Source organism: Burkholderia sp. Leaf177 (genome assembly GCF_001424345.1).
GTDB lineage: Bacteria > Pseudomonadota > Gammaproteobacteria > Burkholderiales > Burkholderiaceae > Caballeronia.
Genome location: NZ_LMPF01000004.1, coordinates 226,962 through 284,632, shown reverse-complemented (window position 1 = coordinate 284,632; position 57,671 = coordinate 226,962). Strand labels below are relative to the sequence as shown.

Here is a 57,671-nt window from a genome sequence, read left to right as displayed (position 1 = left end):
CGCATCCGCGCCCACGCCGGTCAGTCCGTTGAAACGCTGCGGGCCGGGCTTCCCTGCAACGCCCGAAAAAATTCCGCCGCGCTCACCCAACGCACTCGCCTCGCGATACTTTCCCGCGCCGCCCTCACGCGTGAAAATCAGCACCTGTTGACGCGGGCCGTTGTCGGCAACGAGCAAACGTCCTTGTGCATCGACGGTAATATCCACCGCGTCGGTGCCGGCCGCGAATGCCGGCGCATCGTCGATCACCGCACCCGTCGCCGCGTAGTGAGCAAGGCGCGCCTTCGCACCTTGCGTGTTCACCAGCGCCCACAACGTGCCGTCGTTCGCGAGCGCGAGGCGTCCCGGTTGCGGCGCGCTCCAGTTGCTCTTTTGCTGCATCGATTCGGCGTCGTACACCTCGATCCGATTCGCCGATGTATTCGCGACGTACAACAAGGCATCGGTTGCAGCCAGACCGCCGACGTCCTGCCTGAATTCGACCTTCGGCGCGCCGCGCTTTTCGTCCGGCGCCTCGTTGACCATCAGGAACGCAGCCGCAAGTTGTGTGTGTCCGTCGGCTTTATCGGCGGTGAGGTTCGCCTGGAACGTGGCGGGCCGTTTCATATCGCTCAAGTCACGGCGCGACACGCCAAACCATTGCTTGCCCTTCGGCGGCCATACACCCGGCTTCGACAAACCGCCGCGCTCGTTGCCCACACTCACCGCGACAAACACATAGCGCTTGTTCAGCGCAATGGCGTTGCCGCCGTAATTGCCCCAGCCGTGCGTGCCGCCGGCCACGCCGAGCACCTTGCCGTTCTTGTAGACGCTGACTTCAGCGCCGCTCTCGTCCCAAGGCGCGTTAGTGAACACGCGCCCGTCCGGCGCCACGGCGATCGCGGTGATGTTGATCTGCGTCCACGCGCCATCGCCGAAACCGAAGGTGTTGCCAATCCAGGATGTTCGCGCCTGCAGCACAGCCGGCGGCGCCACGTATGCCGGAAAAGCCGGAGCCGCCGCAGCCAAGCCAAGCGCACTCACCAACACGAACCGCGAAACCACAACCGAAAAACGATGCAAAGTGCGATGCAAGAGGTTTTCTCCATCTGAGAGCGGCCGGCTCTGCTCAATCGGCCAATGGAGCAGAAAAAGCGTCACGGCCGTTACTCGGTTAATCGAAGCCTACCGTTCAAATATTGCAAAAAAATCTGAAATAAATGGATCGGCGAAATGGGCAAACGTGTCGTTGGTTTTCGATCCGACTTATTTCCGTTAAAAAAATTGTTTCGAAAAGTAATAGCAAGACGGCGTTCGGATGGCTTGCGATAAAGCCTTCAATAGGCGCTCGGCCCCTCCCGACCCAAATATTTTCCTAATTGTTTCGCCATAGAATTAATCACGATTTTTATGAATTTCTCTGTGCGGCCTGCATCGGAAGGTGCGAAATCGGGTTTGCGGAGTCAATATTGACGGCCGGGCCGACGCTCGATTGAAGGAATTTTTCGTAGTCGGTACCGCGCCCGACCAGCTGGCGACCGCGTGTGGTGACACGAATCGATGGCTTGTTCTGTCCCCTTGCAAAAATACCCGCATGTTAAAATTCGGCGCTAAATCATGCGGAAAACGGCCGGGCGCCTCATCCACAAGCAGCCCGAAAGCTTCTGGGCAGTGAACTTGCTTGGGGTTGCCATATCGAAACGGCTGAACGGTTTGTCCAACGGCCAGCACTCGTCGCTGCACTCACTCCGCGACACCGGTCGCCGCAAATACGAAGCGTAATGAACGACACAAAACATCCTGATGGCGGCACGAAGCGTCGCCGCGCTCTCATCACGGGTCTCTCGGGATTCACCGGACGCCATATGGCTGAGCGTCTGCTGGACGAAGGGTACGACGTGTGGGGCACGACCTCGCCGGCATCGGAAGCCGATGTGCCGGGCACAACCGGCGTGCCCGTGGACTTGCTCGATCTCGACGCGGTCCGCGCGTGCGTGGCCGATGCAAAACCGGATGTCGTCGTGCATCTGGCGGGGCTCGCGCACGTCACCGGCAATCCGCCGACGCAAAGTTATCTCGTGAACATCATGGGTTCGCGCAATCTGCTCGATGCACTCGCGCTCCTCGACAAGAAACCGCGTGCAGTGCTGATGGCGAGCACGTCGAATGTGTATGGAAACGCGAACGTGGAAGTCATCGACGAAAACGTGCCGCTCAATCCTGGCAACGACTACGCGGTCAGCAAGCTCGCCATGGAAAACATGGCGCGCTTATGGCTCGATCGTCTGCCGATTTTTTTCACGCGGCCGTTCAATTACACGGGCGTCGGTCAGGGCGAAGATTTCTTGTTGCCCAAGATCGTCAATCACCACGCGCGCCACGAGAAAAAAATGTCGCTGGGCAATCTCGCCGTGAGCCGCGATTTCTCCGATGTCCGCGACGTGGTCGAGGTCTACACTCAGCTCATCGAAAAAGCGCCCGTGGGTCAGGCGTTCAATACGTGTTCTGGTATTGGCCATTCGCTCGGCGAAATTCTCGGCATGATGCGTCGAATCGCCGGGTATGAAATCGAAGTTTTCGTCGATCCACGTTTCATGCGCCGCAACGAGATTGCGAAGCTCGTGGGCTCGAACGTCAAGCTGCGTCGCGCAATTGGACGCGTGCCCGTTACGCCGATCTACGACACGCTCGAGTGGATGTATCAGCACGCGCGCGCAAAATTCGAGAGCATCGAAACCGTCAAGACGTGACCGCGCCGTTTTGCACCTGCCCGTGCGGAACCGCGTGATCCGCAAGTCTCGTTTGACCGGCTAGCGGATCGGCGTCGGACACTTGCAATGACGACTGCCGCCTATAAATCTCGGCAATCCATTCAATGAACACTTTCACGCGACGCGGCTGATGCCGGTTCGCGGCATAAAGAATCGATACAACCCGCGGGTACGACGGATACGCCTGCAGCACCTCGCGCAACTCGCCGCTCTCCACATAGGACGTCAAGGTATAACCCGATGCCTGGATCAGCCCGAGTCCCTTGAGGCCACATTCCACGTACGACTCGGCGTCGTTCACGGCGAGCATCGCCTTGAGCGGGACGATGCGCGTCTCGCCGTTCACGACGAACTCCCACGGCCTCACGCGTCCAGTCTTGCTCACCAGATAATCGACGCAATAATGATTCTCGAGATCCTCGAGCGTCTTGGGCTCGCCATATTTTTCGATGTACGACGGCGCGGCGACTGTGATCTGCGAATATCGTCCGATGGTTTTTGCTACCAAGCCGATATCGCCGACTGCGCCTACGCGGATCACACAATCGACGCCGGCCTCGATGATGTCGACTTGTTTATCGGTGAGGCTCATTTCCACGCGGATATCCGGATACGCCGCGAAAAATTCCGGCAGTGCGCCGACGATCGTACTTTTCGCCATCAGCGCGGGGAGGCTCACGCGCACGGTTCCTTTCGGGCTGAGTTTCGAGCGCGAGAGCACGGACTCCATGTCGTCGACTTCGCCGAGGACGCGCACGCAGCGCTCGTAGTAGATTTCGCCGTCTTCGGTGATGCTGATGCTGCGCGTGGTGCGGTTGAGGAGGCGTGCGCCGAGGTGCGCTTCGAGCGCTTGCACGGTGCGCGAGACGCTGGCGGCGGGGAGGCGCAAGGCATCGGCGGCCTTGGAGAAGCTGCCGCTCTCGACGACTCGCACGAAGACTTTCATCGCTAGGAAACGGTCCATGGACGGGGGTTCCAGGCTGAGGGTTACACAGGGGAAGCGCTAGGCGCGCGGGCCCTGAAAGGTGAATATTACGATGGAAATTGGAATGGGGTGTTGGACGGGAAGGGGTAGGTGTTGGGGTTGCTGGTTTTTTAGGTCCTCGCGGGTTCTGTCTTAGCTACTGTTTTTATCACGATAAGCCACTTTCCGTGGCGGGCTTCATTTCACAAGGTTTGACGCTGACGCTCGGACGGTTGTTTGTAGTAGTCGGGGGTGATGCCGGGTTGTTGCTGCTTAAGCCTTCGCGGGTTCTGTCTTAGCTGACTTCTTTATCACTGTTAGCCACTGTCCGTGGCGGGACTTCATTTCACAAGGTTTGACGCTGGCGCTGATGTTTGTAGCGGTCGGGGTTAATGCCGGGTTGTTGCTGCTTAAGCCTTCGCGGGTTCTGTCTTAGCTGACTTCTTTATCACTGTTAGCCACTGTCCGTGGCGGGACTTCATTTCTTTGTCCAACGGCGACAAAGAAACGAAGCAAAGAAAACGCCTCTCCACCGCTAATTCTTAAGTGTCCACAGCGTGCAGCGAGAGCTTTATGGCACGCAAGAAGCACCCTTAGCGCATAACTGCGTCCCGCTGAAACCCTCCCCCTCCGTCAACACATACCCACACGCTTCGCCACCAGTGTCGGAATCCGCTAATACGGAAACCCGTCTACCGCATAACGACGGGTTGAGCCCACAACCAGTCCAAAGCATCTTGAACTGCAACCTTCGCCGCCAGTACTGCGCCTTGTTCCATTTGGGCGCTTGCGCGCGTAGCGCGGAGGCCTGGTTAGTGGATTCCCACACTGGTGGCGAAGCGTGTGGGTTGCCATGAGCGGAGGGGGAGGGTTTCAACAGGACGAGGTTATGCGCTAAGGGTGCTTCTTGCGTGCCAAACAGTGGTGCTTGCACGCTGTGGACACTTAAGAATTAGCGGTGGAGAGGCGTTTTCTTTGCTTCGTTTCTTTGTCGCCGTTGGACAAAGAAATGAAGTCCCGCCACGGCTGTGGACACTTAAGAATTAGCGGTGGAGAGGCGTTTTCTTTGCTTCGTTTCTTTGTCGCCGTTGGACAAAGAAATGAAGTCCCGCCACGGACAGTGGCTAACGGTGATAAAGAAGTCAGATAAGGCAGAACTTGCGAAGATTTCAACAGCAACAACCCGGCATCACCCCCGACTACTACAAGACAATCATCCGAGCGCCAGCGCCAAACCTCATGCAGTGAAGTCCCGCCACGGACAGTGGCTAACAGTGCTAAAGACGTCAGATAAGGCAGAACTTGCGAGGACCTAAAAAGCAACAACCCGGCGTCACCCCTGACCGCTACAAACAACCGCCCGAGCGCCAGCATCAAGCCCTCGCAAAAACACCACCCTGCACAGCGGCCAACAGCGAAAAAAATCCGAACAACAACCCACCCCCCGCCCAATCCCCATTCAATGCAAAACCCCCAACTCAATAGCCTCGCTATAAACCGAAGCCACTCGCCGAGCGATCACCGGCGTATCGAAGTTCGCCTTGGCATAAGCCCGACATGCCTGCTCGCTTGGCAAAACAAGCGACCCATCCAACGCTCCAATCAACCCCTCGGCGATAGCATCAACACCTGTCGAAGGCAGAACCAGATTCCCCGATAACGGCGCAACCGCCTCCGGCAATCCGCCGACCGGCGTGACCAGCACCGGCGTTCCCGAAGCAAGCGACTCCACCGTGATCAACCCGAAACCCTCCAGCGCGACCGTCGGCACAATACTCACATCGGCTGCCCGATAAAGCGCCGCCAAATGCCGGTCCGGCACAAACCCCAAAAGACGAACGTTATCGTCGAGACCGGCATCGGAAATACGCGCCTGCAATTCTTCAGCCAGACGCCCCTTCCCCGCAATCAGCAACAAGACATCCGGCTGCCTTGCCTTCACACGCTTCATCGCTTCGATAAGATCTTCCAGCCCCATTCTCCGCACAAGCCGCCGCACGGCAAGCACCACCGGTCGATCCTGCGGCAACTGCAAGCGGCGACGCGCGTCGGCACGACTGAGCGGCACGTTGAACTGCGAGACATCCACGCATCCCGGCACCACGCGAATCCGCTCAGCGGGAATGGCATATCGCGATTGCAAAATCTCGCCGAACGCCTCCGATAAAACGATCAGCCGCGTAGACCGCGCATACACGCGTTGCTCCAGCATCCGTTTAGTTCGCTGTCCGATGGAATCAGCGCCTTCGACATGACTCTCGTCGGCCCAAGGTCCCTGGAAATGCGAGACCTGTGGAATGCCGCGCGTGACATCGAGGCCGGGAAACGTATAAAGCGCAAAATGCGACGACACCACATCCGGCCTTTCACGGCTCAACGATGCACGCAATGCACGGCGCGCGGCCATCAAGCGGCGCGGCAACGATTGCGCTGCCGGACCGAAACCGTGGATGGCGCCTTCGGTATCGGACGCAACCCGCGCCGACCCTGCAACCACGCCGCGCACGGTGACGCCCGCGCCCGGCAGCGCTCCAACCAGCGTGTGATACATGCGGTCCAGACCGCCCGCGCGTTCAGGAAACCAGTGCATCCCGATCTGCAGCGACTTGATGGCTTGTGTGCTCATATCCGTGACCCCGCCTGATATTTGTTGATAGGTAAATCGCGCTTATACGGTGGCCACGCTTTCGGCCTTTTGCGCATCGCTTGGATCGTTCGATAAAACCGTCGCGCCCTTCTGATTCGCAAAACCACGATACAAATCCAGATAGCGCCGAGCCATCCGCGCCCAGCCAAACTGATCGGCAAGCAGGCGCGCAGCAGCGCCCATCTCGCGGCGCAATTCGGGTGCATCGGCGAGCTTGGCGACAGCGCCAGCGAGCGCGGCGGCATCGTCGGGATCATCGAGCACGATGCCGCAATCCGTACTGATGATCTCCGCCCCGCCCGCCGTTTTTGCCGTGATGACCGGCAAGCCGGCCGCGAGCGCTTCGAGCAAAGACAAACTCATGGCTTCGTATCGCGAGGGAAACACGAAGACATCCACGGAATGCATGAGCGTCGGCATGTTCTTCACGAGGCCGAGAAAATGCACACGATCGCCGATACCGAGCGCCTTCGCTTCGTCCGGATAAGGACTTCCCGGAAGGTAGCCCGCGACAGCAAGATGAACGTGCGACGGAAGTTGCAGCAGTGCTTTCAACACTGTGTCGAGGTTCTTGCGCGGCGTGCGCAAGTCGCCGACAAAAAGCAACAGGCAAGCATCGCCGGGAAGTCCGAACGACGACCTGTCGCTGCCCGTTTGCCGCGCCGCCGTGAACGCGCTGGTATCCACGCCGTTATAAACGACCTCGATGCGCTCGCTCTCCGTACCGTTCGCGCGAATTTCGATGGCGACTTTCTCGGACACGGCCGCGATGATCTTCGAGCGCTGATACGCCCAGTGTTCGAGCTTCGCATTGATGCGGCTATAGATAACTTGATACGCGGACCACAAGCCACCGGTCAGCTTGAACGGATAGTAAGGACTACGGAGCCAGCCGCCATGCACGAAATGAGCGGTGTTCACATCGGCTTTGGCCCACGATATAAAACCGTTCACGTGCAATACGTCATATTCTTTTTTATTTTTCTTTAGCCACATCGCGGTCTTCAGCGCGAAGACCTGCTGCTTGAAAAGTTTGGTCGGCCAGAAGCGCCCGACCTTGATCGCGATCCATCGCAAACGCGTTTCCGATGCCAGCTCCGGCGCAACATGTGAAGCGAGTAACGTAACCTGATGGCCTTCCGCCAGCGCGGCGCGCGCAATCTCGTAGTTCACGCGGCCTTGTCCGTCGTTATGACGCACCACATGGGTGACGATGGCGATTTTCATCGGATTGCCTTTTGAGGAATGGATTGTTCGAACACCGCGCGTGCCCGCTTCTTTTCGAGCCGCATGTGATGGCGTGCGGCGAGGACCGAGCACAGGCCCATATAAAGGATCATTCCGCCAATCGACGTAAACGTGTTGGTGAAGACCAGCATGCCGACGATCGCAAACGCCACGCTCAACGAGGCTTGTGCGTACTTGTCGTCGCGCAGGGAAAACGACGCGCGGAATGCGCGCATCAGAAGCAGGCCGAGTCCGGCGAGATACATCAGCGAACCGGGCCAGCCGAGCACGAACGGCACGTTCATCACGCCGCTGTCGAAGCTGCCGTATTTGCCGAGGTCGCCATTCGACGACGACAATTTCGTCGACGATCCCGTTGCGCCGAATCCTTCACCGGAGACATCGGTGAAAGCGGTTTTGGCGAACGATGCGTAAAACTCGTTGCGCGCGGCGTAGCTGTTGTCGTCGCTGAGATTGGTGATGGATTGCAGGCGCGTCGCCATCTTGTCGGCAATAGGACCGAACGTGAGCAACGGCACCGAGAGCGCGACCAGCACCACGCCGCCAATCAGGATCCGCACGCGCACCTTGTTGCTCGCTTTGATCAGTTGCAGGACCATCGCGATGACCCAGCCGCCCCATGTCGAGCGCACCATGCAAAGGCCGAACGAGATGAAGCCGAGGCCGCCCGCAAGCCACCGCACGCTTTGCGTTCCGGCCATGGTGAAGGTGAGCGCGGCCATCATGGCGAGCGCGAACGGACCGGATGAATTCATCGTGCTGAAGACGCGCACGCCAAGGCGAACGGGGTCGCCTTGCGACGCCATCTGCGAGCCGATCATCCACATGGCGTCCCAGGCGGGCATCACGAAAAACTGGATGAGTCCGTAGCCGCCCATGAAAAGCATGCCCCAGATGAACGTATCGAGAATCGCCTGCCGGTACTTCGGATATTCGCGTGCATGGACCATGATGTGAAAGCCGATCAGCACCGGATAAAGCCACGCGGCGAGATCGTACGTTGCGGCCATCGGACCGTTGGACATCACGCCGATCAAGTATGCGTACGCAAGCCCCAGGAAGATCAGGAGGACCGGCAGGCCGCGCCGCTCGGCGAGCACGCGGTAATGTCGCACGACCGTCAGCGCGCAGATCATGGTGACGATAACCGGCGCAATCTGGATCAGACTGGTCGGCGTAAAACCGCCCTTTGCATAATCCGCAAGGCGCCGCACTTCCGGGCTCAGGAACCATTGCCACCACACAAAACCTATGTACCGCGCCGGGCTCTTGAAATAGAGCCACAAGCCGACCGCCGTCGATAAAAACGGAAACGCAAGCGTCAGGACCGTGCCCTGATGCGCCAAGATGAGCAGCAGCGTGAACGCCCAGAAGCCCGTTTGCGGAACCCAGTGCCTGGGTTCATCGCGGAAAAGTCCGAGGAATCCGGCGCGCGCAGGTTTGCCGCCGTTCTCGATCAGATCGGCGATGAACTTCGGCGTGCGCGGAGCGGCCGGCGTGCTCATCGTTCAGTGCGCCCTGCTCGATGAAGCAACGCCGTGAAGATCGGCATGCACCGGCGTTTCAGCGGGACGCGCGTTGCGCATGAAATCCTGCGTGAGGCGCACATGCTGCATCGCGAACTGGCGCGTGGTGAAATCGCGCGCCGCGAAATGACGGCTTGCGGCTTGCGCGCGTTGTAGCGCAAGTTCGGGATCGGCGACGATGGTTCGAAGCGTGCGTTGCAACGCTTCCACGTCATGCGGCGGAACATAAAACACGTATTCGGGACCGAAGTAATCGCGCAACGATCCAACATCGGTAAGGATCACGGGCTTGCCGAGCGCAACCGCTTCGAGCACGACGGTAATGCCCGAAACATGCGTGTTATGGCGCAAGGGCACGACGATCACATCGGCCCAATCGTAGAGTTCGCGCGCCGCCTTGAGACCAATGGCCGGCGCGATTTTCACGTTGCCGGCATGCAGTTCCTTCGATACCCGACGACGCGTCGCGATCCGCACTTCGCATGCCGGGTCCTGGCGAAACGCTTTCACGAGCGATTCCCAGTCGCGATCACGATCGTTGCCAATCGCGCCGATTCGCACGGGCGCGTTCGGCTTCCACGCGGCCGGTTCCTGCAATGGAAAATCTCGCGGATTGATGCCGTAGAAAACTTGCTGCACGTCGCGCTTCAAATAGTCGCGTGCCATCTGCGCGTTCTCGGTTGCGTGCGTGGTCAATATATCGGCGCGCGCGAGCAACTTCTTGTAGAAGAACTTCCTGAGCGCGCCATAGCTCGCCCACTTATCGAAAAGCCAGATGCTTTGCGCAAGCAACACCGGATTGCCGCGCGAACGTCCCTCCATCAGAAGCAATAGCGCCGCCGACAAATGCTCGTGTTCCGTATGCGTCCACACCACATCGGATTTCAGGATCTCTTCACGATTACGCCACGTGTGAATGAAGTCGAAGCCGAGCACGGTCTTCAATGCGCGACGCGCGAGACGCACGATCTTGTTCTCGGGTTCATCGCGGGAATACGTGAGTTTGGTCTCTGGCGACTCGGCGTGGTGATAGCCGTAAAGGCAACCAATGTTCTCGCCCTTCCGATAAAACCGCGGATCAGCGCCATAAAAAAGATGCACGTGAACTTTGGTCGGCTCGACGCCCGAAGACTCGACGCCGCTGTGTTGTCGCTGCGAATTGCGGACCCTCGATACGCGGCTCATGCGGCTTTTGCTCCGTCGGAATGGCTGCGCATGGCAAGCGCGTAGGCTGCGGGTTCATGTTGCGCGTCGCGACGGGCGTCGTGCGCGCCTCGCCGCATCGCGCGATAACGCGTCCAGCAAGCGGTATTGCGAGTGCGTGCGAGCGCGAGCAATGTGTGCGCAAATCCCGGCATCGCGCGGGTGCCGATGGCCGCGTACCAATACCACGCAACATGCCGCGCAACGGGACCAAGATGTTCCCGCAACACGAGATGCACGTTGTATGCGGTGTCGGCAAGCGCGCCGAGCGTTTGCGCGTCGCGACCGTTGTCATCGAAACGTTCAGCTGGAAAATGATCGACCGCGACGCGCGGATCGTAGACCATCTTCCAGCCGGTGCGCTTCACGCTCAAGCTGAACGACAAGTCGTTGCACGGCTGCGCGCCCTTGCCTCGCAAGCGCGTATCGAAGCGCAACTGGCCAACGGCCGCCCGCCGATAAATCATGTTCGCGCCCTTGAGCAACCAGACATCGCGCGGCGCACCGACGCCCAGATGATGGTTGCCGATAATCTTCCCCGACCATCGGATCCGGCCAACTTCAACGCGCTCGCCATCGAGCAACGCGCCGCGTTCGAAGACCCAGTCGCGGCCGCCTAGCGCACCGAGCGACGCATCGCTTGCAAAGGTTTCGTCTATGCGAGCAAGCCAGTCGATACGCGGCGCGGCGTCGTCATCGGTGATCGCGACAATGTCGCCGCGCGCGGAATCGAGTCCGCGGTTCAACGCGGCAACCTGACCGCCCAATCCCGTCTCGATCACGCGCAACTCGAACGGATTCGACTCGGCCATTTCATGTTCGATCGCGCGATGCGTGGCGTCATCCTCCGGCCGCGCGACGATCAACACTTCATCCGCGGGACGCGTTTGCGCGCGCAACGCGGCGAGGCATCGCTTCAAATCGGCGGGACGACGATAGGTCGGAACCAGCACGGAAATAGTCAAGGTCGATGTCGATGTCATGCGCGCTCCGCTCGCTTCAAACGTTCAGGTAGTCTTCAACCGCCGAATAATGCCCGCGGTTATAGCCGCGCGAGCGCTGCGCCATGCCGTTCATGATCGCGCCGGCAAGCGGAATGCCCGCCGTGCGCAGACGCCGGATGGCATCGGAGATTTCCATTTCGTTGTGCGCGCCCGAGCGCATCACGAGGAAGTTCGTACCTGACAACTTGCCGATGATCGATGCATCCGTGACCGCGAGGATGGGCGGGGTATCGATGAAAACCACGTCATAGACGCGACCCAGGCCATCGAGATATTGCTGCAGCCGCGGCGACATCAAAAGCTCCGAAGGATTCTCCGGACGCTTGCCTGCAGGCATGAAACTCAGCAAAGGCGTGCGCGTGGAGCGAATCGCCTGTTCCAGCCCGATCGTGCCGGCGAGCAATTCGGCAAGTCCGTTCGCACGTTCGAGACCGAACGATCGCTCGAGCTTGCCGCGCCGCATGTCGGCATCGATCAGCAACACTTTCTTGCCCGATGCCGCCAGCAACACCGCCAGATTCACCGCCAGAAAACTTTTGCCGACACCCGACGCCGGTCCCGTCAGCATCACTGTATGGTTGCGCGCTTCCATCAGCGTGAATTGCAGCGACGTACGCAGGCTGCGCATGATTTCCACGCAGACATCGTTTGGGCGCATGGTCGCGAGGATTGGCAGGACGCGATCCCGATCGCGCTCGGTGCGCTTGGCTTCGGCATCGAGCTTCACTTGCTCTCCGCTCAGCGGCACGAGTCCGATCAGCGGCAAGCCAGCCAGGCGCTCGACCTTGTCCGGATCCACAATGCCCTTGAACATTGCGCGACGCAGGAACACGAACCCCGTGCCGAGGATCAATCCAAGAATCACCGCAGCCGACATGATCAGCACTTTCTTCGGCTTGATCGGCGCGCCGGGGCGCAGCGCGGCATCGACTATATGCACGTTGCCGCCCGTGCCCGCTTTCTGCACGGACAATTCCTGCACGCGGTTGAGCAGCAGCACGTAGATGTCTTCGGCAACTTTCGCATCGCGTTGCAGCGATACCGCTTTCACTTCCGACGCCGGCAGGTTGCGGAAACGCTCACCAAAACGCGCACGTTCCGCTTCGAGCTGGCTCAACTGCTGCTGCGCGACGATCAACGCAGGATGGGCGCTGTTGTAGCGCTGGTTCAGCGTCGCGATCTGCAGCTTCAGACCGGAGATTTGTGCTTCGTAGCTAATGCTGCCTTCGAGGTAGACCTTGGCTTCATCGCTGGCGTTGATCGAGCCGGACTTGCTTTGGTACTCGGTCAGCGCAGCCTCGGCGTGTTCCAGATCGCCCTTCAGACGCGGCTGCTCGCTCTTCAGGAACGCGAGCATTTTCTCGGCATCGGCTTGCTTGCTTTCTATGTGCTGATGCAGATAGGAATCGGCCAATGCATTCGCAATTTCCGCAGCGCGCGCCGGGTCGCCGTTCTCCAGCGAAATCTGGATCACGCCGGTTGCCTTGCCTTGTTCCGCGACCGTGATGCCCGACTGGAATGAAGCGATTGCATCGAGATCATTCGCGCGGATCACGGTGAAACGCGTGCCCGGACGGGCGACCAGTTTCGATACGTTGATGTTCACTCCGTTGCCACTTTCCATCGTGCCAACAGTGCCTTCGAGCAGCTGCCGGCCATCGGGCGTTGCAAGCGAATAACGGTTGCTGGCTAGCGCGGTCAGCGTGAGCTTCTGCCCTTCCAGCGGCTGCACGACTTCAATGGAATCGATCGCCGCCTGCTCGCCGCCCCACGCGTACGACGTCATGCCGAGCCAGGGCTTCGACGGTTTTCCCGGCGTTGCAAGACGTCCTGCAAGACTGCCGAGCAGCGGCACGGTCATCGGCGTGACGGAGAAGTTGAGCTTGCATTGCGCCACGACCGGCGCGACCACGCCACGGCTCTTGACGATTTCGATTTCCGCATCCGTCGGCAACGCGCCGGACGAATTGCCGATAGCCGCACCCGTCTGCGTTTGCGTGAGCGCTTGCGACGTGTTGTCGGATTGCTCGACACGCACGTGGGCATCGGCGGAATACACGGGTTTCGCGACGTAGCAATACGCGCTCGCCGCGATCACGATGAACGCCGCGATCCCGATCAGCCACCAGATGTCGTCGATGATCACCTGCAGCAACTGCCCGAGAACGACGTCCTCTTCTTCTGTCTTGCCCTGATAGGAATGTGCTGGCGTGCTCACGATTCGATTCCGGTTGTTTTGACGCGCATTGACGTTCAGCGCGTCAGTTGCTTCAGGTAGAAGATGGTCTGCAGCGTCGGCAGGACCTGGTTCACCAGACGGTTGAATTGCACCGAGCCGGCCGTGCCCACGTACACCACGTCGAGCGGTTGCAAACGGAATTGCGTGGACAAGAGCAGCGAATCCGGTTGCGTCAGATCGAGCCGGTAGATGTCGGGCGATGCGGGCTTTTCCCGTGCGCCGCGCACCACGTAGATCTGCCGCGCGTTTGCATCCGTATCGAGAATGCCGCCGGCTTGCGTCAAGGCATCGGCGATCGTGAGGCGGCCTTTCATCATCGATACAGGCAGTGGTGTCTTGACTTCACCCATCACGAATACACGGCTGTCGGTGCGATCCGGGACGTTGACAATGTCGCCCGCCTGAAGCATCACGTTCTGATCTATTTCGCCACGGTCGAGCACGCCGTCGGCATCGAGTTGATACAGCTTGCCGTTACGCGTCAGGCGCACGCGCTGCAAGTCGGCATCGGCTGTGGTGCCACCGGAACGCGTGATGGCGTCGACCAGCGTCAACGGCACGTCGCTCATTGCAAGCGGCCCGGGCGTCTTGACTTCGCCCGTCACCGAGACCTTCTGGCTTCTGTACGCGAGCACGCGCACATCGACCTGAGGTTTCTTCAAATACGGCGACAAAGCTGCGGCGAGCTGATCGCGAATCTCGCCGGCGGTCTTGCCGGCGACGGGAACCTTGTTGAGGAACGGAAAGAAGATCGTGCCGTCGGGCGCGACGGTTTGCCCGAACGGATCGGCCTGACCCGGTAACGCCGTGGTGTACGGCTGCGCGAGCGCGCCAGCCACCGTTTGCGTGGTGTTGCCACCCGCTGACAAGGTCTGGCCTTGCTGCGTGGTCAGCTCAGGATGATCCCAGACCGTGATGCCGATAATGTCCTGCGGCGCCACGCGATACACGTATTGCGCCGGATCGGCAAAACGCGCAGGTGGCAACGGCGCTGCCGTAGCCGGGCGATTTTGCTGCAGGATGACATCGGCCGAAATCAGGCGGACCGGATAAGTTGCGGTCGGCGTGGGGTCGTTGTCCTGAAGTCGCGATGTGTTCAGGCTGTAACCCGGCAACGTGCCGCAAGCCGACAAAAAAGTCGTCAGCGAAAAGATCGCGGAAACAGAAAAAGCTAGAGACCGGTTCACCATATTTTATTCAGCCATCCCTGGACCAGACGTTCAATAAGCCCGAAGCTCTCGCGATAGGCGGTTTCGTGGCGGCCATATGGATCGACTACTTCGGAGTCTTCCCACTTGCCAAGCAAGTGCACCTTGCCGCGCGTGACCGGTTCCATCTCCTCGATCGCGGTGATGTGCCTGCGCTCGGGCACCAGAATCAGATCGACTGCACGGGCCATCGCGCGATCGAGCTGGCGTGCGGCGTGTCCCGACGAATCCACGTCGCGTTCCGTCAAGAGACGCGACATGGTTGAATCGATAGCGCGTCCCTCTTGCGCAAAAAGCCCCGCGGAGCCGAATTCGATCCCGCGTCTTGCATGCGTGGTCGTCATCCGTGCCGAATGCGCGCGAAACAGCATCTCGGCAACAGGACTCCGGCAGACATTTGCATGGCAGACGATCAAGACGCTTTGAAACATGTGGGCGGTGTCCGTGAATGTTTTTTATCGACTAAGCACAGCGCGATGACCGGGTCCTTGAACCGGTCATCGCACGCAAGAATTTTTATGATTCAAGCCGTGACCGGCGACTTGGCGGCCTGGCGGACGCCGCGCCCGATCGCGTGATATTCGATGCCAATCTCAGCCATCGTTTCCGGCTCGTAGAGATTGCGGCCATCGAAAATAAGCGGCGTCTTCAGACGGCGTTTCATGCCATCGAAGTCCGGGCTCTTGAACGCCTTCCACTCCGTCACGATGATCAATGCATCGGCGTCATCGAGCGTATCGGCGTGGTCTTTTGCGTAGCTCAAACGCGCGAGTTGCTCGGGTGTATCGCGCAGATCGAGCGCAATAACGCGCTGCGCTTCGTCGGTTGCAACGGGATCGTATGCACTGATGGTCGCGCCGCGTTCGAGCAACGCCGCGATCAACACACGGCTCGGCGCGTCGCGCATGTCGTCGGTATTCGGCTTGAACGCCAGGCCCCATAACGCGAATTTCTTGCTGCTCAGATCGTTGCCAAGACGCGCGACGATCTTATTCGCGAGCGTTTGTTTCTGCGCCTCGTTCACCGATGTCACCGCCTTCAGGATTTCCATCTGCTCGTCGTATTCGCCGGCCGTCTGGATCAGCGAGCGCACGTCCTTCGGGAAACACGAACCACCGTAACCACACCCTGCGTACAGGAAGTCGTAGCCAATGCGTGGATCGGAACCGATACCCCGGCGCACCGCTTCAATATCCGCGCCCACGCGATCCGCGAAATTCGCGAGTTCGTTCATGAACGAGATGCGCGTGGCGAGCATGGCGTTCGCCGCGTATTTCGTGAACTCCGCCGAGCGCACATCCATGTAAAGCGTGCGTTCGTGATTGCGGTTGAACGGCGAATAAAGACGTTTCATGCGTTCGCGTGCGCGCTCGCCGGGCACGTCGTCATCGCAACCGAGCACGATGCGATCCGGTCGCGTGAAGTCATCGATAGCCGCGCCTTCCTTCAGGAATTCCGGATTCGATACCACCGAGAACATGTGCGTCTCGCCACGCTCGGCAAGCTCATGATCGATCGCCGCTTTCACGCGACGCGCCGTGCCGACCGGCACCGTGGATTTATCGACGATGACCTTGAAGTTGTTCATGTAGCGGCCAATGTCGCGCGCCGCCGCGAGCACGTATTTCAGATCGGCGGAACCGTCTTCGTCCGAAGGCGTGCCGACCGCGATGAAAAGCACTTCGCCATGCTCGACCGCGGCCTTCACATCGGTGGAAAACGTCAGGCGTCCCGCTGCGCGATTGCGCGCGATGACTTCCTGCAAGCCCGGTTCATGGATGGGCACGCCGCCGCCATTCAAAATGGCGATCTTGCGTTCGTCGAGGTCGAGACAAAACACGTCGTTGCCGATATCGGCCAGACACGCGCCCGTCACGAGGCCAACGTAGCCGCTTCCGATGATGGTGAGTTTCATAACACGCGCTCCAGGGTTGGCAAATTATTCAAGCGTATTCGGTTGAGTTTTTAGTACGCGTTTGCACCGGCAAAACCCTTCCATAAAGTCATCGCGACAATCTTCATGTCGAGTCCGAAAGTCCAGTGCTGCATGTAGTACAGGTCGAGCTTTACGCGCCCCATCATCTTTTCGATGCGATCCGTTTCACCGCGAAAGCCATTCACTTGCGCCCAGCCGGTAATGCCGGGTTTGATCCGATACCGGTACATGTAGCCCTTCACGAGATCCTTGTAGATGTCGTCATGTTCGAGTGCATGGGGACGCGGACCTACAACGGACATCTCGCCGCGAAGCACGTTGATGAACTGCGGCAGTTCGTCGAGGCTCGTGCGTCGAAGGAATGCGCCAACACGCGTTACGCGCTTGTCGCCCTTCTTCGCTTGCGTGACGTGTCCCGCAGTTTCCTTATGCACGCGCATGGAGCGAAACTTGAAGATCTCGAACTCGTTTCCATCGATACCCTTGCGCTTCTGCTTGAAGAAAACCGGTCCGGGCGAGGACAGCTTCACTGCCACGCCGAGCACGATCAACAACGGCGCGAGACTCAGCAACACGACGGCGGCGAACATGCGATCGAAGACGCGCTTGGGCAACACCTTCAAATCCGTGATCGGCGACGCCGCCAGGTTGATCGCCGGCACGCCGAGCAGGTCGACCACCGCGTGATTGAAGAACGAAAGACTGCGTACATCGGGGATGAAGCGGATGTTCACGAAGTCGTCGCGGAACTCGGTGACGAGCTTATGGATGGTGCGTTCCTGCGAAATCGGCAACGCAAGCCACAACTCGCGAATCGCGCGGCGCCGAACCAGTTCCGTCAGGTCGGCCAGATCACGGCTTACCGGTATGCCTGCGAGCGTTTCATCGGCGAAGGTTTCATCGAATACATATACGGGGCGAAAACCCGCTTCCGGACGACTGCGCATTTGATCGATCAGGAACTGGCCGTAAGGCGCCGCGCCGACAATCGCCACCGCCTTCTGATTGAAACCCTCGCGCCGCAGCGACTTCAACGCCGCGTGTACGCTCGCCTTCGAGATCATTAGCAGCGCGGCGGCGGCCACGCCCCAGTAGAGCAACCATAGACGCGACAACAGGTCCGCGCGATGCACGCTGAACGTCAGCAACACGCCGGCGCCTTCCACCAACAGCCAGGCGACCGTCACGCGCAGCAACAGGTCGTAGACGGGCTTGCCACGCCACGACTTGTACACCCCGAACGACGGGAACGTCATGATCACCAGCACGCAATTGAACGCGAGCAGCGTGCTTTGCATATCGTCGAGCCATACCGCATTTCCCGCGTGCAGCGACGCGGCGAGCAACGCGCCCAGCGCGACCATCGCTATGTCGATCATTCTCGAGAGCACGCTCAACATTTAAGACACCTCGGGTGGGAATCACAGGGCGCGGCGGACTCGTTTCAGCCGGAACGTCTTTTCAAAACATGAGCGCCGATTGCCTTGGTACATACCCGTATAAGGCTGGAATTAAATTCGTGCTGCAACCGCAAAATAATGCGCGATTTAAATTGTCGTTTTGAACCGATTTATTTTTGTCACGAGAAGAAATGGATAGCGCTAAGGGCGGCTTGTGAAGTGCCTTGGAACGAATTTTTTTCTACGGCCTTAGTTCCCGCATAGGCTTGCCGGATAAGCCGTTAGACAGATCGCAAGGCAATTATTTTCGAATAAAAAAATTCGCCGAACGTAAGAAAAAAATTCAATGTCGAACCTTGGTTACCTTTAATAGCCGAGTTATCAGCTCGCATATGTTCATCGATTATTTTCTGGTTTTTTGATTTATCGGCTATTTACTACTTGCTCAAAATTGCATTACCCGTTCACGCTCAGGAGTTCTTCGTCATGACCGCCATCGATACAACCGCTGTCAGCCATCCACACGCGCCTTCTGCATCGGACACCCGGCTGAGAATCCAGCCCGTCATCCTTGCCGGCGGTGCGGGAACGCGTCTCTGGCCCATGTCGCGCGAGCATTTTCCGAAGCAGTTGATCGGCCTGATCGGCGATCAGTCGCTGTTGCAGTCCACCGCCCAAAGGCTCGATGGCCTGACATACGGCACAGCGCGTGTCGACGATGCAATCATCGTGTGCGGCGAAGATCATCGGTTCACAACCGCGGACCAATTGCGTTCCTCTGGCCGCAAGGCCGACCTTCTGCTCGAACCGGTAGCACGCAATACGGCTCCCGCGCTGACCGTCGCCGCCATGCACGCACTCTCTTCCGGCGACGACGCCATACTCGTCGTCATGCCCGCAGATCATGTTGTTACGGATACCGAAGCATTTCACAAAGCGATTGGCGCAGGCGCGAAATGCGCGGAAGACGGCGCCATCGTCACGATGTGCATCGTGCCGACACACGCGGAAACGGGTTATGGATATATCAAGGTCGGCCAGCAAATGCTCAGTTCGGGCGCGTGGCCGCTCGAAAAATTCGTGGAGAAACCGCATCTCGAACTCGCGCGCCAGTACGTGAGTTCCGGCGAATACTGGTGGAACGCGGGGATTTTTATCGTGCGTGCGTCGGTGTGGTTGAAAGCCATTCAACATTTTCAGCCTGCCATCCATGCCGCGTGCCGCGCGGCGTGCGACGCCGGCACGCGCGATGGCGAATTCTTCCGCCTAGACAAACAGGCGTTCGCGGCATCGCCTTCCGACTCCATCGACTACGCGGTCATGGAGCAACTCGCCGCCGATCAAAGCATCTGCGCGGGCGCCGTCGTGCCGCTCAACGCAGGCTGGTCCGACGTCGGATCGTGGGATGCCATCTGGAAGATCCTGCCGAAAGACGCAGAAGAAAACGTCGCGCGCGGACGCGTGATGTTCCAGGGATCGACATCGACGTACGCGCATTCCGAAGGCCGCCTGATCGCGTGCGTGGGAACGCATAACCTCGTGATCGTGGAAACGGCCGATGCCATTCTTGTCGCCGATAAATCCTGCGTGCAGGACGTGAAGGCGATCGTCGGTCGCATCAAGGCCGAGCAAGGCAAGGAGGCGGCGGATCATCGCAAGGTGCACAGGCCGTGGGGCCATTACGATTCCGTCGATAACGGCGACCGGTTCCAGGTCAAGCGCATCGTGGTGAAGCCAGGCGCGAGGCTGTCATTGCAGATGCATCATCATCGCGCGGAACATTGGGTCGTTGTTCGTGGCACGGCGCTGGTGACGCGTGGCAAGGAGGAGCTCATCCTCTCCGAAAACGAGTCGATCTACATTCCGATTGGCGTGCAGCATCGGCTTGAGAATCCAGGAAAGATGCCGCTTGAAATAATAGAAGTGCAATCCGGCACATATCTGGGCGAAGACGACATTGTCCGTTTCGACGATAAATACGGCCGGCAATGAAAAACGCCATGCGGCGCGCGAATCAAACGCGCCGCATGGCGTGCGGTCTTGCGATTTGCAGCCTTCCTTTATCCCTGCACGTCCGCAAAGCGGCGTGCTTCAACCGGCGCCGCGCGCTCCATTTGTGCGTGACCGGCTTCAGCCGCTGCCGCTTCCGCCGGCACTTCCACTTTGGCCGACACCTCCTGCCCCGGATGCGTGACGCGCGTGGACTGCGACGCGATCCATCTGCGCGACCATTCCAGCGCATACGAAGCCGCTTCCTCCGCGTTGCCGTATCGCGGACCGATCAGGCCCGAACGCTCGACGCGACGCCCGTCTTTCACGATCTCGGCCCAGCCGCGAAACATACTGCCTGCAACCGGACGGGCAATGGCGTAGATGGTATAGCCGTGACCGTCATGCACCGGCGTGCAGTCGGGCTCGAAGGCCATGGGCACGGGATCGAGCGGACGCCCCGCCATACGCGACGCATCGTGATACATGGCGCGCGGCACATTCATGAGCATTGCGGCGCGGCGCGCGGACAACGCCGTGGACGCATTCGCGCGTGCGACATCGTGCGCGTCCGGCAAACGGCGTGGCACGCTGGCGAACAGCGCATCGACGGCATTCGCACCGCGCCCGTCCCCCGCGCCCCACGATTCCGGGTTCTGCCAGAACACGCCACGCAAGCGGTCGCATTCGTACGCGTTTTGCGCCTGACGCTGCGGCGCCTCGACGGGTGGCGACGGAACAATGGCGAACGACCGGCCGCGCGTGGCGAGCCGCGTGACCATTTCTATCAATGTGCCGTCCATTTGCCAGTCGTTGAAACGGCGGCGGCAGGTCGGCACAGTCGGATAGTGGCTGGGAAGCTTCGACCACGTGTCGCCGGTCGTAAGAATCCACAACACCGCGTTCACGATAGTGCGCGGATGCGCGCGTGGCCGTCCCCGACGATGTTCACGGACTTCGCCTTCGGCCACAAGCGGGGCGATCAGCGCCCACTCTTCATTGCTGAGTTCGTCGAAAAACATTGGGTTGCTCCATGCAGTCGGACCGCTCTGCGAAAAGTTGAACCAGGCGTTGAACATGCGTTGAGGTGGGATCCACCCGCCAGACGCTGAATCAAGAAACTCGAAGTATTCGCAAACGTTTGCCAAAAACAACAAGTTGGTGCATTCCAAATGCATCTAATCCGCGCCGTGGTGCACAACAGTATCCAATTCGGCGCACATTTCGTCCTACGTCATAGGATATGAAGAATGCGTGCAGGAAGCATACCATCCTAATGGTTTGCCCGAATATGACAAAACAGTAGAATTTCAGCGGTTCATATCATATTTTATTCTTACAATTTCAGGTAATTAATTCCGACTACATTCCAAAGGCTTGTTGTCATTGGTTTATTGAATGTTAAGTAGTCTCTGAAAATAATTGCACGGCGTTTATCGCGGTGTACGCACGCTCGATCAGTTCTATATCGCTGGTCTGATTGCTTGCGTGGATACCCTTTAATTGCGGAAGGTGGAGGTCCACCGAATGACAATTCGGGTAGTCGCGCACACGCAAGTCCGGTGCGATCGTGGTGAAGAACGCCGTGGTGGGAATATCGAATCCGGCGGCGATGTGAAGCGCGGCTGTATCGGGCGTGAACAGGTAACGCGCGCTCTTTATCCACGCGATGAAATCCGCCGTGCTCGGAGCGAGTGGCATGAGATCGGTGTAATGAGCGTGGTCGATCGCGCCGAAGCCCGTCACAGGCAGGTGAAAGCGCTGCCACATTGCTTCGGCCAAACGCGCACGTTGGGATACTGGAATGCTGCGCACCGGTGTGCTGGCCGTTGAACACAACAGCACGTAATCGCCGCTCGTTGCATGCGAGCGCGGCAAGTCCAGGCCTTTCAGCCAATGGTTGCGCTTGCGCCCGGATGGAATTGTTTGAGGCGCCAATCCCATTGCATCGATAAAAAAATCGATCATCGGCAATTCGGCGAATTTCGGCCAGAACAGATGATTGCCGATATCGATGCGTAACTCGTGCGGCGCCAACGCGCCTGGCTTAACGGGCAGATCGACGATCGTACCTAATAGCGGAGCGGCTAGTTCATACAGCTGCTTTACGTACGCGGGTGTGTGCCGTGGCCGATAAATCGTGAAACTAATGTGTGGGAAATTCGCCTTGATAGCGAGTAGCGCAGTGATGCCGATGATGGAATCGCCAAGCGTCACACCCATGCCGTTGATCACGTGTACGCGGGATAGCTTGGAGTAATCGGCGGTAAATGGCGCCAATGCGGCATTGCATACGCCATGCGAAAGACCGAGTGCGCGATAACCCGTAGCCGGACTGTCCGTTACCTCGAGGTCGTAAGGCGCAACGATCTCGCCGTCGGCAGATAGCAAAGATCCCGCGTTGGTCAACGCGGAGACATCGTCGAGCAGCATGTGGTGATCCCGATTTGCGAATGCAGGCGGACCGGGGCGAGTCGAGTGACCCGCCCGCACAATGGAAACTACTGTAAAGCGCGTCCCGTTTTCTGAACGCTTTGAAGAACCGCCGGCATCGTCGTCTGATACTCCGGCACCCACCGGCGCAGATCCCGCCTGACTTCTTCGTCGGCCAGTACGCGATGCTGCATCAGCCACGGCAGAAGTTCATCGAGGAAATGATTCGGCACGCCGCGCGCCTGCGCAATACGCAATTTCGGATGCGGCGTGCGGGTCGTGGTTTCATCGTCGGCGAGCAGTTCTTCGTATAGCTTTTCACCCGGACGCAATCCCGTAAACACAATCCGGATCTGCTCTTCCGTGAACCCGTACAAGCGAATCAAATCGCGCGCAAGATCCACGATACGCACCGGCTCACCCATATCGAGGATAAAAATCTCGCCGCCGCGTCCCATGCTCGACGCCTGCAACACCAACTGCGCAGCCTCAGGAATCGTCATGAAAAAGCGTGTGATTTCCGGATGCGTCACCGTCACCGGACCGCCCTTCGCAATCTGCTGCTGGAACTTCGGAATCACGCTGCCCGCGCTGCCCAGCACGTTGCCGAATCGCACGGTTTCGAACTGCGTACGCGGTGCCGTTTGCTGCAGCGCCTGACACGCCATTTCCGCGAGCCGCTTGCTCGCGCCCATGACGTTAGTCGGGTTGACGGCTTTATCGGTGGAGATCAATACGAAATGGCTGACCTGATGGCGAATCGCCGCCCGCGCCACGCGCAACGTCCCGAGTACGTTATTGCGAACCGCTGCCCACGCGTTCTGCTCTTCCATCAACGGCACGTGCTTGTACGCCGCTGCGTGAAAAACGATATGCGGCGCAAACCGCGACATGGTCTGGTCGAGCAACAAGGAATCTTTGGCATCGCCAATCACCGGGATCACCGATAAATCCGGAAACCGCTCATGCAATTCTTCGATGAGCAGATACATTGCGTATTCGCTCAAGTCATAGGCCACGAGTTGCGCCGGCGAAAAGCGCAGGATCTGCCTGCACAATTCCGAACCGATAGAACCGCCCGCCCCCGTCACCATCACCACACGTCCGTGAAGCAGCGCTTCGACGTGCGGCATGTCGATCTTCACGGGCTCGCGGCCAAGTAAGTCTTCGAGGTCGATCTGTCGAACGCGCGAGAGGAACGCCTGGCCTTGCGTGAGCACGGTGAGCGCGGGCAGGACCATCGCCTTGACGCCCGCGCGCACGCACATGGTCGCGACGCGCCGTTGTGCATCGACCGATGCCGAAGGAATCGCGATGATCGCGGTATCGGCTTTGAGCTGTTCGGCCCAGAGCGGCAGTTCGCTGATGGATCCCAGAACCTTGTGACCGAGGATTTCGCGGCCGCGCTTGGTGGGGTCATCGTCGAGAAGACCGACCAGACGCCATTCGCTGGAACGCGCGAGTTCGCGCACGAGGTTCGCGCCGGCGGTACCGGCGCCGAGCACGATCACGGGCTTGCCCTTGCCGATCAGCCCGCCATACAAATAAAACTCCTTCACCGCCCGGTACAACGCGCGCGAGCCGCCCGTCGCCATGAACAACAGCAACGGCGAAACGATGAGAACCGAACGTGGAATGATAGGCAACGGCTGCAACATGGCTGCACCGATCATGACGATCAGCGCGCCGCTTGCAACAGCCTTCGAGATTCGCATGAGGTCGGGCAGACTGGCGAACACCCACATGCCGCGATACAACCCGAAGATGCGGAACATCACGGCGTAGATCACGACGACCCACACCAGCGCGTTGATGCCGCCATGCCAGAAATCGTCGGGAACCGAGCCGTTGAAACGCAGCGCGTACGCGGCCAGCCACGCGACGACTACCGCGACGACGTCGAATCCAAATGCTGCCATCGAGAGCCATGAAGGCTTAATTCGCATCGTTATGATTATCTTGAGTGAGGGTGAATTGCCGCCATTGGCGGTCGATCTGCCAGCCAACCAGCGCCAGGACTACGTACCAGGCACCGAACAGCACCCATTGCACTGCAGGCGGCACGTGAAGTGCTACGAGTGCCGCCACTCCGCTACCCACCATGAGCAAGTAATAAGCCAAGGCGACCTTGACATGGCTTCCGGTCATCTGCACGAGCCGCTGATAGTAATGCTCACGATGCGCAAGCCATACTTTTTCGCCCCGGCCTAGACGGCGGCAGAGCGTCACGGTGGCATCGGCGACGAAGGGCGCGAACGCCAAAGCCGGAAACCAGATTGGCCACACACCGTGTTGCCAGCCCCAGAAACCCAGCGCGCCGGCCAGGAAACCCAGGGGTATGGAACCGGCATCGCCAAGAAATATCTTCGCTGGGTGATGATTAAAAATCAAGAATCCAATTCCCGACCCGGCAATTGCCGCAGCGGCGATCGCGAGCGATGGTTGCACCGCGAGTGCCGCAACGGCGTAAAAACCGAAACCTGATACCGCCATGCCGCCCGCAAGCCCGTCGGAACCATCCATAAAATTGTAGAGGTTCACCACCCAGACCAGCGCAATGACGGCGAGCAGCGCGAGCCACCAGGCGATATCGACGGCGCTCCAGGCGACCGCCGCCGCGACCACCAGCAAGTGCGCGGCGAAGCGGATGCGGGCCGGCAAGCCACGCCGGTCATCGATCTGCGACACAACCGCCAGCACCATCGCGCCTAGTGCAATCCAGCCAAACGACGGCGCAAAAAGAGCTATGGCGAGGATCGAGGCCGATACAACGCCCCATCCGCCTACACGCGGCACGGGCCGCACATGTAACGAGCGATGATTCGGGATATCGACAGCAATATCCCAAGCCCAGCCTGTGCGCAATAACAACAGCAAGACGCCGGCGCTCACCACGCACGCGATCGCTGCTGCAATGCACAAAAGCAAAGGCGCGCTCATCGTTGCACCTCCAGATAAGCGCGCACAGTTCTTTCGATGCCATCAACTACTGAAACCGGCGGCGTCCAGCCGAGGCGAGCTCGAAGCCGCGTGCTGTCCATGCGCAGCGGGCTCGTCAGCCGATCAACCTGCGCCGAGCGGCCGGAGAGCTTTCCGAGCGCATGAAGCCATGTGGGCGGTACGGGCAGCAAACGCGCCGGTTTCCCGAAAGCGCGAGCAAGAGCCCGGATCATGTCCGGAACCGTCAAATCTTCGCCGTCCGTGACGTGATATACGCCTTCCGTAGGCTCGGAACGCGTTGCGACAAAGCGAATGGCATCGGCGAAATTACCTACATAAATCATGCTTCGATGCGCGTGGACCGCGCCCAGCGGCAACGGAATACCGCGCTCGACGGCCTTCATCAATTGTTCGAAGTTAGCCCGGACTCCCGGGCCGTAGACCAGCGGTGGACGCAGCGTAACCACCTCCATGTCATGTTCGCGGCCGAAACCCAAGAGAGCACGTTCGGCCGCCAACTTCGTGATGCCGTATGGATCGACGGGCGCTGGTGCATCGTCCTCGCGCCACGGCCGGCCAAGTTCGCCCTCGCCCAGCGCCTTGATGCTGCTGACGAAGACAAATCGCTTCACGCCCGCGTCCCGCGCCGCGCGCGCTGCGTTTATCGAGCCATCCACGTTGACCGCGCGATATTCCTTCATCGGATCGCCGGCGCTGTCGTTCATCACGTGAACGCGTGCCGCGAGGTGGACGAAGGCATCGGCGGCGGGCAGCGGCGCGAGGCTTGCGAAGTTATCGTTGGCTATCAAGCGTTCGGTGACGCGCGGATCGCAACCGCCCGGACGGCGCACGAGCGCGGTCACGTCGTGGCCGGCATCGCAGAGCGCGGCGCATGTGGCACGCCCCACGAAGCCATTCGCGCCGCTCACGATGATTCTCATGCCGACAATCCGCGATACACCGCGCAAGTCTGCGCGACAGTCGCGTCCCACGTCAGCTCGGCTGCGCGGCGCAAACCCTTGGCGACGAGCTCGTCGCGCAGCGCCGGATCGTCGAGCAGGCGCTCCATGCCGGCGGCGATGTCATCGATAGAATACGGGTCCACTTCCCATGCCGCGCCCGCAGACACTTCCGGCAACGACGTGTTGTTCGATGTCAGCACCGCCACGCCGCTCGCCATGGCTTCGGCCACCGGCAAACCGAATCCCTCGAACAACGACGGATAGGCGAACAAGGCCGCCGATGCAAACAGCTTCAGCAGGTTTTCGCGCGGCACATAGCCCGGCATCACGACCTGGTTGTCGCGTGCGAGCGGTTCGATCACGCGCATCAGCGCTGCGTTATGCCAGCCATCGGCGCCGATCAACACGAGCGGAAATGCGCTGCGCATTTCGGCCGGCAAACGCGCGAACGCTTCGACGAGCCTCAGGAGATTCTTGCGCGGCTGCAATGTGCATACCGACAGCACGAAGCCACGATGTTTAAGACCGAGTTCCGCGAGCGCATCGGCACACGATTCTTCCGGATAGGGCTGGAAAGCCGGTTCCACGCCCAGATGGATAGTGACCACTTTCGATTCGGGAACGCCATAAATCTCGACGATATCCTTCTTCGTGTAATGACTGTCCGCGATCACAACCTGCGCCTGCCGCAACGATTTCGGGATCTCGCGGTCCAGATATTCCACCGCCACTCGCGGATGAAACTCCGGATGCCGCCGATGCGAAAGGTCGTGAATGGTCAGCACCGTTGGCCCTTTATAGCGCGACGCGACGAAATTCGTCTCGTGATAGATGTAGCCGCGCCGCGCGAAGTCGTCGCGCAATTCCCGCGACATGATGGCGCGCACGATGGTCCGGCTGCGATACAAGCCGGGCAGACTGCGCGCCTTTTGCATCATCTTTGCCTTGATCCCCTCGCTGAACTGCACGCCCTTGCTTAGCGGGACACGCTGGTTGATCAGTTCCTGCAGACGGTCGCCTTCGAAAAGCTGGGTGCCCACCCAACCCGCCAGCCCTTGCACGTCGGACTCGACGGTCAGTCCTTCCAGCAAATGCTGTGTGTAGTACCCGACGCCGCTCCGCGGGGGACGCAGTGAGTTGAGATCGAAGAGCAGTTTCATGCGCAATAAATACCTGCCGGAAGCGGCGAAAGGTCAACATCGTACGTTAAAAGCTGAGCCATCCCGTCGCTTTGCAGTTGTACAGTGCCTACGAAAAGCAAGTAACGGCCTTAGCGCTAAAAGCCAATGGCAACATTCGTCAGTTCACCTGGAGCGAAGTAAGACCGATTCCGAGCAGACGATCATCGCCGTTGATTTGAAGCGCTTCTGGAGACGTTGGGTTGGCGACATCGAACTGTATTTGCAGAAGCGTTCCATTGCGCGCGGCAATGTCTGCGGGTACCTTGAGTGTGCGCATGTGCTCCTGACCGTCGTCAGGGTAACGATATTCATACGTGGCCAATGGCGTGCCGTTCACCCGCACCGTGACCGTCAGCTCCGGATGCGCGGGAACAAGAAACGCTTTTGATCCGAACCGCAAGATCAGCCCGTTTATGGGCGATACGGCAAGGTGGGCACCCAGCGTTGCCACTTTTGCGTTCGACCACACCCCCCAGGGTTCAGTTGCAGACCAGCCGGACGAGTAAAACTGGATCGTTCGGTCTGTTGAAAAATTAAACGTACTGCCGAGCGGAAGTACAGGAAGTCCTTTCGCAAAATCAATATTTCCATCCCGACTCCACGAGTTTGCTGAGATATCGTAGGAACAGACATTTTTCAGATCGTGCTTGCGGATGTAAGTCAGCACATTGACCATATACTCAGGATTTTGCTCAAAAATCCAGTCGGGCGGATTAAACGACGCGAAGCCATTCAATGTCGGCAGATTGAAGTGCGCCGCGATCAACATAGCCTGAACGTTTTGTCGATACAGAAAATCGACCATGGATGTCGACCGAGGAGTCGGATTTACTGCGAAAAACGACTGGCACTCCGCTGGCGGTGCGTTTGCATTATCGATCAATGCGGCATGCTTGTTAGCGTCAAGAAACAAAGCCGGATGCTGATTGATTTGGCCGGCACAAACAAAAACGAAAACTACTGTCGTCACTGCGCCAATTACACGGGAACGCTCGGACAGACGGCTTAGGAAAAGAGAAATCAACAATGCCAGCGGAAATGCGAGAAAGATGTAGAAGCGTGAAATAACGCGCATCCCGCTCGCACCTGGAATCAAACGAACGAAAAACCACAGCGAGTGTCCATTGACCGAAATGGGCAACAATAATCCGATCACTGTCGCAACAATCAATGCGCGATGGGCGGTTATATATGATCTTCGTTTTGCAATCCACGCAGCAGCAATCGCAGCGAGAAAGAGGACAAGGATGTCCGGCGTGAAGCCCATCTGGAATTCGCCCATGCGCCATGCGGCTGGATTGCTTTTGGACAATAACGTTGACAGCCAGCCCCATATGGCACTCGTGTCTCCAAAATTGACCAGATCCGCGAAGCGCAGACTGAATATCAATTGCGAGCGATACCCTTGCCCACCAGTTTGCTTGAGCTTGGGCAAATAGACGTACAGAAATGGAGCAACCGTAACAATAAACACGATTGCCAGTAGCAAGATCCGTTTTTTGTGGACCCATAGATCGCAAACGATCAGTTTGCTTGCTTTGCGGTCCACAAGTACAAAACTGAATATGTACAACAAGCAAAACAGGCCATAAAACCATGCCATGTAAAAGCTGGTCAACAACAGTGCATTGAACAGGATAATAAAACCGCAAGCGTAGGCGAATGCACGCTCAATTCGCTGGATTCTGAATGCTTCCGCGCCTTTTACAAGCAAAAAACTCAGAAGCGGCGAAAGCGCTACCGACAACAGTTGGCCATGACCAGCCTGCACTGAAGAATTGAGCGCCAACGTGAACAGAACAGCGCCAAGGATGCTGAATAATTTTCGGCTTACGAGCGCATTCAGCAAGGCGGCCATCGAGAAGAATCCGATGGCTTTGATTGCCGCATGGCAGAGTTCTTGGCTAACGAACATATTGAAGCCGACTAACCGGAACAGCGATGCAACTACGCCATAGAGAAAATAGCTATCGTTATAGCCAAGAACGCCGGCATGCGGAAAAAAATAAATGGGTTGTGTCCAGCTTTGCCGCAACTTGAAAGCATCGAACCAGTGAGACACCAGAAAAGTTTCGATCAGCCCGTCGAATTCGTCGCCATACAGGAATGCAAAGTGACTATTGAATTGTCCTTGGAAGAAGAAATACACCGATACACCGCACGCCAGTGTCAACAAAAAATAATACGGGATCTGCCTGAAGCTTTTCATCTCGCTCACGGTATCGAATAGTTATTTGCTCTGCCCGGATCGCTACGTGCCGGCGCGCATTACGGCGCGTATGGTACGTCATACCGCGCAAAAATCAGAAAAACCGTGACGCGTGTTGCCGGTATTCGGTTGCCTGCGTCGCGGTTGCGGATTCGCTACGTACCATAACCGGCGGGCGCTTCTTCCCATTTCCTGGTTCTGATCAAGAATCGCAGCCGGTCGGCCGAACGTCTTATTTTGATCGCAGGCGCGCGGAGAACATTCGCAATGGCCGTCCGAGCCGCCATGTCAGGCTGTTTTGAAGCACGTTCAGCGTGTTACGGGCATCAGTTACGGCTGCTTGCAGATCGGAGTTCGTGGACTGCAGTTCCGCGTGCTCGTGTTCTTTAGTATTGAGCATTTCCACAAGCTTTATGTTCTCGCCATGTTTATCAGCCACGACCTGGCCGAGCTTGATCACCTGCTGGTGCAGTTCTTCGAGTGCGATTGAATGAGCGGCATCGTCGCGGGATATCTTTGTAAGCAACTCGTTGATGCGTGTGTCCGCATTGACCCGGACATCATTCAGTTGCCGCTCCATGTTCCAGATGTCCTCTCGCGAGGCCCTTGCGTCGATGGCCTCGATCTGCAGGCGAAATGCGTCGGAAGCATCACTCGCCAGACGTTCGAGCGCTCCGCTCCACAGCCACCAGTTGGTTGGATGCATGCCGCTGATGTTGGTTGGCCGGCCGGACGCACTGGCGCCAAGCAAGTCCCAGAACCGCGCAAACGACCAGTTTGCGTGAGGCTCCGCCCATATCGAGTTCAGCCAGCTTCTGAACGGCTCCTGCACCCAAGCGGACGAAAACATAGGCCTGCGGAACAGATGCACCCGCGGAACCGTTTTCATCGCAATCTCGTTCACGAAGATCAGAAAGCTGAGGAATCCGTTAAATGGCCAGACATCGTCACCGGGTTCCTGTCCGATCGCTGCAAAATCGATCAGGCGAGCGTTGCCAAAATCATCGATAAGCACATTCCACGCACGCACGTCCCGGTGATAAAGCGATTGAGCTTCCAGCTGTACGAGCTGATCGAGTACGCAGCGAATGACCTTTCCCGCGTCGTATGCCTCGCCCCGCGTCATGAGTTCGCTGAGCGGCCGACCCGGGATACGGCTTGCGATGATATGCGCAAAACCGTGGCCAGAACCAGCAGACAGCAAGCGCGGCGATTCGAGCAAAGATCCGAGAACCGGTGCCAATACGTTGTAGAAATTGAGCTCGTGCTCGAACTCTCGCCGGTTATGGTCTTCGACTTGCCCGATAAAACGGAATGTCTTGGTAATCGCGTCATCGCTAAAGAAATAGCGCCGCGTGCCCTGATGAACCATACCTGCGAACTCGTGCGACTTTTCGGTCCATTTCGCAAACTTCGCCACGTTCAAGCCACATTGCCAGATCCGGTCGCTGCAAAAATACAGCACGCGCTCGACGTCTCCCAGGTGGGTCGGGAACGCCTCCAGCGGATAGATGAAACCGATTTTTTCAACGAGTGCGGCTGCGTCCGCGGGAAGTGAGGGAGCCCAGTAAAGCGGTTCACGGGCGTCGGCGAGTTCAAGGATGAGTACATCGACTTTCGCCGCGAGCGCCTTCAACTGTTCGGCGATCACTTCCCAGCCCTGAGCATGACAAAGGTGGTGGAAGACGCTCAAGCCAAACACCACGTCGAAACGCCCGGCTTCCAGCGTTTTGATGACTTCCGAGATATCACCAACCTGAAACTGCACCTGGCTCAATCCGGCGGCGTCGCGTGCGGCGTTGCATACGTCGATGTTGGCCGGCAGGTAATCGATGCCAAGGACCGAATCGCAAAGGTCCGCGACGCTCATCGAAAAGAAGCCCTGTGCGCATCCGAGATCGAGGACTCGCAAAGGCCTTGCGTAAAGCGTCCGCAGACGCTCGAGCGAATCGCGGATGACCGTCAGCCGGTCCTCGCATTTTCTTGATACGCCAACGTCCAGTTGCGGGAAACCGAAAATTGGCTGATAGCACTCCGGCAGTTTTTCGACGAGTCGCTGAATCTCAGCTTCGGTGATATGTAGAGTAGTCATTTTTCCAGTGAGCAACGGGCGCCAAAGTCGAACAAACCAAGGAACGATTCGGACGATGTCACGTTCAGCAGGATCGCGTCGTAGCGGCGATCGAGCGGAATGTCCGTCCCGGGGAGCGCTGATTCGCTCACACCTATTGAAATCAGATAGTGTCCCGCATTGAGCTTGACCGGAAACGTGAACTGGCAGGTGACTGCATCGCCAATAAGGATTTCATCGATCTGCTCGCCGCGCAAATGGGAGTTCGTGCCATAAACTACCAGCCCCTCCAGCGTCTTGATCATCAGCCCGAACACCGGCGCAAAGTACGCCCGGTCGAACACAACCTTGAACGCAACCGTCAGTTTCTCGCCGACCTCGACAACCGTCGGATAGGCCTTGTCGGGGGTGACAATCGCGTAGTCGGTAATCCGCGCGCCACCACCGCCCCACCGATGCTCGATGTTCTGATAAAGCGGGCGCGAGGCGAACACATCTTCGTCAGATAGCGTCACACCGTGCGGTAGCACGTTCGACACGCGTGACACAACAAGAGCGGCACCAGATGCAGACAAATTGTCCTCTTCTTGCTCCGGTTCTTCCGTTTGGGCATCAACAGCACCGGAGTCTTCGCCACCCAACATCTTGCGGCTTCGTCCGAACAGGCGGTCGCGGAACCTGTTGACGACTTCGCGAGGTTCCCCTTCATCGACGATGAAGCCGCCATCGAGCACGATTGCCTTTTGGCAATGTTTAATGACGTCATCGAGCGAGTGGGTCACCAGCAACAACGTCGTGCCCTGCTCTTTGTATTCCCGGATCCGGCGAAAGCATTTCGCCTGAAACGCAACGTCGCCGACGGACAGTGCTTCGTCGACAATAAGCACGTCGGGACGAATGGCTGTGGCGACTGCGAAGGCGAGGCGCACTTGCATGCCAGAGGAATAGACGCGAACCGGCATTTCAAAATAGTCGCCAATGTCGGCGAAATCCTGGATTTCGGCCAAGTGTTCTTCTATCTGCGCGGTGGTCAGCCCCTGTAGCTGCGCAGCCATGAAAACATTCTGGCGTCCCGTGAAATCGGGATGGAATCCCATACCAAGTTCCAGCAACGCCGCAACCTGGCCATGGATTGCCACGCTGCCAGTGCTGGGCTGAGTAGTACCGGTGATCAGCTTGAGGAGCGTGCTTTTGCCAGCACCGTTCACTCCCAGGATGCCTACCGATTCACCGTCGGCGACGCGAAACGAAATGCTTTTCAGAACCCACGTAAGCGAGTGGCGTGGCGTGGAACGCGGTATGGCCCACTCGCGAAGACGACCGAATCTCGACGTGTACCGCTTATAAGCTTTCCCCAGCCCTTCTACAATGATCCGATCCATATGACGATTCTTTTAAGCTTGGGGGAGCATTTTACCGTTGTTCGTCGGGCAGCCCGAAAAGTCTGTGCTTCCTCATGAATGAGCTAGCTCATTATTTGGGTTCCGCAGTTTGCCGTTACGGTACGGGCCGCCGACGATCGTGCTTAAATGTTTCCCGCCCTTTTCCTGCTGCTGGCAAACCCCTCCGACACCCCGGCCACAGACCATAAACCAGTTGTTCAACTGGGATTTTGCCGCTAGATTACGGCCAATTAAACATATGGGGCGATTGTGAGCGGCTTTAATGGCTTATCTGGCGTTTCCGATCTACCGGCCGACAATACGGGTCGAACCTCGCGCCTTTTCATTTTATTGGCCGCCATTGCGGTAGTGCTGACAAGCGTCTGCTTTATCTACGAACTGGCGCACCCGTCGTGTCATTTGTGCGATGACGAGAACTATAGGATCTTCGCCCAGCGTCTGGTTGACGGCGGTGCCATATCGGAACGCATGCTCAGCATCAGAACATATGGATATCCTGTGTTGCTCACGCCCTTTATTTTTTTGGGGCATTCGAACTCGCTACTCACAGCTGTGCTGATCGCGGCGGCGCAACTCGGGACCTATCTGCTATCCGCCTGGATACTTTACAGGGTTGTGTGCCACCGCTATTCAATCCACGCTGGACGACTCATCTTGACAGGATTGCTATGTAATTATCTGGCTTTCCCGTATTTGGGTTTATCGCTGACAGATGCACCATCCCTTACCATCGCGCTGTTGGCGCTATCCGCAATGCTTGTTCTTTTAAGCGAAAGCGAAAAGGATACGCCGGTGCGGTGCGCGTCAATGTCTGCGGGATTAGGATTTCTCATTGGGTTTGGGATCATGGTCCGGCCGGGAAATATACATTGGATACCCGCACTATTGGCGGTCCTAATTTTCATTATTGTCAGAAGCAGGCAGAAGTCATCAGCGTTGTTCCTGCCTGTACTGGCTGGTTTTATTTTGGCCATCACGCCTCAGTTCATATTGAACGCAATTCATTTTCATCGATACACGTTCTTGCCCATATACGATCTGAGCGCTCTACAATTTGATGCGGGTGTCCGCTATTTGAAATACACGTCCTATCTGACCGGAACGCATCCCGACATGCCGTACCTCAACCCTTGGTACACGGGGACAGGCTCGGCGACGCTCCGATGGTATTTCCAGCATCCGCTAAACGGCGTCAAGACGATATTTTTTCATTTTTTCGGTGCATTAGATTTCGATCAGTTATTTCCGTATGTATATAATCTGAATCCGTGGTATCGGCCCTTACTGTTTATTTATAGCCATACCGTGATCTACTGGGGAGTAATTGGATATGTTTTAATTGCTCGAAGAGCCTGTTCAAAAGGCTTTCAATCACATGAGACAATTGCGGCTACGTTGATAACCGTTTATGCCGGGAGTTGGTGTGCGGTGTATGCGCTCACCGCCGTTGAAAATCGTTTTGCCATTCCAGTTATTACTATACTCGTACCATTAGCCCTTTTTGCGCTCACGCATGAATTTGAGAAGCACAACAAAGCGCTGGGCTTGGCCTTATTTGCTGTTTATCTATTCAGTGCTGGATACTTGTCTTATCGGCTTTCGCTCGTTCGCATGACCTAGAGTTGTGCCTCCGTGCCTAAGATATATTTTACTCAGGATCATTAATCGAGTGGACGTGCTTCAACGGAACCAAACCAATGCCTGCCTGGAAACGCAAGCGGGTATTGTGCTAAGCAGGTCGCATCGTCGTCCAATTCCGTCGCTGACCGGACTCCGGGTGATCGCGTGTTTTCTGGTGGCGCTTTCACACTTGAGGTTTCCCGGGTTAAGCGGAAAATTTCTCGACTTCGAACGCTCCGGATTTTGTGGCGTCACGTTCTTTTTCGTGCTTTCAGGGTTTGTTATTGCGTATAACTATCGTGATTTGTTTTACACCATCACGCTGAGAAACACACGTGACTATTTAATCAACCGCCTGGCCCGAATCTACCCGCTTTATTTATTCGCGATCATCGTTGCCTGGTGGTGGCATCAGGAATTTACGCTGCCGTTGCTGCTGTACCTTCTTGCACTCCAGGCGTGGAGCCCGGACGTGCACGTAGCCTTCGGCATCAACGGTGCGGCCTGGAGCATTGGGGTCGAGTTGTTCTTGTATGCGGCATTCCCGCTGCTCGCGAAGCTCATGCATATGAGCCCGGTCGACCGCTCGCTCTCACGCCTGCTGACGCTCGCTTTCGCGATCAGCGCGGTCATGCTGGCCGGGACCGCGGTGTTCGCGCATTTTCTGGGTGACGTGCCCTCCACAGATCCAAACTCGTCGCATCGGTGGATTTACCGGATGCCAGTCGCTCGACTCGGCGACTTCATCCTGGGCATGATCGGCGGACTTGTCATCCTGCGGCACGTTGAAACGCTGAAAGCGTTGCCAATCCCGTGGGCCGCCATCCGGCTAAGCTGCTGCGCCCTGGTAGCGACACTCATGACCTTTCTTGCGCCCGGTACGTTCGCATGGGACGTTGCTTATGCCATTCCGTTCGCTGTGCTCGTCGTGGCGACTGCCGCCGACGAACGCTCCCGGTTCGCGCGGTTTTTCTCGTCACGAGGCATGGTCGTTGCCGGCGAGACGTCCTACGCGTTTTACCTGATCCATCTTCCCGCATCGGAAATGTGGAGAGCCATGAGCCCTCCGCCAGGTGTCATCGGCTACCTGGCGCAGTTTGTTTTCATAGCGTTGCTGGCCGTTGGGCTTCACTATTCGCTCGAAAGACCGGCTCAGCGAGCGATCAAGCGGCTCTTCACCGTCAGGCGTAGCCTTTCAGTCGAAGACACCGAGCGCGACGAGAATCGCGGCTGAACACGGGCAGCGGCTCCCCGCTTCCGGGAACTACGTGCCTTACTGAACCTTGAACCGATACAAGAAAACTCCAAGATCGCGAGTATCGGCGGATTGCGGTTTCGCCGGGTCCTTGATCGAAATGGTCATATGGACCAGGCCACCGTTGTTATAGCCAGCAGAACCAAGCGGGATCTCCATAACCTCATGCCGTGCCGGCGAGGCGAAGCTTTTGTGCAGCGCGGGCGCACCGTTGACAGTCACATCGACATCTACATGGGTATGCCGGTCATCGAGGAACGGCATGACTTCAGCAACAAAAGTCCGGGCATTTGTGCCTGACGGTAAAGCGAATTCGATCACCGCTTTTTTCCCGGCAGTCCAGCGGCCCTCCGGCTCGGCGCCCGAGAAACCGCTTGCCAGCATCTTGACTGCCTCCGTGCTGCCCGCACCAATCCACTGGTTCGCGGTGATCTTCGCCGGAGACAAATCGACGCCATATGCACTTAGCAACTTGCTGCCGGAAGGTGCGAGCGCAACGCTCGAAACCGACAATCCAAGTACACGTCCCGGCGCGAGCGCACCGTTGAAGACCAGTTCGTTCTGGCCAACCTTTAATAACGCGGGAGAAACTGCCGCGACGAGAAAACGCCCCTGGAAGGCCTTGAAATCGAGCGGCGACCCGTTGAGCTGGAGCGTCAGATCGGCGGGTGAACTTCCGTTATCGCTGAACATGTCGATGAGCAACTGATACGGCGCCCGGGCGGGTTCAAGGTTGAATATCAGAGAAGCGCGCGTAGCCGTCGCAGCAAAGAATGTTTTATGGATAAACGTAGCATGGCTGAAGATGCCGTCCGACCAGCCCATGCCGCGGCAATAGTCCGAATACCCCCAGGCAGAATCTGCTACACACGCGTAAGCGTCCCGAGACGCACCCGGCTCGCTTGTGAACATGGATTGAGATGCATCGTAGTTCCCCGGATCATGCCAATTGCGGCGGGAAGAACGGTACGAAGCATCGAAATGCTTGCCCATTTCGATAACGTCAACCTGATTGGCTGGAAAGCTGCGTTCGCCGCCTTTGCCGTCGCTCACGCGCCACGTCCCATTGGAAAGCAAGCATTGCGAGAAACTTGTCATCGACGTTTGAGCGCTGTCTTCGCAAAGAATGTAGGTGTCCGTACTCACCCCTCGCCGCACGCCCGGACCGTACACAATCTTCGAAAAATAGATGCCATTCAAGTATCCGGCAAATCCTGACGAATCCTGCACGAGATGCACGTGCCTGGACGGATCGGATTTATCGGCGACTTGCGACAGATAGGGACGTACGACGCTTGTGTAGGCACGCGTGTACAGATCGAACTGATATAGCTGAGCCACGGTTCCAAGCGTCACCACGCAGGCGGCCAGCACGGCAGCTACCACGTTCGCCCGGCGGGAAAGCGCCTGAATCAACGCCACGACGATAAGACTTGCGCCAGGAGCCACGGCAATAAAGGTGCGCTGTGTGATCACCATATGCGTTTCGGCGACCATGAACGGCAGGTAACCCGCAATCGACAACAGCAAGCCAGCCAGCACATAGCGTAGAAATTGGCTACATCGGATGGTCGAATGGCGGCCACCCGCAAAATACACAAACATGAGCAAGAAAACGACGAACACCGCGGCCAGATAACCAAAATGGACGGTACGTTGCGTCAGGATATGGAAAGCCGAAATCCAGGCATCGAAGAAAACGCGATAAGCCGCCGAATCAAGAAGGTAATGCAGGTTATGCACGATCGACTTCGACATGCTTCCCTGCGATGCATTGACCTGATAACTGCTTTTGAAAATAACGATTGCGTAGAACAGGTAGGTAATATTGGCAATGAGCCCGAGCGCCCATATTGCGGCGATGCCACGCTTTCTCCAAAGCACACGAACAGCGCGCGGAACACCATAGCGGGCAGCCAGCACAACCGGCATCAATGCATAGAGCGTAAATACAGGCTCATAAATCAGTACGCCAACGCATGAAAGCACTGCTCCCGTCGCCGCGAGCGCCCATCGCCGGGCGGGATGTTGATCCAGCAAGGCACGCAGGGAACAAGCCGCTCCGAATATGGCCAGCCCAACTGCGAGACAGATATGCATCGTCCTGAAGTGAAACTGCTGGGTATCCCCGGGGAACACCAAAAACAGCAGCCCCATTGCAGCAGCGAACAGCCTGTTGCGAAAGAGGAAATATCCAATTGATGCACCGCCCACAACGCGCAAAAAACAGGCGACCATCAACAAAACATGAAAGCCGGTAAATGAATGCGGGCTCAATTGATACGCAATGGCGTGCGGCAAAACCTGCAATGGCCGCGCAGCAAACAATTGCGAAAGGAGGTGCCCGGGAAACGAATTCCAGAATCCGGGATTGAGATTGATAAGCCCGAGAATGTCATATTCCTCAAGCATCCCGCCTAGCGATAATCCGAATGGATACCACAATATGGCAATGGCAAACACGGCCGGAAGCACTCCCCATATCCAGACCGAATTCCCCGGCCGCCACGCGTTCTGCTTCTTCGGCATGTGTATCCAAACCCTTCTAATCTGAGGCGCTGCTGTAGTGGCAAAGCCGCGTAGTTATCCCGTCGAGCGGACAGAATGGCAAAAAGCATTGCGGTGTGCCGTGGACTCATTTTGATCGACGGCATTCTAGCAGCGCAACCGGACGGAGGCATCTAGCGTATGGCACTGGCGATTAGTCAATACTTCCGAGAGGCGACCAGCCGGAAATAGGATCAAAAGACGAAGTCCGCTAGAATCGGTGCCTCTACGCTATGACCCCGTCAATCCCGAGCCGTTCTATGAATATCATTCCAGTCATCATATGTGGCGGAGCGGGCACACGCCTGTGGCCAGTGTCCCGCGAAGCCTTTCCCAAGCCTCTGCTCAAGCTGGCCGACGGCCAAAGTCTGTTGCAGAAAACGTTTTTGCGCGCGGCAAAAGTGGCTAATGCTACGGAAGTGGTCATAGTTACCAACCGTGACACATACTTCCTGACCAAAGACGAATGTGTCGACGCAGACGCCGACATTTCGAAGCTCGGCTTCATCCTGGAGCCGTCGGCACGCAACACGGCGGCAGCGATTGGCGTTGCGGCGGCAGTCGTCCGTCAGGAACACGGCGACGACGCCATCATGCTCGTCATGCCGGCAGATCAACTAATCGAAGATGAGAAGGCGTTTGGCGAGGCGATCGTCCATGCTGCCAAAGCGGCCCAGGAAGGCCGGATCGTTACGTTCGGCATCCGTCCCACGGCGCCGGAAACGGGTTACGGTTATATCGAATATGAGAGTGCGCCGTTGCCCGGCGCTGACGAGGTCCATAAGGTCGTACGGTTCGTCGAAAAGCCGAATCTCAACGTCGCGCAAGAACTGGTGGCGGGCGGCCGGCACCTCTGGAATGCCGGCATTTTCTGCTTCACCGCAGAAACCATGTTGAAAGAACTTGAACAATATTCTCCAACCGTCTTGGATCCGGCGCTGGCGGCCGTCGCCGAAGCCAAGCGCAGCGAGTCGAGCGACGGTTACAGCATCGAACTAAATGCCGCGCAGTTCTCACGTGCTGAAGACATTTCGATCGACTATGCCGTCATGGAACGTTCGGACAATGTCAACGTTGTGCCTTGCGAAATGGGCTGGAGCGACATAGGTTCGTGGCTTTCTATCAGCGAGCTGACGGCCCCGGACGAACGCGGCAACCGCATTCACGGCGAAGCAATGCTTCACGATGTGGACAATTGCTTCGTGCGCAGCGAAGACGGACGGCTGATTGGCGCGGTTGGCGTGCACGATCTGATCGTGGTCGATACCGCCGACGCCCTGCTGATCGCCTCCCGTGACCGGGCACAGGACGTGAAGCAGATCGTGGCAAAGCTCAAGAAACTCAACCACGAAGCCTTCAGGCTTCACCGGACGGTTCATCGTCCGTGGGGCACTTACACGGTGCTTGAAGAAGGCGACCGCTTCAAGATGAAGCGAATCGTAGTAAAGCCCGCTGCACAGCTTTCGTTGCAAATGCACCATCACCGAAGCGAACACTGGATTGTGGTCAGCGGCTGCGCTGAAATTGTCAATGGTGACCAGATCATCTCGTTACAGCCGAACGAATCCACCTATATTCCGGCCGGACACAAGCATCGGCTGATTAATCCCGGCGTCATGGATCTCGTTCTCATCGAGGTCCAATGCGGCGAGTATCTGGGCGAGGACGATATCGTCCGCTTTGAAGATGTTTACGGCCGAGCGCCCGGCTAACAATTGAAGCCAGGCAGTCCACGCAAACGGGCTTCGCCCGTTTGCCTCTGCCGCAACGGAATTTATGCGCGTACTCCATTTTTATAAGACCTATAAACCCGACTCCATGGGCGGTGTTGAGGAGCTGATCAATCAGATCTGCTCCGGGGCAGCAAAGCGCGGCATTGCAAGCGACGTCCTCACGGTGAGCCGTAGTACCGGAACCGTGGACCTTGGCGACCACTTGCATCATCGTGCGAAGCTTGATATTGAGATCGCCTCGTCCGCGTTTTCTCTTTCCGCTTTCGGCGAATTCAAGCAGCTCGCCCGTCATGCCGACTTGATCCATTACCATTTTCCCTGGCCGTTTGCTGACATCGTGCATTTTGCGAGTCGCATGAACAAGCCTTCGGTCGTGACTTATCACTCCGATATCGTGCGTCAAAAAACGCTGTTGCAGTTCTATAAACCGTTGCGCAACCGCTTTCTAGCCAATGTCAGCACGATCGTGGCGACATCGCCCAATTACCTAGAAACCAGCGACGTGCTTCAGCGCTTTCGCAATAAAGTCGAGGTCATTCCCATCGGACTCGATGAAACCACCTACGCGGCGCCCACACAGGAAAAGCTGAAGTACTGGAGTGAACGGATCGGGCCGAAGTTCTTTTTGTTCGTCGGCAACCTTCGATACTACAAAGGCCTTCACATTCTTCTCGATGCAATGCAGGGGACGAATTTTCAGGCGGTGATCGTTGGCGCCGGACCGGTGGAGCGTGATCTAAAAGCCCAGGCGGAGCGTCTTCAGCTCTCGAACGTGCACTTCGTAGGGGCTGCGGCGGACGATGATAAAGTGGCTCTCCTAACGCTCTGCCGCGCGTTGACGTTTCCTTCTCATCTGCGTTCCGAGGCTTTCGGGATTTCCTTGCTGGAAGGCGCAATGTTCGGCAAGCCCATGATCTCAACCGAGATCGGGACAGGAACATCCTATGTCAATGTTCATGGGGAAACGGGGCTAATCGTCCGTCACAGCGACGCTGCCGCATTGCGCGAGGCCATGCAAACCCTTTGGACTGACGACGCTCTGACGGCGCGGTTGGGCGTCAACGCACGCAAGCGCTTCGAGACGCTGTTCACGGCCCGGAGAATGGTCGACAGCTACGTGGATTTATACAAGCGGCTGGCGAAAAAACCAGGTACTGCCGAACCGGGCTTTTAGTCGATTTATAATGCGATATGCCAAATTTTGGCGAGAGCGTCGGTCTCCGACATGAATCGTTTAGAAAGATGACATCATTGTTTCTCCGAGAAAACATTATCAAAACCGCGATCATACTGCCCGCTTATAACGAAGCCGCGACTATTGTCGAGACCATGAAGGCGTTCCATCGCGAACTGCCGGACGCCGCGCTTTATGTTGTGAACAACAACTCAAAAGACAACACCCAGGCGCTTGCGGAAGAAACGCTCAAAACGCTGGGATGCAAAGGCTCGGTCATCTTTGAACGGCGGCAAGGCAAGGGCAACGCGCTTCGCCGCGCGTTCATTGAAATCGATGCGGACATTTATGTTTTGGCGGATGCGGACCTGACATATCCTGCCGAACGAATTCACGACCTGATTACGCCCATTACCAACGGCGTTGCTGACATGGTAGTCGGCGACCGACATTCAGGTGGCCACTACGCAAAAGAGAATGATCGTCCCCTGCACGGATTTGGCAATACGCTGGTCCAGTGCATGGTCAATCGTTTCTTCGGTGCAAAGCTGACCGACATCATGAGCGGGTATCGGGTATTCAATCGTGCGTTCGTCAAGTCCTATCCCATTCTGGTCGAGGGCTTCCAGATTGAAACCGATATGACCTTGCATGCCCTGCACCAGCGTGCGCGAATTGTCGAGATCCCGATCGAGTACAAGGACCGGCCCGCCGGAAGCGTATCCAAGTTGCAGACCGTGCCCGATGGCGCGCGCGTGATTTTCACCATCGCTCAAATCCTGCGTTATTACCGCCCGCTCCTGTTCTTCGGCGTGCTTGGGCTTCTTTTTGCAATCGCCAGCATCCTCTTTGCCGTTCCCGTTCTTGATGACTGGTTTAAATACCGATACATCTTCCATGTACCGCTCGCCATTCTCTCTTCAGCGACCGGCGTGGCTGCCATGATGATCTTCGGGGTTGGCCTGATTCTCGATACTGTGGTGCATCAGCAGCGCATGGAGGCAGAGCGTTATCTGCTGAGGCAAAGCGAACTCGATCAGCTCCGTTCACGCCAATGAATCGCAATCTGATCAGAAAGCTCTTTTCTTTCGGCTGCGTGGGCGCTGTGGGTTTTGCCGTGGACGCGGGCGTGCTTTCCGCTTTGAACAAGGGATTCGGCGTCAATGTCTATGCCGCTCGAGTCGTTTCGTTCGTGGTTGCCGTATTCGTGACGTGGCTTCTCAACCGGACGCTGGTCTTTAAGCAGGCGGCAGACGTACCGCGCGACAAACGACGCGAGTACGCATCCTATTTCACCATTCAGACGATCGGCGCCCTGATCAATCTCGGCGTTTTTGCAGCGCTCATTGCAAGTCTGCCTGCGCTCAAGGCATACCCAATCATCCCGCTTGCAGCGGGATCCATTGTCGGCATGTTTTTCAATTACGCTGGCGCCCATTTCTGGGTGTTTAAAACGCCGCGCAAAGACTCGCTCAAATAACTGTGCCGCTGCCGGCCTGCTGCTTCAGAATCTCGCGTCACCACCCGGAACTAATGCCGCCGTCGGCTAGCAGGCTTGACAAGTACTTTCCATATCCAGACTTGGCGAGAGGTTTGGCCAGCTCTTCAAGCTGCGCGTCCGAAATCCAGCGCTGGCGCCATGCAATCTCTTCCGGGCAGGAAATCTTGAAGCCCTGACGGTGCTCGATAGTCGAAATAAAATGCGACGCTTCGAGCATCGAGTCGTGAGTTCCCGTGTCGAGCCAGGCAAAACCGCGGCCGAGTGTTTGCACCGAAAGCAGGTCCTTTTCAAGATATCGCAGATTGATGTCGGTAATCTCATATTCACCGCGCGGCGAACGCTCGACTGCCTTCGCAATCTCGACGACATCCGCATCGTAGAAATACATGCCCGTCACGGCATACCGCGACTTCGGCCTGCCCGGCTTTTCTTCAATGCTCACCGCCTTGCCGTCCTTGAACTGCACCACGCCGTACCGCTCAGGATCTTTCACCGGATAAGCGAAAACGCTTGCGCCCGCGTCGCGCCGGTCGGCGTCGAGCAGAATTTCCTTGAGGTTGTGCCCAAAGAAAATATTGTCTCCCAGCACGAGCGCGCTCGGCGCCCCTGCAAGAAACGATTCGCCGATGACAAAAGCCTGCGCCAGCCCGTCCGGAGACGGCTGGACCGCATAGTGCAGCGACATGCCCCACTGGCTGCCATCTCCAAGCAATTGCTGGAAGCGAGGGGTGTCCTGCGGCGTGGAAATGATCAACACCTCCCGAATCCCGGCAAGCATGAGCGTGGCGAGCGGATAGTAAATCATCGGCTTGTCGTAGATCGGCAAGAGCTGCTTCGACACCGCCAGCGTTGCCGGATGCAAACGCGTGCCGGAGCCACCCGCCAGGATGATTCCTTTCCGGTTCATTCTTTTCCCCTGTAGTTCTTGTTGATCCAGTCGCGATAAGCACCGCTCTGCACGTTGGACACCCACGCCTCGTTATTGAGATACCACATGATCGTCTTGCGGATGCCCGTTGCGAATGTTTCCGCTGGTCGCCAGCCGAGTTCGGACTCAATTTTGCGCGCATCGACGGCGTATCGCCGGTCGTGGCCCGGCCGGTCTTTGACGTAGGTGATCAAACGCTCGTAGCTGCCCGCCGCGTCCGGCCTTAGTTCATCGAGCAGACTGCAAACGGTTTTGACGACGTCGACATTTGCCATCTCGTTCCATCCGCCCACGTTGTACGTCTCGCCTACGCGTCCTCCGGCCAGGACAGTGCGGATAGCGCAGCAATGGTCGCCAACGTGCAGCCAGTCACGGACGTTACGGCCATCCCCGTATACGGGTAACGGATTACCTGCCAGCGCGCTCACGATCATCAACGGAATAAGCTTCTCGGGGAACTGCAAAGGGCCGTAGTTATTCGAGCAATTGGTCGTCAGAACGGGCAACCCGTACGTGTGGTGCCAGGCGCGAACCAGATGGTCGCTCGACGCCTTGCTCGCAGAATAGGGGCTGTTCGGTTCAAACGCGTTGCGTTCGGTGAATGGCGCGTCGTCAGGTCCAAGCGAGCCATAAACTTCGTCTGTCGATACGTGCAGAAACCTGAATGCCGCTTTCTCGTCACCAGCAAGCGCATCCCAATACGCGCGGGTGGCATCGAGCAGATTGAACGTCCCTTCTACGTTCGTCTTTATAAAAGCCGCCGGACCGAGGATTGAACGGTCAACATGGCTTTCGGCAGCAAAATGAATGACTGCCCGCGGACGATATTGCCGTAACAGGCTGTCAACCAGCGTCCGGTCCGTGATATCTCCGTGCGCAAAGATATGCCTCGGGTCACCTTGCAGCGAAGCCAGGCTTTCAAGGTTGCCGGCGTACGTCAGTGCATCGAGCGTGACCACGGGTTCGTCGTTGGCCGCGAGCCAGTCAAGCACAAAGTTCGCACCGATAAACCCTGCACCACCGGTTACTAAAAGCATTTTCTACTCCTCTATTCTCAAACGAATCAAGCCCACCCCGAGCTTGCGCAAATCGCTGCTGAGACCGAGTTCCCTCGGCGATGTTGGCAAAGGCGGGCTGAGTTCTATCGAATCGGCCCTGCGTCCCTTTAAATCTACCGCGATTTTCACCTCGGAAGCGGCCGGAGTCATCTTCAGGTAATAGCGTTCTTCGCCGATGGAAACGGCAAGGTCCTTCCCCGCGTTCGGGCCAAAAGGAACGATCGTCAGGGCGAGCGTAAACCTTTGAGGCAAATCCTCAAAAAAACCAAGTTTGACACTGGAATCAACATTGGCATCCGACCATCGGCCCCACGGCTCGCGAAATGCCAGGCCAGACTCGTCTCGAAGGAAAGCTGGCCAGCCATTGCGGGCAAAGTCGATTCCCTCGGAAAGGGTGGCCGGATATCTCGGTCCCAGGTCGTCGGCGATATAGCCTGCTCGCCGCATGATTTCATAGGCATTCGCCCCGTGGAAATCGACAACTTGGGGATTCCTGATGGCAAAAAACACGATCTCGCCGTCTGCACGCGTGATCGCCGGCGCCCCGCACAGCGCCGTAAGCCCCTCGATCGCCTCAATGCCATTATCAGCAAAACCGCGCCGATCCACGGTGACGCCCGCGAATCCAAGGCGCCGCGCCACATTGATTTGCGTCTTGAGCGATTCCTTCGATAACGCCCGGTAGAACAAATCGCCCGGCCGCCCTCGCATGCCGCCATAACTCCACCGCAACGCGCGCGACTGGAGAAAACCCGTCGTCAGGTCGTAGCTTTCCAGCCGAACGAGCGTTGGCGACTCCGGAAAAGGCATGTACGGCAACTGATAGATCGCACTGCGGGGCGGCAGCATTGCCTCCATGCGCTGGACAAAGTCGCGGTCCATATTGAACGCGTTTTGTGTCCGCTCGATCGCCTCGCGGGCAGGGGCAATCGTTTGATCGAACAGCCCGGCCAGGACGAGGATCGTCAACACCGCATTCTTGGGAGCGGGTCTCTGCAGTGCTGGACGCGCCCTGGAAAATCCCAGTTGGATTGACAGAAAAAAAACTGCCAGCGCGGCGAAACCAATAAAAACGCTGATCCGGTTCCAGGCTCGTATTGACGATGAAACCACAAATGAGAACAAGGCTCCCAACCCGCCGATTGTTCCAAGAAGAAACAGGATGCTGATAAATACAGTGAGAAGCGCAAGATGCCGATTGACTCTGCGCCCAGACAAGCTTGCAAGCAATGCGACGGCCGAGATAACGAGGCCGATGGACCCCACGACGCCCAGCGTCGCCCAGGAATTTTCATTGGTGAGCGGGCTTGATTGATCGTAACGATCTCTGATCTTAGCGAATTGCGGAATTCTATGGTCTTGCCGCGGCAAGATCAGTTGCATGAGTTTGAGCCCATACAGTTCCGAATCGCCGGAGTTGCGAATCGCGACTTCCTCATTTATGCCATTCGCCTTTGTATAGGCCACGTTCGGCAACACGTTCAGCAGAACGCCGAACACCACGCCGGCGATCACAAACGTGCTTGCCCACCAATGGGAGAACCGGTTCGTCTTCAACGTTGCAGCAAGCGCCGAAACAGCGATCAACAAGATACCGAATGCCGCGTAGTAGATGCCAAACGAACCTATTGCCATCATGGCAACAAACGCTAGGAACAATCGCCCTGCTGTTTGTCTGCCGAGTCTGGCTACCCGTCGCACGTTGAATATCCGAAGAGCGATATAAAAATATAAGGGAACGACGAAGTACCAGGTGTAATACAGATGCTCGATTCTTAGGAAATGGAATGGCAAGAAATCAAACAGTAAAGCGGCGGACGCTGCCGGCCCCGCGGTCAAGCCAAAAGCACGCAACGCAAAGTACGCACAAAAAAACGTGAGCGGAAAACCAAACAGGAAATACAGATTCAGCGCGCTGTAATAGTGGCCTGTCAGGCTGCCTAAAATCTTGAGGACAACATCGCTTCCACTATCAGAACCTGGATAGTCCAGGAAACTGGAGCCGAAAGGGAATCCACTTCGGTCGTTGTCAAAGATCCAGCCTTCTATGACACGCTCAATAAGCCACGAATGGCTCAGACCATCGTGCTGGTAAACATAGGGAAACTGCAACTGCGGCAGAAGTCCGGCAGGCCAACCTGACATGAGAACGCTCGCCAGAAAGAAACTTAATATGGCAAGCGGTAGCCATACTTTCCATTCATGGCGAATTACTCGCGCAAAGGTTGAATTAAACCTCAGCGGAGCCACGTCCAGGCGAGAGTCCCTACTTGTCTGCATTGAATGGTTTTTCGGTCTTGTGGCGGCCACTCCACTCGAGCAAGACTTTGCTCAATACATAAGTGAGCGGCACCATGCACACCGTGACAATAAGCGGCGCGAACGTGCTGTTGATCTTCGCGAGCTTTACAAGCAGTTCAAGCAAAACGGCCGAAGCGCCATATTGAACAACGTAGACGACCGGATAAGACAACGCCCCTTTCCATGAGAGTGGAACTTTGAATACGTAAACGGCGTTGAACCAGTAAGCGAATATGACACCGCAGCAATAGGCAATCAGATAGGCAATCTGATACTGCAGTACAAGCTTCAGCAGCAGATACATGCCGTAGGTGAACGCCGTATTGGTCGCGCCTCCAACCAGGAAGCGCAACCGTCTCTGAGCGACGATGCTCAACGGAAACACGTTTTGCTTCACGAGACCGTGGCCGTCATTCCCAGGAATGTGGCGTAGTCAGTTATGTAGTCGTCCTTGTCGTAATAATCGGACGTGAACACCAGCAAAACGGCATCGGGAGAATACTTGTATTGCGTGCCCCACGTCAGCGGCGGCAAGTGAAGGCCTTTTTCCGGTGCATCGAGCAGTATTTCGCGGCGTGATTTGCCGTCGTCCACAACAACGGCACAGCAGCCCTTGATACACACCAGAAACTGATGACAAGCGCGGTGGGCGTGCTCGCCCCGGACTTTTTCTGCCGGTACGTCGAAGATGGCGAAGTAACGCTTCACTTCGAACGGGATATCGCGATTGAACTCACCGACCGTGAGCGCGCCACGCGAATCGCCGAACCGTTTCAACCGGTACAAGCACACGCCGCCCACGCCAACTGGAACAGGAGATTCGGTTGCCGTTTCTGCCGGGCATTCCGCACCTGCTGCGCCCTCCACATATCCCGTTACCCGGGCTGGCGAGCCAACGACGATTGCAAAAGGCGGTACCGATTTTGTCACTACAGCGCCTGCGCCGACCATGGCGCCCGCGCCAATCGTGATGCCAGGCAACAACACTGCCCCACCGCCAATCGATGCGCCTTTTTCAATCCTGGTCTGCGGAAAGGCCTCGGGATAAGCTTTGGATCGGGGAAATTTATCGTTGGTGAACGTGACGTTCGGGCCGATAAACGCGTCATCCTCAATGTGGATTCCGTCCCAGAGATAAACGCCCGACTTGACCGTGACGCGATCGCCGATCACCACGTCATTCTCAACGAGACAATGCGAGCATAAATTGACGTCCCGCCCAATCTTCGCCTTCGGCAAAACGACAACGTATTGCCACACGCGCGTTCCCTCGCCGATGCTGGAAGACTGGACGTCGGCGGATTCGTGGATGAAAGCCGGATTAGACATGCATTCCCACCTTGTTCTCGACCTTCATTGAAACTACGGCAAGAGGCCGCTGCTTGCTGTTTTCGTACGCGCGCCATGCATACGTGCCGACAAGTCCGATCCCTAGCAGATTGAGCCCGCCCAGGACCAGGACCACCAAGACCGTCGCGGCATATCCAGGTACGGTAATGGCGCCGGACAGACGCGCGACCAGAACGACAATGCCCAGCAGTATCGATACAAAAGAGCCTATGGCCCCAAGCCTGATGAGCATGCGAATGGGATAGTCGGTAAACGCGAAGATGCTGTCCATCATGTAGTCGATCTTCTTGCGCAGCGTCCACGCCGACTTGCCCTCCTGGCGCACCTGCCGCTCGTACCCGCAGAGCTTTCGGCGGAATCCGAGCCAGAAAATGAGGGCGATAAGCGACGAACGCGATTCCTCCAGCATCAGGAGCTGATCGCGAAAAGCGCGATTGCAACCAAACACGTCCACGCCGCCTTCAGGCATGTCGCGTACAACCAGACGGCGATACAAACCCCAGAAAATTCCCGACGCAAGTCTGGACATGAACGGATCGTCCCGTGCTACCCGGGTACCGATCACGACGTCGCACTCATCGGCGGACAAAGCGGTGAAAAACGCGACGAGTAGCTCGGGAGGCTCTTGAAGATCGGCGGCCATCACACCAAAGTATTGGCCGCGGGCGGCAGCAAGTCCCGTTCGGATAGCCGGAAACGACCCGAAGTTTCGCGAATGTGCGATCAGCTGGACCGGGAAATCAACGGAGTCAATTGCGTTACGCAGGTATTCGAAAGACCGGTCAGGGCTTCCATCGACGACAAAAACTGCTTCCATTTCGCCGTTGAGCTCGCGATTCATGTTGCTGATCGCCTCGACGAGCCGGCCGATGGACGCTTCGTTCTTATAAACCGGGACGACAACCGAATACTTCATGGAGCCCAACCGTTCACCGCCGACACAACCTTGTCGACCGACTCGGCGCTCATTTCCGGATACAGCGGCAAGGTCAAAATCTCGCTTGCCAGGCGGTCCGTGCTGGTCAGGCTGAGATCCGCGAACTGCTGGCCAAACATGGGCTGGCGATAGTCCGGAATTGGATAGTGAATATCTGACGCAACACCCTGCTGACGCAAATGCTCGCGTAATGAATCGCGATTCGGAGTTCGCACAACGTACAAATGGGCGACGTATTCTGCGCCCCCGACTGGCGGCACCACGAGGTTATCCACGTTGATTTCCTTGCTGTATCGCGCTGCGATAGAACGCCGAAGACCGTTGGTCTCGTCGAGCGCAGGGAGAAACTCGGACAAGATCGCAGCCTGCATTTCGTCGAGCCGGCTGTTCTTGCCACCCGCGGTGTCGATGCAATATTTGCTTGACCAGCCGTACTGCCGCAATTTCGCGACCTTCTCGGCAACAACCGGATCGTTTGTCACGACGGCACCGCCGTCACCCAAGGCGCCGAGATTTTTCGTTGGATAGAAGCTGAAACTTGCGACTGTTCCAAAGGTGCCGACCTGACGTCCGGCAATACGCGCTCCGTGCGCTTGTGCGCAATCTTCGAGAAGCGGTACGCCGCGTTCCGCGCAAAGCCGCGCGATCTCCATAATCTCCGGCACGGCCCGCCCATACAAATGCGTGACGACAACCGCGCTCACGCCCTGATCCATGGCGCGACGCACCTGGTCCAGCGTTGCGACCTGAGTCTCCAGATCTACGTCGATGAAAAGCGGCACCGAACCGTTCGCGAGCAAAGCGGTTGTGGTATAGGCGCCTGCGTTCGCGACCGTCGCGACGCGATCTCGAGCCTTTACGCCGATGGCGCGAAGGGCCAGTTCAATGGCTTCGGTTCCGTTTGCTACACCGAGGCAATGGCTCGCGCCGAGATACCCGGCAAACGCCTGCTCGAACCGTTTGACCTCTGGACCCATTACCAGCCATCCGCTGGAAATGACACGATCCACAGCCGCCTTCAGACCAACCTGATGCCGGGCAATCCGGGCCGAGAGATCATTAAGTTGTAGCATTCATACGCCTCACCAAAAACTGTCACAATTACCAACGAAAATCAACAGAATGCAATCTTGTTATTTTAGCCTTTAGGCTACCGGTCGTCACCCGCAGGCCGAGATGTCATATCGAAGCCGGGATTCGCTTAGCGCGTTACGTCGCCATTTCGCGAACGTATCTCAAACATGAAACGCTTCAGTGCAGTTGCACTTTGTTCCCAGGTAACCAATTTTATATCTCGCGATAGTCGCGCCCGATTTCCATTATTTGTATCGAAAAGCCATTTTCCGAGTGCATCGGCAAGCGCTGAGTCGTCCCCGGCGAAATAAGTCGCGCTGTCACCCGCCACTTCCCTGAACACCGGCAGATCGCGTGCGATGACCGGAACGCCGTGAACCGCGGCTTCGATCAGCGGCAGGCCGAATCCCTCGCCGCTTGATGCCGCGAGCAGAACAGTCGACGCTTTATAAATGGCATCGAGAAATTCATCTGATACACCGGAGAGCCAGAAAAACCGCTTGTCCCGTTCGGGGTGATCGGCAAGCCGTGCCGCGTCGTCCGTCGTCAACCAGCCTTGCTTCCCGACAATTACAAGATTTACGTCGGTCCCGCGGGACCAGAGACGGTCCATTGCAGCCAACGCGTCAAGATGTTTCTTACGCGGTTCGACCGTACCGACCATCAGCACCGAAGGCCGCGAGGCGATAGTTTGCAGGAGTTGCGCAGCATCGTCGGGCACGCCTCTGGTGGGCGCGCTCGTCTGCAAGTCGGCACCGAGCGGAAATGCCTTGATCTGCAGCGGCAACGCTCGCGGCGCCGGATGTCCGTTCACCCATGCGGCGACCTCATTTGCGACCGCCTGCGAAATACATAGCAGGCCGTCCGACACGCTGGTAATCAGACGCAGCCATTTCTCGAAGTTCTCCGAAAATCCATCGGGGAAATGATGCGGCTGAAGGACAGGCAGGATGTCATACACGACAAACTGGATGGAGACACCCAGCGCGCGCCATTGTTGATATGCCTCTTCGGCCATATAAGCCGGCCAATAAAGATCAAGGCCAAAGAGGATGTCGCCTGGCAGCGGCCTGACAGGTTCGTCCTCGAGTTCGAGCACTTCCAGGCCCAGCAGTCGCTGCACGTATCGTCGCGCGTAGTGGAAGCCTTTGTCAGCGCCGTCGCTTAAATAAACCGGTTCGACTCTCCAGCCAGCCGGCGGACTCTTCAGCAGTTCAAGCAAGATTCCGCGAGTGACCCGTTCCACGCCAGTTCTCAAATCAACCCGCGCAACCGCCGATACATCCACGAACAACGTGCGCACCGTGATGTCGGGAAGGGCTTCGTCCAGCGCGCGAGCGACAGACAAAGCGTCGGAATCCTCAACTGCCGTTTCGACCCGGATCTTCGTGATCGAATCGATAAGACGCGCGCGCCGCGCCGACCCGCTTTCCTCCTCGAAAAATTCGATCGCACGAGCGAAATCGGCGGCTGCAGCATGAGGCGCGTGGTTCAACGCAAGGTAAGCGGACCCCGACCGAGTCAGTTGCTGACACAGCGAACGGTCGCCCCAAAGTTGCTCGAGCGCGGCGGTCAGTTCGGCTTCATCGAAATTGTCCACCAGGCGCAGCACGGTGTCGTCCGGCAATTCGCTCATACTTCCGTGCGCGTTCACAATAAGTGGCACTTCGTGAGCAAGACAGTCAAACGCCGCCGCCGATGTTTCCCCGCGCGAGTCCGTGCGCAGCTGCACCGCGAGATCAGCAGCGTCGAGATAGTCCCTATAGAGTTCAGCCGGCGCGAACCCTGTCATCATGACGTCGTAAGTAGAACCGCAGCGTTCGATACCGCGAATCATCGTGTCGCGATACAAGCCGGCGCTGCCGCCGACAAACACGAGCTTGCAGTGTTGACCACTCGTCAGGCGGGACTGTGCCCATGCGGACAGCAACACATGACTGAGCTTGGTCGGGCCGACTTGCCCAAACGAACAAACAACGAAGTCATTCTCGGAAATACCCAGGCGCGCCCGGGCCGAAACGCGGTCTGGTCTTACGCCGGCCCGGAGAAAACGTACGCGACGGATGTACTTGCTAATGTGATCGCCGTACCACATCCGCGCCTGATCGATCGCATGTTCGGAGTGGACAAGCACGCCGTGAGCCCGCGTGAGCAACGGCAGATTGGTGGGATAAAGCCAGAAGGCGTCCGGGTTGCGCAATGCGTCAGCGGCCGCACCGAAACCGTGCGATTCGTACAATGCCCGCATGTATGCGGGATCGGCGCCGGCTGGATGCATCCGCAGATGTCCCAGATAAAAGTCGTGCAACACGACAGTTCCCGGATACCGGTCGAATGCCGAAAGCATGTAGTGGTGAAAAGGCGAGTTGCCGATGTGATAGATCACCCGATCGTACTCGCCGGCATGCGCTTCGAACCATTCAAGGTCACGAATGGCAAAGCACGTGCTCACCGCGTCGGCGGAACACTCGAGCGTATCGACAATCACGTCGATTTCGTAGTAAAACGCGAGTTCAGGCAACAGCACCGCGCTGTAGTCGGCAATGCCGGACTGAGCCGGCGGCAACGGGCTGAAATATGCCATCCTCGGCCGTCTGACGGGCGCGTGAGCAGGCGCAACACGTTCAGCGTCGTGCGCTTCATGCAATTCGCTGCAAACTGCCCACGCTCGTTCCGCGGCATCGGTCCACATCAGCGATTGCGCGCGGCGTAGAGCAAGCATGCTCAACGTGGCCCGTTCAGCCCCATCGGCCAGCAAGGATTCCAGCGCGCTGGAAAATCCTGCCATGTCCGTACACATGGGCTCAGCAACAGACTTGCCAGACACAGCCGCGCCCGTTTCAGAAATGAGAACCACAGGCGCACCGGCTTTCAGCGTGGCCATGAAGTTCGCATCTCGCGACAATTCCGAACCGTGCTTGAACACGCAGGCTGCCGCCCACCCCGAAAGGATCTGGCGCTCGCCATTGGACAAGCCAGGCAGATAAACAACATGCTCGCCCATCACTTCCGTTGTATCCCCGGCGATCGCAATCGTCAGTCCCTCGCGCAACGCAGGAGGTAACGCGGCGAACCGCTTTCGCACGCCGCGCAGCGTGGCGGCGTCGGCGTGCACCGCGTCGACGAGGACAAAGCGCGAGGACAATCCAAGCCGCGCCAACAACGAGTCGCGATCCTCAGCGCCGCAATCGGACCCGGGATAGGCGACCGGACAATGCGACAACGCGATCACCTTTTGCGGATCCAGCTGCAGCCGCTCGATGGCTTCTGTTCGCATCGACGATGAGACGGTCATGATCCGGTCCGCGACACGTGCGAACATGATGTGCCGGCGGTACCACTTGCGAGTCGCGTCATCCAGCAAAACGGTGCTTGCTTCGTCTGCCGACAAAAGCTCATGGAGCAAGACCGCAGTCGGCGCCGAGCGCTCGAAGCTGCCGATGCTGACCGACAAGTCATCTGTCAGGCCTTCGAACAGGCCCAATATCAACACAACGTCCGGCCGCAAATCCGCAATGAACGCTTCACGTATTTTTTCAGCCGCCCGCAAAGTCCATTCGGAAGCAACTGCGCGGCCAGACTGGCTGTGTGCGGCGGGAACAGGGAATACTATGATTCGATCGTGAGGTACGCTGTCCGCCAGCGCCATGCGTATCGGTTCAACTGTTTCGTAGATGCCGTCGCTCAATACCACCAGAACTTCACGAGCGCCCGCAAGCTTGGCGAACGCCTGTGTAAATGCAAGGGCGTTTTGGCCGGTGGCCTCCAGACGGTTCGCTCCCTGGGCACTCTGCAAATCTATGACAACGCGCATCGTCAAGCTTGCTCCGAAGTAGTCGGTTCACGTCCATTTTTTAACATGTCCGCGTACATGCGGACGCGCTGCGGCTGCAACACGGGAACGGTTGTCGATGAAGGCGCAGGGGCTACCGACTCATGGCCCGGAGATGGCTGCACAGGATCTGCCGCACTGGCGCGGGCTTCGGGGAATTCGGGAACTGGCTGAGTGTCCGGATCGGGCCGACGACGGAAAGCGCTTGGTACCCAGCGGCGAATCCGCAGGCCAAACGGTCCGAGGATGTACCGCAACGGAGCCGCAAGCCGCCACGACGTGCTACTGAGAATGGCCGACATACGCTGCTCAAGCTCATTGCGCGCACGTTCAGAAGCCTCAAGGCTACCTTCCAGCGCGGTGATGGTGCTGGCTTGCGAAGCCCGGTCAAGATCCGAGTGCTCGAGCCGATCCCGTAAGCTCGCAATTTCTCTTTCAGTCTGCGCCAGTGTGCTGGAAACGCCGCGAAGCCGGAGCTCGAGACGATTGATCCATGAAGACGATGAATTAGCGCGGCGCTCCGCACGCTCGGCGCGAGTCTCGGCGTCTTTGATCCACTCAGCCGACGACCTTGCCCACGCTTCGGCGGTTTCCATACGGCTTTGCAAATGGGCGCGTTCGATCCTCGCGAGTCGCAACTCGACTTCGATCTCGTCACCATGCCTGACAGCATGCTGCATCGCTTTGGAGACCTCACTACGTGCCGGATTACTCAAGTCCTGCGTCGCGCCGTCGGCCGTTGCAAGATGCGTCGACGGACCACCAACTCCAGACGCCTGGCTCGCGCGCCCGAAGTCCTCACCAAATCTGCCCTGCAATACGAATTCCGCGTGCTCGGCAGCCACATACAAACAATGACTAGGCGACTCGAACAAGGTTGTGTAATCAGACTTTTTCATTGCCGCCTTCCACTCCACCATTTGTTCGATGCTGCCATTCCCGTCCGGTTGATAAATGAGAACGATCCAAGGGCGCCGAACCGACAGGTCGATATCGGCAAGTGCTTGCTGCCCGAGATCGGAGGCATCGACGCTTAGAAAGTGAATGTCGCCTTTGAACGCCGTGTCAAGAATAGCCGACAAGGAATGCGTGCGCGAAAACGCTTCCACGTCCGGATCCCCGACTACGTTGTACGTCCGGCCCGACGGTCCAGCGCCGTCGGCCGGGACGATGGAAGACTTCGCGGGACTGGCTGCGGCGTCAATGCTCACTCCGCGCCAGCCTTGTTCGGTCAACCACGACGTAACGGGCAGCGGACGGTCTGCCGAGGAATAAACGGCCACGAAAGCGCCATTGTGAATAAGCTTTAATGCTTCATAAACCATGGATGGATCCACTACAAAAGGCATGCAAGCTCACAACAGAAATGTTTTTCCTGAAGTCGACCTTCGGAAAACGAGCCTTGTCATTTATCTGTTTTTTGCTCCACAGCAGTGATTACTGCAGCGCCGTGCCGCAACCGGGTATGTTGAGACCGAACAAAGCTTTGCGTCAGACGCATAGCTCTTGGGGCAGCGACAATACAGGCGGGGTAGCCGTCGAAAGTACTAGCAGTGCGCCGCGCACGGGTGACCGAGAGTTTAAGCGCTTTGTCATCTCCAGGACAGCAGTCCCGCTTAATTGAAGAGCGCGTTTAAACGCATCCAGAGATGGGTTCTGCTTTTCCGCTCATCTTTCAGTTCGCCTACACACCGAACATCAATGGCGATAACGGCTGTCACTCCACACCGCCCTTAAACCGCCACAAAGCCCTACCGGACAAATGCCGTCAGGAAAATTACCCGCAAAAAGCAAAGAAACCTCGACCGTCGGCACCGGCAGACGAATCGAGGTTCAGCAAGAAGACGCTTTGAAAAGCTTAGTCTGGCGCTTTAGAAGGAAAATCCCGTCTTGTTTCTGCGTATATCTTCTTCGACCATCATCTTGCACAATTCTTCCAATGTGGTCTTGGGCGCCCAGCCCAATACTTCCTTCGCCTTGGATGGGTCGCCGATCAGCAATTCAACCTCTGCAGGACGATGAAACTTCGGATTGACCCGTACCAGGGTCTTGCCGTTGGTGGCGTCCACGCCCTCTTCAGTCTCGCCTGCGCCGCGCCATTGAACGTCCGTTCCAATAGCCTTGAAAGCCATTGTCACGAAATCGCGGACCGTTTCGGTACGGTTCGTCGCGAGCACGAAGGTATCAGGGGTATCGGCCTGCAGCATTCGCCACATACCTTCAACATATTCCTTGGCAAAACCCCAGTCGCGCTTCGCATCGAGGTTGCCCAGCTCGATGGTGTCGAGTTGGCCCAAGGAGATTTTCGCCACGGAATCCGTAATTTTCCGCGTTACAAATTCGCGCCCGCGCAGCGGAGATTCGTGATTGAACAAGATCCCGCTCGAACCAAAAATATCGTAGGACTCACGATAGTTGATCGTAATCCAGTGCGCGTAAAGCTTGGCAACACCGTAAGGACTACGCGGATAAAACGGCGTGTCTTCTTTCTGCGGGATCGCCTGGACCTTGCCGAACATCTCGGACGTCGACGCCTGATAGAAGCGGATCGAGCGGTCGACAATCCGGATGGCTTCCAGGACGTTCAGCGCGCCGACGCCGGTGATCTCGGCAGTGGTCGCGGGCTGATCGAAGGAAACGCCCACGAAGCTTTGCGCGGCAAGGTTGTACACCTCACGCGGCTTCGCTTTTTCCAGCAAGCGGATGGTCGCGCCGAGGTCGGTCAGGTCATGCTCGACGAGATGAAGTTTCGGATGGTCGAGCACGCCTTGCTCGTTCATACGCCAAAAATTCACCGAGCTCGTGCGCCGGTAAGTTCCGTACACCTCGTAGCCGCGATCCAGCAGCAGCTGTGTGAGATATGCTCCGTCCTGCCCAGTCACTCCAGTTACCACTGCGCTCGTCAATTCCAACTCCTTTAGATAACTTGCCACCGCATTTGCATTGCAATCAGCGGGGATTAATTGAATATTCACTGCCAATTATATCCGAGGCCCAACGTCGAACCGCGAGATGCAGGCAGTGAGGGCTGCTCGTGATGGCAGCCGT

The 57,671-nt window shown here is 57.5% G+C and carries 39 protein-coding genes and 3 pseudogenes (1 of these 42 only partly in view); 8 read left to right on the top strand and 34 right to left on the bottom strand.

What is annotated here, in order from left to right; translation table 11 throughout:
• Positions 1-1,062: the beginning of a hypothetical protein gene (locus ASG35_RS08145; RefSeq protein ID WP_056355380.1), read on the bottom strand. It extends 1,179 nt beyond the left edge of the window; only the first 1,062 of its 2,241 coding nucleotides appear in the window; the start codon lies at positions 1,060-1,062; its stop codon lies beyond the left edge, outside the window.
• Positions 1,063-1,760: 698 nt separating this feature from the next.
• Here ASG35_RS08145 and ASG35_RS08140 point away from each other — a divergent pair.
• Positions 1,761-2,729: a GDP-mannose 4,6-dehydratase gene (locus ASG35_RS08140; protein ID WP_056355277.1), complete on the top strand. Its 969-nt coding sequence runs from the start codon at positions 1,761-1,763 to the stop codon at positions 2,727-2,729.
• Here ASG35_RS08140 and ASG35_RS08135 read toward each other — a convergent pair.
• From ASG35_RS08135 to ASG35_RS08085, 11 genes are all read right to left on the bottom strand, one after another.
• On the bottom strand, positions 2,719-3,714 hold the full coding sequence (locus tag ASG35_RS08135; protein WP_082508279.1) for a LysR family transcriptional regulator: 996 nt from the start codon (positions 3,712-3,714) through the stop codon (positions 2,719-2,721). The genes ASG35_RS08140 and ASG35_RS08135 overlap by 11 nt on opposite strands.
• A 1,459-nt stretch (positions 3,715-5,173) precedes the next feature.
• Complete coding sequence (locus ASG35_RS08130; RefSeq protein WP_056355273.1) at positions 5,174-6,340, bottom strand: glycosyltransferase family 4 protein; 1,167 nt, start codon at positions 6,338-6,340, stop codon at positions 5,174-5,176.
• Positions 6,341-6,382: 42 nt separating this feature from the next.
• Positions 6,383-7,588, bottom strand: a complete 1,206-nt coding sequence (locus tag ASG35_RS08125) for a glycosyltransferase family 4 protein (protein WP_056355270.1) — start codon at positions 7,586-7,588, stop codon at positions 6,383-6,385.
• Positions 7,585-9,114, bottom strand: a complete 1,530-nt coding sequence (locus ASG35_RS08120) for a glucose-6-phosphate isomerase (RefSeq protein WP_056355268.1) — start codon at positions 9,112-9,114, stop codon at positions 7,585-7,587. The genes ASG35_RS08125 and ASG35_RS08120 overlap by 4 nt, the downstream gene beginning before the upstream one ends.
• Before the next feature lie 3 nt (positions 9,115-9,117).
• Positions 9,118-10,320, bottom strand: a complete 1,203-nt coding sequence (locus ASG35_RS08115) for a glycosyltransferase family 4 protein (protein ID WP_082508278.1) — start codon at positions 10,318-10,320, stop codon at positions 9,118-9,120.
• Positions 10,317-11,303 (bottom strand): glycosyltransferase family 2 protein, encoded by a 987-nt coding sequence (locus ASG35_RS08110; protein ID WP_056355375.1) that lies wholly within the window; start codon positions 11,301-11,303, stop codon positions 10,317-10,319. The genes ASG35_RS08115 and ASG35_RS08110 overlap by 4 nt, the downstream gene beginning before the upstream one ends.
• Before the next feature lie 34 nt (positions 11,304-11,337).
• The gene (locus ASG35_RS08105) at positions 11,338-13,563 is read right to left on the bottom strand and encodes a polysaccharide biosynthesis tyrosine autokinase (RefSeq protein ID WP_056355265.1); all 2,226 of its coding nucleotides are present in this window, start codon (positions 13,561-13,563) and stop codon (positions 11,338-11,340) included.
• A 32-nt stretch (positions 13,564-13,595) separates the two neighbouring features.
• The gene (locus ASG35_RS08100; protein ID WP_056355262.1) at positions 13,596-14,771 is read right to left on the bottom strand and encodes a polysaccharide biosynthesis/export family protein; all 1,176 of its coding nucleotides are present in this window, start codon (positions 14,769-14,771) and stop codon (positions 13,596-13,598) included.
• On the bottom strand, positions 14,765-15,220 hold the full coding sequence (locus tag ASG35_RS08095) for a low molecular weight protein-tyrosine-phosphatase (protein ID WP_056355258.1): 456 nt from the start codon (positions 15,218-15,220) through the stop codon (positions 14,765-14,767). The genes ASG35_RS08100 and ASG35_RS08095 overlap by 7 nt, the downstream gene beginning before the upstream one ends.
• Positions 15,221-15,312: 92 nt before the next feature.
• Complete coding sequence (locus ASG35_RS08090; protein ID WP_056355255.1) at positions 15,313-16,704, bottom strand: UDP-glucose dehydrogenase family protein; 1,392 nt, start codon at positions 16,702-16,704, stop codon at positions 15,313-15,315.
• A 50-nt stretch (positions 16,705-16,754) separates the two neighbouring features.
• The gene (locus ASG35_RS08085; RefSeq protein ID WP_056355252.1) at positions 16,755-18,125 is read right to left on the bottom strand and encodes an undecaprenyl-phosphate glucose phosphotransferase; all 1,371 of its coding nucleotides are present in this window, start codon (positions 18,123-18,125) and stop codon (positions 16,755-16,757) included.
• A gap of 486 nt (positions 18,126-18,611) precedes the next feature.
• On the opposite strand from ASG35_RS08085, the gene ASG35_RS08080 reads away from it, so the two are divergent.
• Positions 18,612-20,117 carry a mannose-1-phosphate guanylyltransferase/mannose-6-phosphate isomerase gene (locus ASG35_RS08080; protein WP_056355249.1) on the top strand — a complete coding sequence of 502 codons (1,506 nt, stop codon included), beginning with the start codon at positions 18,612-18,614 and terminating at the stop codon, positions 20,115-20,117.
• 68 nt (positions 20,118-20,185) lie between these two features.
• On the opposite strand, the gene ASG35_RS08075 is transcribed toward ASG35_RS08080, so the two are convergent.
• The 9 genes from ASG35_RS08075 to ASG35_RS08035 form a co-directional block, all read right to left on the bottom strand.
• On the bottom strand, positions 20,186-21,136 hold the full coding sequence (locus tag ASG35_RS08075; RefSeq protein WP_235527486.1) for a transposase: 951 nt from the start codon (positions 21,134-21,136) through the stop codon (positions 20,186-20,188).
• A gap of 379 nt (positions 21,137-21,515) precedes the next feature.
• Positions 21,516-22,547 carry a hypothetical protein gene (locus tag ASG35_RS08070; RefSeq protein WP_056355243.1) on the bottom strand — a complete coding sequence of 344 codons (1,032 nt, stop codon included), beginning with the start codon at positions 22,545-22,547 and terminating at the stop codon, positions 21,516-21,518.
• Between the two features lie 68 nt (positions 22,548-22,615).
• Positions 22,616-24,466, bottom strand: coding sequence for a polysaccharide biosynthesis protein (locus ASG35_RS08065; protein WP_235527485.1), 1,851 nt, complete (start codon positions 24,464-24,466; stop codon positions 22,616-22,618).
• Between the two features lie 16 nt (positions 24,467-24,482).
• Positions 24,483-25,487, bottom strand: coding sequence for an MraY family glycosyltransferase (locus ASG35_RS08060; RefSeq protein WP_056355238.1), 1,005 nt, complete (start codon positions 25,485-25,487; stop codon positions 24,483-24,485).
• Positions 25,484-26,428 (bottom strand): UDP-glucose 4-epimerase family protein, encoded by a 945-nt coding sequence (locus ASG35_RS08055; protein WP_056355234.1) that lies wholly within the window; start codon positions 26,426-26,428, stop codon positions 25,484-25,486. Before ASG35_RS08055 ends, ASG35_RS08060 begins: the two co-directional genes overlap by 4 nt.
• A complete protein-coding gene (locus ASG35_RS08050) occupies positions 26,425-27,609 on the bottom strand; it encodes a glycosyltransferase family 4 protein (protein WP_056355231.1) in 1,185 nt (394 codons plus the stop codon). Before ASG35_RS08050 ends, ASG35_RS08055 begins: the two co-directional genes overlap by 4 nt.
• A gap of 139 nt (positions 27,610-27,748) precedes the next feature.
• Positions 27,749-29,839 (bottom strand): DUF7024 domain-containing protein, encoded by a 2,091-nt coding sequence (locus ASG35_RS08045; RefSeq protein ID WP_056355228.1) that lies wholly within the window; start codon positions 29,837-29,839, stop codon positions 27,749-27,751.
• A 232-nt stretch (positions 29,840-30,071) separates the two neighbouring features.
• On the bottom strand, positions 30,072-31,931 hold the full coding sequence (locus ASG35_RS08040; protein WP_056355225.1) for a class I SAM-dependent methyltransferase: 1,860 nt from the start codon (positions 31,929-31,931) through the stop codon (positions 30,072-30,074).
• Positions 31,928-33,292 carry an ABC transporter ATP-binding protein gene (locus ASG35_RS08035; RefSeq protein WP_056355223.1) on the bottom strand — a complete coding sequence of 455 codons (1,365 nt, stop codon included), beginning with the start codon at positions 33,290-33,292 and terminating at the stop codon, positions 31,928-31,930. Before ASG35_RS08035 ends, ASG35_RS08040 begins: the two co-directional genes overlap by 4 nt.
• A 270-nt stretch (positions 33,293-33,562) precedes the next feature.
• On the opposite strand from ASG35_RS08035, the gene ASG35_RS08030 reads away from it, so the two are divergent.
• Together ASG35_RS08030 and ASG35_RS08025 are read left to right on the top strand one after the other, a co-directional pair.
• A complete protein-coding gene (locus ASG35_RS08030; RefSeq protein ID WP_056355220.1) occupies positions 33,563-34,933 on the top strand; it encodes a hypothetical protein in 1,371 nt (456 codons plus the stop codon).
• Between the two features lie 55 nt (positions 34,934-34,988).
• Complete coding sequence (locus ASG35_RS08025) at positions 34,989-36,167, top strand: acyltransferase family protein (RefSeq protein WP_162244391.1); 1,179 nt, start codon at positions 34,989-34,991, stop codon at positions 36,165-36,167.
• 39 nt (positions 36,168-36,206) lie between these two features.
• Here ASG35_RS08025 and ASG35_RS08020 read toward each other — a convergent pair whose 3' ends face one another.
• Positions 36,207-38,717 (bottom strand): hypothetical protein, encoded by a 2,511-nt coding sequence (locus ASG35_RS08020; protein WP_056355208.1) that lies wholly within the window; start codon positions 38,715-38,717, stop codon positions 36,207-36,209.
• Between the two features lie 278 nt (positions 38,718-38,995).
• On the opposite strand from ASG35_RS08020, the gene ASG35_RS08015 reads away from it, so the two are divergent.
• From ASG35_RS08015 to ASG35_RS08000, 4 genes are all read left to right on the top strand, one after another.
• The gene (locus ASG35_RS08015; RefSeq protein WP_056355205.1) at positions 38,996-40,447 is read left to right on the top strand and encodes a mannose-1-phosphate guanylyltransferase/mannose-6-phosphate isomerase; all 1,452 of its coding nucleotides are present in this window, start codon (positions 38,996-38,998) and stop codon (positions 40,445-40,447) included.
• A gap of 64 nt (positions 40,448-40,511) precedes the next feature.
• The gene (locus tag ASG35_RS08010; RefSeq protein ID WP_056355202.1) at positions 40,512-41,642 is read left to right on the top strand and encodes a glycosyltransferase family 4 protein; all 1,131 of its coding nucleotides are present in this window, start codon (positions 40,512-40,514) and stop codon (positions 41,640-41,642) included.
• 68 nt (positions 41,643-41,710) lie between these two features.
• Positions 41,711-42,700 carry a glycosyltransferase family 2 protein gene (locus ASG35_RS08005; protein ID WP_056355199.1) on the top strand — a complete coding sequence of 330 codons (990 nt, stop codon included), beginning with the start codon at positions 41,711-41,713 and terminating at the stop codon, positions 42,698-42,700.
• Positions 42,697-43,122 (top strand): GtrA family protein, encoded by a 426-nt coding sequence (locus ASG35_RS08000; RefSeq protein WP_056355196.1) that lies wholly within the window; start codon positions 42,697-42,699, stop codon positions 43,120-43,122. Before ASG35_RS08005 ends, ASG35_RS08000 begins: the two co-directional genes overlap by 4 nt.
• 37 nt (positions 43,123-43,159) lie before the next feature.
• On the opposite strand, the gene rfbA is transcribed toward ASG35_RS08000, so the two are convergent.
• From rfbA to gmd, 12 genes and pseudogenes are all read right to left on the bottom strand, one after another.
• The gene (gene rfbA, locus ASG35_RS07995) at positions 43,160-44,050 is read right to left on the bottom strand and encodes a glucose-1-phosphate thymidylyltransferase RfbA (protein ID WP_056355192.1); all 891 of its coding nucleotides are present in this window, start codon (positions 44,048-44,050) and stop codon (positions 43,160-43,162) included.
• Positions 44,047-45,108: a dTDP-glucose 4,6-dehydratase gene (gene rfbB, locus ASG35_RS07990; RefSeq protein WP_056355189.1), complete on the bottom strand. Its 1,062-nt coding sequence runs from the start codon at positions 45,106-45,108 to the stop codon at positions 44,047-44,049. Before rfbB ends, rfbA begins: the two co-directional genes overlap by 4 nt.
• A gap of 3 nt (positions 45,109-45,111) precedes the next feature.
• On the bottom strand, positions 45,112-47,274 hold the full coding sequence (locus ASG35_RS07985) for a DUF7024 domain-containing protein (protein ID WP_056355188.1): 2,163 nt from the start codon (positions 47,272-47,274) through the stop codon (positions 45,112-45,114).
• A gap of 121 nt (positions 47,275-47,395) precedes the next feature.
• The gene (locus ASG35_RS07980) at positions 47,396-47,806 is read right to left on the bottom strand and encodes a GtrA family protein (RefSeq protein ID WP_235527484.1); all 411 of its coding nucleotides are present in this window, start codon (positions 47,804-47,806) and stop codon (positions 47,396-47,398) included.
• A gap of 17 nt (positions 47,807-47,823) precedes the next feature.
• Positions 47,824-48,204, bottom strand: a pseudogene (locus ASG35_RS32585) (sugar 3,4-ketoisomerase); the annotation flags it as partial.
• Positions 48,205-48,297: 93 nt separating this feature from the next.
• Positions 48,298-48,396: pseudogene (locus ASG35_RS32580) on the bottom strand (WxcM-like domain-containing protein); the annotation flags it as partial.
• Positions 48,397-48,759: pseudogene (locus ASG35_RS32575) on the bottom strand (DapH/DapD/GlmU-related protein); the annotation flags it as partial.
• Positions 48,752-49,696: a glycosyltransferase family 2 protein gene (locus ASG35_RS07970; protein WP_056355184.1), complete on the bottom strand. Its 945-nt coding sequence runs from the start codon at positions 49,694-49,696 to the stop codon at positions 48,752-48,754. The gene ASG35_RS07970 and the pseudogene ASG35_RS32575, both read right to left, overlap by 8 nt.
• A complete protein-coding gene (locus tag ASG35_RS07965) occupies positions 49,693-50,790 on the bottom strand; it encodes a DegT/DnrJ/EryC1/StrS family aminotransferase (protein WP_056355183.1) in 1,098 nt (365 codons plus the stop codon). Before ASG35_RS07965 ends, ASG35_RS07970 begins: the two co-directional genes overlap by 4 nt.
• A 128-nt stretch (positions 50,791-50,918) precedes the next feature.
• Positions 50,919-54,605 carry a glycosyltransferase gene (locus ASG35_RS07960; protein WP_056355182.1) on the bottom strand — a complete coding sequence of 1,229 codons (3,687 nt, stop codon included), beginning with the start codon at positions 54,603-54,605 and terminating at the stop codon, positions 50,919-50,921.
• A gap of 2 nt (positions 54,606-54,607) precedes the next feature.
• Positions 54,608-55,732 (bottom strand): hypothetical protein, encoded by a 1,125-nt coding sequence (locus ASG35_RS07955; RefSeq protein WP_156393044.1) that lies wholly within the window; start codon positions 55,730-55,732, stop codon positions 54,608-54,610.
• A 762-nt stretch (positions 55,733-56,494) separates the two neighbouring features.
• The gene (gene gmd / locus ASG35_RS07950) at positions 56,495-57,529 is read right to left on the bottom strand and encodes a GDP-mannose 4,6-dehydratase (protein ID WP_056355369.1); all 1,035 of its coding nucleotides are present in this window, start codon (positions 57,527-57,529) and stop codon (positions 56,495-56,497) included.
• Positions 57,530-57,671: the final 142 nt, after the last annotated feature.

Bases quoted from the DNA above. Each gene is read 5' to 3' on its own strand.
- ASG35_RS08140 (WP_056355277.1), top strand. From the start codon at position 1,761: ATGAACGACACAAAACATCCTGATGGCGGCACGAAGCGTCGCCGCGCT.
- ASG35_RS08135 (WP_082508279.1), bottom strand. From the start codon at position 3,714: ATGGACCGTTTCCTAGCGATGAAAGTCTTCGTGCGAGTCGTCGAGAGC.
- ASG35_RS08130 (WP_056355273.1), bottom strand. From the start codon at position 6,340: ATGAGCACACAAGCCATCAAGTCGCTGCAGATCGGGATGCACTGGTTT.
- ASG35_RS08125 (WP_056355270.1), bottom strand. From the start codon at position 7,588: ATGAAAATCGCCATCGTCACCCATGTGGTGCGTCATAACGACGGACAA.
- ASG35_RS08120 (WP_056355268.1), bottom strand. From the start codon at position 9,114: ATGAGCACGCCGGCCGCTCCGCGCACGCCGAAGTTCATCGCCGATCTG.
- ASG35_RS08115 (WP_082508278.1), bottom strand. From the start codon at position 10,320: ATGAGCCGCGTATCGAGGGTCCGCAATTCGCAGCGACAACACAGCGGC.
- ASG35_RS08100 (WP_056355262.1), bottom strand. From the start codon at position 14,771: ATGGTGAACCGGTCTCTAGCTTTTTCTGTTTCCGCGATCTTTTCGCTG.
- ASG35_RS08095 (WP_056355258.1), bottom strand. From the start codon at position 15,220: ATGTTTCAAAGCGTCTTGATCGTCTGCCATGCAAATGTCTGCCGGAGT.
- ASG35_RS08090 (WP_056355255.1), bottom strand. From the start codon at position 16,704: ATGAAACTCACCATCATCGGAAGCGGCTACGTTGGCCTCGTGACGGGC.
- ASG35_RS08085 (WP_056355252.1), bottom strand. From the start codon at position 18,125: ATGTTGAGCGTGCTCTCGAGAATGATCGACATAGCGATGGTCGCGCTG.
- ASG35_RS08080 (WP_056355249.1), top strand. From the start codon at position 18,612: ATGACCGCCATCGATACAACCGCTGTCAGCCATCCACACGCGCCTTCT.
- ASG35_RS08075 (WP_235527486.1), bottom strand. From the start codon at position 21,136: ATGTTTTTCGACGAACTCAGCAATGAAGAGTGGGCGCTGATCGCCCCG.
- ASG35_RS08070 (WP_056355243.1), bottom strand. From the start codon at position 22,547: ATGCTGCTCGACGATGTCTCCGCGTTGACCAACGCGGGATCTTTGCTA.
- ASG35_RS08065 (WP_235527485.1), bottom strand. From the start codon at position 24,466: ATGGCAGCATTTGGATTCGACGTCGTCGCGGTAGTCGTCGCGTGGCTG.
- ASG35_RS08060 (WP_056355238.1), bottom strand. From the start codon at position 25,487: ATGAGCGCGCCTTTGCTTTTGTGCATTGCAGCAGCGATCGCGTGCGTG.
- ASG35_RS08055 (WP_056355234.1), bottom strand. From the start codon at position 26,428: ATGAGAATCATCGTGAGCGGCGCGAATGGCTTCGTGGGGCGTGCCACA.
- ASG35_RS08050 (WP_056355231.1), bottom strand. From the start codon at position 27,609: ATGAAACTGCTCTTCGATCTCAACTCACTGCGTCCCCCGCGGAGCGGC.
- ASG35_RS08045 (WP_056355228.1), bottom strand. From the start codon at position 29,839: ATGAAAAGCTTCAGGCAGATCCCGTATTATTTTTTGTTGACACTGGCG.
- ASG35_RS08040 (WP_056355225.1), bottom strand. From the start codon at position 31,931: ATGACTACTCTACATATCACCGAAGCTGAGATTCAGCGACTCGTCGAA.
- ASG35_RS08035 (WP_056355223.1), bottom strand. From the start codon at position 33,292: ATGGATCGGATCATTGTAGAAGGGCTGGGGAAAGCTTATAAGCGGTAC.
- ASG35_RS08020 (WP_056355208.1), bottom strand. From the start codon at position 38,717: ATGCCGAAGAAGCAGAACGCGTGGCGGCCGGGGAATTCGGTCTGGATA.
- ASG35_RS08015 (WP_056355205.1), top strand. From the start codon at position 38,996: ATGAATATCATTCCAGTCATCATATGTGGCGGAGCGGGCACACGCCTG.
- ASG35_RS08010 (WP_056355202.1), top strand. From the start codon at position 40,512: ATGCGCGTACTCCATTTTTATAAGACCTATAAACCCGACTCCATGGGC.
- ASG35_RS08005 (WP_056355199.1), top strand. From the start codon at position 41,711: ATGACATCATTGTTTCTCCGAGAAAACATTATCAAAACCGCGATCATA.
- ASG35_RS08000 (WP_056355196.1), top strand. From the start codon at position 42,697: ATGAATCGCAATCTGATCAGAAAGCTCTTTTCTTTCGGCTGCGTGGGC.
- rfbA (WP_056355192.1), bottom strand. From the start codon at position 44,050: ATGAACCGGAAAGGAATCATCCTGGCGGGTGGCTCCGGCACGCGTTTG.
- rfbB (WP_056355189.1), bottom strand. From the start codon at position 45,108: ATGCTTTTAGTAACCGGTGGTGCAGGGTTTATCGGTGCGAACTTTGTG.
- ASG35_RS07985 (WP_056355188.1), bottom strand. From the start codon at position 47,274: ATGTCAGGTTGGCCTGCCGGACTTCTGCCGCAGTTGCAGTTTCCCTAT.
- ASG35_RS07970 (WP_056355184.1), bottom strand. From the start codon at position 49,696: ATGAAGTATTCGGTTGTCGTCCCGGTTTATAAGAACGAAGCGTCCATC.
- ASG35_RS07965 (WP_056355183.1), bottom strand. From the start codon at position 50,790: ATGCTACAACTTAATGATCTCTCGGCCCGGATTGCCCGGCATCAGGTT.
- ASG35_RS07960 (WP_056355182.1), bottom strand. From the start codon at position 54,605: ATGCGCGTTGTCATAGATTTGCAGAGTGCCCAGGGAGCGAACCGTCTG.